This is a genomic window from Streptomyces sp. NPDC058240 (assembly GCF_042882135.1).
GTDB lineage: Bacteria > Actinomycetota > Actinomycetes > Streptomycetales > Streptomycetaceae > Streptomyces.
Window position 1 is genome coordinate 68736 of the sequence record NZ_JBHVWT010000018.1, and the last position, 57671, is coordinate 126406.

Here is a 57671-nt window from a genome sequence, read left to right on the forward strand (position 1 = left end):
GATCTCCCAGAGGCAGTGCATGAGACCGCGGCTGTCAGTGGACCCGATGTACATCCCGGGGCGCTTGCGAACCGCTTCGAGCCCCTCGAGTACGAGCAGATGCCGCGCGGTGTAGTTGGAACCGTCTCGGTCTGCTCCGGTCAGCAGCGCAGTGGACGGCACGGACGTATCGGCGGTCACGCGGTTCGCTCCTCGCTGAATTTCATTTGGGGCCCAGTGGGTAACGGGCTCGGCTTCGGTCGCCGCTGAGAGGGTACCGAGGCCTGGTAGAGCGGTTGTAACGCCACCCTTCGACAACCCTCACACTAGTCCAGCCTCGCATGCACGTTCGATCCCTCGTAGGAGTGACGCGAACATCACGTTCCCTTCCAGGCATGAACCATTTAGGCTCCGGGCACGTCCTCATGAACGAACCGGCAAGCCAGCCGGGAGGATCCCACCAAGACAAGCAACGCGAAACCGTAGCGCTACGCAATACGGCACATTCGCCGCCAACCGGCAACAGACAGCCATCTCGAGAAGAAGTTTCGAAGAAAAGCCACGAGCGGGAACGTTTTCGGCCTGGTTGGATGTTGACCCTGGTACGACAGCTCGTCGAGCTAGAGAAGAGGCGACGTGACTACTGTTCTGACCCCCGCGAGCCCGCTGACCGCAGCAGACCGCTGTGACCGTTGCGGCGCCCAGGCATATCTGCGCGTCGTCCTGATCAGCGGCGGTGAACTGCTCTTCTGCGCCCACCACGGTCGCAAGTTCGAGCCGGAACTCAAGAAGATCGCCGCGGAAATACAGGATGAGACGGACCGGCTCATGGCTGTACAGGCCCAAGCCGCCGAAGAGGAACAACACTGACACCTCGCATCCACGACGAGCACGGGCCAGGTCCCGGACCGGCCGACGGGCGGCTCCCCGAAAGGGGAGCCGCCCGTTCTCGTACCTGCGCGGTGATGTCGTTCAGTCGGCTTTCGGCATCCAGCCGACCGCGGCGGAAATCCGTGTGTACACGCCAGGGCTCCCCGCCCGGCCACAGCCGTTCCCCCAGGACACCAGCCCGATGAGCCGCCCACGGGCCACCAGCGGCCCGCCGCTGTCGCCCTGGCATGCGTCGTACCCGCCCAGCAGTTCGCCTGCGCAGAGCATCGCTGAGGCGTCGTACGTGCCGTTCCTGCCGCCCGTGTAGGCCTGCGCGCACGCGGTGTCCGGCAGAACACTCACTTTCGCCGACCGCAGCGACGATGCGTACTCGCTGTTGCCCGTCGTGTCACCCCACCCGTAGACGTCCGCCTCGGTGCCCGGTACGTACGCCGCGTCACCGGATCCGGCCATCGGGATCGCGCTCTTCCCGGGGAGCGCGTCGGCGAGGGTGAGCACGGCCAGGTCCCCCGCGTTCGTGGCGGGGTTGAACCCCGGATTGGTCCACGTCCCCTTCACTGGTATCTCCTGACCTCCGGTCCCGAGCAGGGCGTCGCGGCCCGCGATGATCCGCAGATCGCGCACGCTGCCGACATCCATGCCGAGCGCCTCGCGGCTCAGACAGTGCGCAGCGGTCAGCACCTTCTTCGGCGCCACCACGACACCACCGCAGAACTGGCCGGCGCGCGCCTCTCCGAACCGGTCGCGGCTGGACAGTGCCACAACCCAGGGGCTGTCCTTGACGTGCGCGGGCTGACCACCGATGACGATGCCGTCCTCGGCCGCCCGGGCGGAAGATCCGAGCGGTATCAGGGCTGTGGCGGCGACCAGGGCGAACGCCCCGGTCAGGGCGCGGAAGGCGGTACGGGACATGCGCACTCCTGACTCTGTGGTGAACCATTCCCACCCAGAGTCATCCCGCCCGTCGCCGACCGCACGCGTTGATAGGCCGAGGGCCCGGCTCCCCCATGGGGATCCGGGCCCTCGGTCCGTGTACTCCTGCGACCTAGTCGAGGTAGTCGCGCAGCACCTGCGAACGCGACGGGTGACGCAGCTTCGACATGGTCTTCGACTCGATCTGACGGATGCGCTCACGCGTCACGCCGTAGACCTTGCCGATCTCGTCCAGGGTCTTCGGCTGACCGTCGGTGAGCCCGAAGCGCATCGAGACCACGCCCGCCTCACGCTCGGAGAGCGTGTCGAGCACCGAGTGCAGCTGCTCCTGGAGGAGCGTGAAGCTGACCGCGTCGGCCGGGACGACCGCCTCGGAGTCCTCGATCAGGTCACCGAACTCGCTGTCCCCGTCCTCACCCAGCGGGGTGTGGAGGGAGATCGGCTCACGACCGTACTTCTGGACCTCGATGACCTTCTCGGGGGTCATGTCGAGTTCCTTGGCCAGCTCCTCCGGCGTGGGCTCACGACCCAGGTCCTGGAGCATCTGGCGCTGCACACGGGCGAGCTTGTTGATGACCTCGACCATGTGCACCGGGATACGGATGGTGCGGGCCTGGTCGGCCATGGCGCGGGTGATCGCCTGACGGATCCACCAGGTGGCGTACGTGGAGAACTTGTAGCCCTTGGTGTAGTCGAACTTCTCGACCGCGCGGATCAGACCGAGGTTGCCTTCCTGGATGAGGTCCAGGAAGAGCATGCCGCGGCCGGTGTAGCGCTTGGCCAGCGACACCACGAGACGGAGGTTGGCCTCCAGCAGGTGGTTCTTGGCGCGGCGGCCGTCCTCGGCGATGATCTCCAGCTCGCGCTTGAGCTTCGGAGCGAGCTTGTCGGAGTTCGCCAGCTTGTCCTCGGCGAACAGACCGGCCTCGATCCGCTTGGCGAGCTCGACCTCCTGCTCGGCATTGAGGAGGGGAACCTTGCCGATCTGCTTCAGGTAGTCCTTGACCGGGTCGGCGGTGGCGCCGGCGACGGCGACCTGCTGTGCAGGTGCGTCGTCCTCGTCGTCGTCGGAGAGGACGAAGCCCTTGTTCTCGCCCTCGCCCTCCTCTTCCTCGCCCTTGCCGGCCTTTACTTCCTCGGCCGCCTCGTCGCCGTCGAGGAGCTCGTCGTCCTGCTTTCCGGACTTCTTCGTTGCTGTCTTCTTGGCCGCCGTCTTCTTCACGGCGGTCTTCTTGGCAGCCGTCTTCTTGGCTGCTGCCTTCTTCGCAGGGCCGGCCGCGGCAGCGTCGTCAGCCACCACGTCCACGGTCTCTGCCGACGGGGCGGCAGTGGCCGCGACCGTCCTGGTCACGGTTGTCTTGGCCGCGACAGTCTTGGTGGCGGTGCGCTTGACCGGGCTCTTTGCTGCGACGCTCTTGCGGGCACGTTTGGACGGCTCCGCGGCACTGACCATCAGCGTCACACCCTCTTCCTCGAGGATCTGGTTGAGGCTGCGCAGAACATTCTTCCACTGGGTTGGCGGAATCTGGTCAGCCTCGAAGGCCCGACGCACGTCATCGCCGGCGATCTGCCCATCAGCCTTTCCCCGCTCGATGAGCGCCATCACAGACTCGGACTCGGCGATCTCCGGCGGGAGCGTACGGGATGTGCTGGCCGACACGAACAACCTCTCGGAACGATGGAAACGGCTTCCGGCCCGGCCCGAAAAGGGCTTGAGCCGACGACCACCGGGCTGGGAATGTACCGGCGGCGCGGGTTTGGCCTCAGAACTGCACAGCGCACTGAATGGCTGCTGTATTCCTTCCGCGGCGGTCACCTCTTAAGTCATCGCACTGTTTCGAGGAGTGTTACGCCCAATCCGCGTGGCCCGAGTCACACCTCATTTGCGATGAACGTGACCAAGGGCGCAAAAACCCCGCAACTGTGTCGCCGGACCGCGGCGGCCCGGCGACACGCGGTTCCCACACCCCGGCCGTTGTTCTCAGTGCTCGCGAGGCGCGGGCACCACACGCTCCACCTCGGGGTGGACGACGAGCAGTTGACGCATGGCCGCTTCGGCGCCCGCCGCGTCGCCGGACGCGAGGGCATCGACGATCCGGGCGTGGTGGCCGAGGGACGCCTCACTGGGGCGGTCACAGCCCGTGACCGGGCCGCCCGAGACCTGCAGTGCCGCGGAAACGATGCCGGAGAGGTGCTCCAGCATGCGATTGCCCGCCGCCTGGATGAGCAGGGAGTGGAACTCCGCGTCGGCCCGGGAGCAGGTGATCGCATCCCCCTGCCCGACCGCGTGTCCCATGATCTCCACCATGTCGCCGAGGCGCTGCTGGATGTCCTCGCGGCCATGGCCCGCAGCGAGGCGCGCGGCGAGGGGCTCGATCGTCCACCGGAGCTCCCCGAGCTCGCGACGCTGGTCCTCGCGCTGAGGACCGAAGGCACGCCATTCGATGATGTCGGGATCCAGCAGGTTCCAGTCACTGACGGGGCGGACCCGGGTGCCCACATTGGGCCGGGCGCTGACCAGGCCTTTGGCCTCGAGAACACGCAGTGATTCGCGTACGACGGTGCGGGAGACCTCGAAACGCTGACCGATCTCCTCCGGCACCAGAGGACGGTCCGCGCCCAGGTCACCGGAAACGATCATCTGACCCAGCTGCTGAACGAGTTGGCCGTGGAGGCCGCGGCCCCGGCTGGCCGAGCCCCGCCGGCTCACCCGGCCGAGGTCGACGTCGGGGCCGTCCCAGGAACGAAGAGCGGCACGCTCGCCGGCCGGCGCCTCCGCGTACGGGTAGCGATCGAGTTCACCCGGGCCGGCGAGGCCGGAATCGGCGGAGCGGGCGGCGGTCATCATGGTGTGCGCAAGGGTACTCACGCATCCTTTGTCGGCGCAGCTCACCCGGCTCTTGAGGTCTTTGGTGAAAAGCACACGAAAGGGTGATCGGCGCCCACCCCCCAATTGACGCTTTACTGGTATAAACCGGGCACCTTCGTGGAGGTTACGAGGCCTGACCCGATCCGGCGGCGCTCTGAGACCGCCAACGAGCCCTGCCATGAAGGCTGGTGAACAGATAGGCGAAGACCAGGACCGACAGCGACAACGCCAACGCGGCCCCCACCGGATGCGCCACGACGCCCACGACGACTGCCACCCATCGGTCCGTCTCATGCGGCCAGCGCGGCCACATCAGCTCGCGGAATCGGGCCGGAAGCCCTGCGACCGGACGGGAGCCCGGCGCCATCAGCACCTTCTGGACAAGCGGTACGACAAGTACAGGAACGGCAAGCACCGCGGCGACGCCGGCCGTCGTCACCCTGAAGACTCCGGCGGCGAAGAGGCCCGCCCAGGCGCAGCCCACGGTCAGCGCCACCCAACTCGCGCCGAGGGAAACCGGATTCGGCGGGACATGGACCCAACTGTGGCCGTACACGAGGCGAAGGGTTTCGGCGGAGACCAGTACGACGGCCAGAGCGAGCACCACGGCGACGCCTGCCGAGACCACCAGTTTGGCCAGAAGCAGTCCCAGGCGGCGGGGGACGGTGCCTCGGCCCGCGGCAAGCGCGGGGTAGCGGAATTCGTCACCGAACGAGAGGGCGCCGAGCAGTCCGGCCCCGACCGCCGCGGGCGGCAGCGGCAGCAGCGACGGCCAGGCCGCCAGCACCTTCGGCAACGGAGCATGGCCGGTGCGGGCAAGGAGCACGGAGAGTCCGACGGAGACGACCAGGACAGCGGTCATGATCAAGGTTGTTGTTCTGACACCGAGCAGACGGCGCAGTTCGTAGCGCAGCGGATGGAGCGGACCACGGGCCGGGCGGCGCCGGATGGGTGGTGCCGGATCCGGACCCAACGCCTTCGCGACCGGTCGCGGATCGCGTGGCCCTGCACCGCTATCAGACCCTGCGCGGTCTGCGCGATTTGCTGGACCTCCAGAATTCGCTGGATCTGCCGGGTCTGCGCGTTCCGTGGAGCCCGCGGACTCTGCGGGGCTCGTGCCGCCCCGGGCCACGATGGAGCCGGGATCGCCGATCTCGTCGGCCAGTTGGTGCACCGGGAGCCCGTGGCGGAACGCGGTGTCACCGATCTCCGCGCAGGTGGAGCCGTACACGGCGAGGCGGCCACCGGCCTCGGTGACCACCTCGACCGAGCGCCGGGACGCTCGGGCCTCGCGGCTGACGACCGCCGCGAGGCGGGCCGCGTGCGGGGTCCGGACCGCGACCCGGGGGCGGAGGCGGGTCCGCGAGAAGTCCCCGGCGTCCTGGTCGGCGACAAGGCGGCCGCCGTCGACGACGACCACATGGTCGGCAGCCCGCGCGGCCTCCTTGGGGTCCGTCGTGGTGTACAGAACGGTCCCGCCCCGGGCCGCACGGGCCTGCAACAGCCGGTGCAGCCAACAGGCCTCGCGCGGAGTGAGGCCTTCCGCCGGATCGTCGAGGACGAGCGTGTGCGGATCACCGAGCAGTGCCGAGGCGAGGGCGAGGCGTCGGTCCATGCCGAGCGAGAGCGTGCCGATGCGCTGGTCCCCGAGGCCGGCGAGACCTACGAGCTCGAGCAGTTCATCGGCCCGCGCCGCAGGTACACCCGCGGCGGCACAGAGCATCCGGAGCTGACCGCGAGCGGTACGGGCGGGGTGACCCGGCACGTCCCCGAGCAGCACGCCCACCTCACTCGCGGGGTTCGGGATCCGGTGCATCGGTCTGCCCCGGAAGTAGGTGACCCCCCGCCCCGGGTCGAGCTCGAGCATGAGGCGGAGGGCTGCGGTCTTGCCCGAGCCGGGGGCGCCCAGAAGCGCGGTGACGCGGCCGGGCCGGGCTTCGAAGGTGAGATCGTCCACGGCGGCCGGAATGCCGCGGCGGGGGGTGCTGGTGAGTCCGATGGCCTGGAGCATCGCTTCTCTCGCGGAAGGTGAGACCGCTCGGCGGCAGGGCGGGTACCGCAGAAAGATAACGCGACATATCCGACTTTTCGCGCAGCACCAACCCTGTGGGCGTTCCGCGAGGTCAGACTTCCGGCCTCAGCATCGGAGGGTTGAGCACGGTGGCCGCACCGGCCCGGAAGAGCTGGGCCGGGCGTCCGCCCTGGCGAGTGGTCGTCCCGCCGGTGGGCACCAGGAAGCCGGGGGTGCCCGTCACCTTGCGATGGAAGTTCCGCGGGTCGAGGACCACCCCCCACACCGCCTCGTACACCCTCCGGAGCTCGCCCACCGTGAACGCCGGCGGGCAGAAGGCGGTGGCCAGGGAGGAGTATTCGATCTTGGAGCGGGCGCGTTCGACACCGTCGGCAAGGATCTGCGCATGGTCGAAGGCCAGCGGGGCCTGGTTCTCGCCCTCGTGCCCGAAGCTCCCCTCCGCCCCGAGCAGATCGTCGACAGGTGCCCATCGTGCGCTGTTCGCATCGCCGCCCGCCCGCGGGGCCGGCAGATCGGGGGCCAGGGCGAGATGGGCGACGCTGACGACTCGCATCCGGGGGTCACGAGCCGGGTCGCCGTAGGTGGCGAGCTGTTCGAGGTGGGCGCCGTTCCCGATCGCCGGAGCTGCCGGGTCCTGGGCGCACAGGCCGGTCTCCTCGACGAGCTCGCGCGCTGCTGCGGCTCCGAGATCCTCATCGGCTTTGACGAACCCGCCGGGCAGTGCCCATCGCCCCTGGAACGGTGGCTCACCACGGCGTACCACCAGCGCGCAGAGCGCGTGGCGGCGCACCGTGAGCACGACCAGGTCGACGGTGACAGCGAAGGGCGGGAAGGTCGACGGGTCGTAGGGCGGCATGCGGTGATCATAGTCGTCTGCCTGACGATAAACACTCCCTTCGCAGTGCTCTTCGAGGAGCTCTTCGTCGTCCCTCCGCATGTCGTGTCTCCCGCCCTCCCCATGCCGTGTCTCCCGTCGTCGTGATCTCCGTCCGTCATGGCGCGTCCTGGCAGAACACCAGAACGCTTGTCATCACGGCACCGTCGTCTCCGGTAGCCTCCGGTGCGTCGTCGCGTTCCGCACACCGGCGGTGGCGGAGGTTCGGTCGAGGACCTCGATACACGGCGGTGACGCGAGGTGCCGCGGGCGACGGGGCATACGGGTCATCCCTCGCCACCGGATACGCGCCGGGTGGGGGTCGCTCGCCCGGACCGACGCCGGGTGGCCGCCGATTCGGGACGGGCGGAGCCGGACGGGGCCTTCTTCCGGCGGGTGGCGGCCGGCCGCACCGCGCGGGGTCGCGCGCTCCGGTCCGTCCGGCGCCGGTGACGCCCCGTTCGCGCACTGCGCTCCCCGCGCAGGCATCGGCGCAGGGTCTCCGGGTCGAGGCCCTGGTTGCACGCCTCGTGAAGAAGCTGGGCAAAGGTGTACGCGGGATCCATCCGCAGGGCGAGGCCCAAAGCGACTCGCGCGCCCGGTTCATCGCCCGTCGACCACGAGACCCATCCGGCCAGGGTCAGTGGCGCCGCGGCATGCTCCTCGTACGGTGCCACGCACCGACGGGACAGTGCGCGCCAGAGCCGCAACGCCGAATCGGCTTCCGGACCTTCCATCCATTCCGCGGCCCTGTCGCGGGTTTCCCGGTCCTGCAGGCCGAGAATCACTGCGGCTGCCTCGTCATGACTGATCAGCCGGTCGTCATCGATGTCCGAGGCGGAGGGCGCCGACACCGGCGCCTCCCTGAGGCGTTTCATGAGCTGCCGGGCAAGGCCCAGGGTCTCTCGGGCCACCTCCTCGCGTCCCGCTTCGTCGAGGAGCCTGGGCATCAACTCGGCACCCGCAGAGTCGAGTGCGCGTTGCTGGCCTGCCGCCGCCGAGGTCTCCAGCGGTACGAGCCTCGCCTCCATCTCCCGCAACGATCCGCGTACTTGAATGCCCGCGTAGGCGGCAGCGGCGGCCATCACCGAAGTGCCCGGCATGGCCATCCGGTTCCCCTCCGTCGGGCAGCAGCGCTCGTCCGGACAGCAGTAGGACCAGTACCGGCCGTCAGAGATGCAGAGCGCTTCGAGCACCGGTACGTCCAGCGTGCCGCAGGCAGTACGCAGACGCTGGGCGAGAGGCCGCAGCCGCTCCATGATCTGACTGCCGGACTCGCCCTCGACGGGATCCTGGCAGAGGAAGATGACGATCGCGTCGGGGCGCTCCCCACGCCGCTCGCTCCCCTTGATCAAGCACTCGGCAAGCTGTTCGGCGACGGGCGCCCATTCCTGGGGCGACTGCGGGATGCCGAGCCTGAGCCGGCCGCCGAAGCGGCCCCTGCCGCCGTGCAGAGCGACCATGATCACGCTGTCGTTCGGATGGAACCCCATGAGATAGGGGAGGGCATCGGCGAGCTCGGCAGGTCCTCGCAGGGTGATCTGCTGTTCATCGGCCGGACCGGTGGATTCGTGGTGCTGGTTCATGGCATGACCGTCCCGCGGACGGCCGGATTCCGCGACCCCTGTGGATAACTTTGTCCACAGGGGAGCGGGGTCGTTCGCCATGTGTCGTAGCCATCGGGTTGCATGGGGGCCATGACCTTCGTCGACAAGCACCTGGCCGTCGGCCGGCCCGCCGAGGCCACGAACCTGCTGCGGCGGGCGGCCGAACTGGCCCGCGAGGCCGAGGGCCTGTCCCGGCTCGCCGTCGCGCCGGGGCGCAGCAGGAATTCCGGGCCGCGCTCTCCCTGCCCGGGGCCGGCGACCACTCCCGGGAGGACGGCATGGCACGCAACGGGCTGAGCGGCACGGCATCGGCGGCGCACCCGGAGCCGGCATCCGATCCGGGTATCCGGTAGTCGGTCGGAGAACTGCCGGTGCTTCACCGGCCACTACGTCGGACGACGATTCGGTCCGCCCGTCTCCCTGACGTCGTCCACTTCCCGTACACCTGCTTCGGGCGCGCCCGCTGACGCCAGTCGCAACCGGGCCCGCTCGCCATCTACGAACAACCGCACCCCGTCCACGCCAGGGGCGCGAGTCGGCCACCGTGGCACGGCCACGGAAGATCTCAGCCCGCCGCGGCCAGGACCAGGGGAAGTACCTGTTCGCTGCCTGCCTGCCGGAGCAGGCGGGCAGCGACGGCGAGGGTCCAGCCGGAGTCGGTGCAGTCGTCCACGAGCAGGACGGGGCCAGAGGTGCGGGCCAGGGAGGCGGCCAGCTCCTCGGGGACGGCGAACGCGCCGGAAAGCGCTCTGAGGCGTTGGGCCGAATTGCTGCGGCGTGCCGTGTGCGCACCGCTCGGCCCCGTGTACGCGAGGGTGCCGAGGAAGGGAAGGCGGCCGATGGCCGCGATTCCCTGGGCGAGGGAACCGACCAGTTGCGGGCGGCTCAGGGACGGTACGGCGACGACTCCCACCGGCCGGGCGGAGGCGTCCGGGACATTCGGCGCCCAGCCGCCCGAGGAGCGCGCCCAATCGGCGAGGACCGCCACCGCGGCCTGCAGGACATCGTCCGGGACCGGCCCATCGGGCACGTTCTCGGCCAGCAGCGGGCGCAGCCGGTTGCCCCAGCCGATGTCCGAGAGGCGCCCCAGGGCACGCCCGGTGGAGCACTGCTCCTTGGCCGGGATACGGCCCTTGAGGTCGATGCCCAGTGCGGGCATCCCTGTGGGCCACATGCGGCGCGGCTCGACCTCCACCCCCGGGCGGTCCAGCTCCTTCGTCGCGCCCGTCAAGGTCTCAGCCGAAACGGCTGTATCGGCCCAGGCCCCCGCGCAGTTGTCGCAACGGCCGCACGGGGCCGCTCCCTCGTCGTCCAGCTGCCGGCGCAGGAACTCCATCCGGCACTGGGACGTGCTCGCGTAATCGCGCATGGCCTGCTGCTCGGCTGCCCGCTGCCGCGCCACCCACGCGTAGCGTTCGGCCTCGTACACCCACTCGGCCCCCGTGGCCGTCCAGCCACCCTTCACCCGCTTGACCGCGCCGTCGACATCCAGCACCTTCAGCATCGACTCCAGACGGGTGCGCCGAAGATCCACCGCCGCTTCCAGGGCCGGGACGGACAGGGGGCGTCCCGCACCCGCGAGGGCCGAGAGGGTCTGCCGGACCTGCGCCTCGGGCGGGAAGGCGGTATCGGCGAAGTAGCGCCAGATGGCCTCGTCCTCCTTGCCCGGCAGCAGCAGCACATCGGCGTGGGCCACCCCGCGCCCCGCACGCCCCACCTGCTGGTAGTAGGCGATCGGCGAGGACGGCGAGCCGAGATGGACCACGAAGCCCAGGTCCGGCTTGTCGAAGCCCATGCCCAGGGCCGAAGTCGCGACCAGGGCCTTGACCCGGTTCTCCTGCAGGTCGACCTCGGCCTGCAGCCGGTCGGCGTTCTCCGTCCTTCCGGTGTACGAGGCGACGCGGAAGCCGCGCTGCCGCAGGAAGGCCGTGGCCTCCTCGGCCGCGGCGACGGTGAGCGTGTAGATGATCCCGGAGCCCGGCAGCTCGTCCAGATGCTCGGCGAGCCAGGCCAGCCGGTGCGGGGCGTCCGGTAGCTGGACGACGCCCAGCCGCAGGCTCTCCCGATCGAGCGGGCCGCGCAGCACCAGGGCTTCACCGGCACCGGTACCCAGCTGATCGGCCACGTCCGCGGTGACCCGCGCGTTCGCGGTCGCGGTGGTGGCCAGCACCGGCACGCCGGGAGCGAGCTCGGCGAGCATCGCCCGCAACCGGCGGTAGTCGGGCCGGAAGTCATGCCCCCAGTCGGAGATGCAGTGCGCCTCGTCCACCACCAGCAGACCGGTGGTGGCCGCGAGCTTGGGCAGCACCTGATCACGGAAATCAACAGAGTTGAGACGTTCCGGACTTACGAGGAGAACGTCCGTGTCGCCGCGCTCGACCTCCTCATAGATGGTGTCCCACTCCTCCGGGTTGGCCGAGTTGATGGTGCGCGCCCGGATACCGGCCCGCGCCGCCGACTCGACCTGGTTACGCATCAGCGCCAGCAGCGGCGAGACGATCACCGTGGGCCCGGAGCCACGGCGGCGCAGCAGCGCGGTGGCGACGAAGTACACCGCCGACTTGCCCCACCCCGTGCGCTGCACCACCAGCGCACGCCTGCGCTCCTCCACCAGAGCCGCCACCGCCTGCCACTGGTCCTCCCGCAGCCGCGCCGACCCCCCCGGGTCGCCGACGAGCTCGGCGAGGATGGCATCGGCTTCGGCGCGGAGCTCCAGGTTGTCCATGCCTCCATGCAACCCGATGGCACCGACAATCGGCGAATCCACCCCACGTGACACCCGGATGATCTCCCGGGCGCCCGCCGGACGCCGAGCCTGGCAGCGGGGCTGTCGCGGCGGGGCGGGGGCGGAGTGGGGGCGGAGTGGGTGTTTCCGCTGGTCCTCGCCGTTCAGGCGTGGCGGGAGGCGTCATCCGGGCATGGCGTGGGCAGGGATATCAGAGTCATTCCGGCTGATTCCCGTCACCTGTGCCAATTGCTCGTTGCCGCCTGCCGATACGCCAGGAAGAATTGGACTCGCTCCCCGCACAGTCCCTTTCGCGGCCCGGAAGGGCTGTGCCGTGGTGCGCCCTCACTCGACCCTGCCCGCACCATGGGCGCGTATGCGAAGGGAGGATCGTGACCTTCGGATTCGCTCCGTCCGCAGCCACTTCGATGTCGGCGTCCGCCGACTCCGTCAACCGTCTTGCCAGGATGCTCGAACCGGCCGAGTGGGCCGAAGCGGGCATACCGTTGCTGCGCAGCCCCCGCGAGGTTGTCAGCGGCCTGCACGCCCGGCACAGGCCGACCCCGACGACCGCTGTGGTCGCCGTACTCGACCATGAGGAACGCCTCACGGCCAGCGCTTCGTTCGCCCGCCGCTCCGCGGCCGCGGACGGCTGGGAGTTCCGCAACGCGCTGCTGGCGCATCTGCGCCGGGTCATCCCGCACGATCTTCGCCGCCGCACGCCCGTCCGTACCGCAGTGCTCCTCTACTGCCGTGAGGGCGACGAGCATTGGACGGAGGAGGACGGGGCGTGGATGTGGGGTCTGCGGGACGCCTGCACGCTGCACGGCCTGCGGTGCGGCGCGTACATCACGCTGACCCAGGCCGGTTGGCAGGTGCTGGGCGAGGGCCGTGGCGGGCGCCGCCCCAGCTCCACGTCGCAGCCGTCCGCCCTCGCCGACACCTCGCTCGGCCGGGATCCGGCTCCGCTGCGCACCGGTGGCGGTGCGGCGCAGGCGCTGCGGCGCACCGCGGCCCGCTGACCCGTGGCCGCGGGCCCGGCCGCCCTGTCGGGCAGCCGGGCCACCGCGGTCCGGTGTGTCCCGCGGATCAGACTCCGACGCCGAGCACTGCGTTGATCCGCTGCGGGTCCCCGCACACGATCAGCAGTGCTCCGGCACGTTCCTGCGCTCCGGTCAGCGCGCCGTCGACGGCGTCACCGCCGTTGACGGCGACGATCACCACCGGACGCGTCTTCACCCGGTCCGCGGCTGCGGCACCGGCGAAGAAGACATCGTCACCGGCCTCGTGCTGCGCCCAGTAGGCGGCCTCTCCGAAGGAGAGTTCGTGCGCGGCCCACGGGTGCTGCTCGCCGGTGGTGAGCACCAGGATGTCGCCCGGTGCGCGGCCGGAGTCGAGCAGCAGATCCACGGCTTCGTCGGCGGCGTCGAGTGCGCCGTCCGCCGAGGCGGGGATCAGCTGGATCTGCGGTGCGGAACGATTCTCCGGCCGGTCCGTCCGGGGACGGTCGGAGGTGGGGTGCGGGCGCTGCGCCGGGGGCGCGGGCCTCGCGGGGCCGGGCCCGGGACGACCGGGACGCGGCGTGGCCGCTGAACGCGGACCGGGTACAGGACGGGGGGTCGACGCGGTGCGGCCTGCGGCCGGAGTGACGCGGGGACCCTGGGCGCTCTCGTGAATCTGAGGCTCCTCGGGGATGAGAGGCATGGGTGGTTGTCTATCAAACGCCGGCGCACAGGGCGTCGGCGGGTGGGTACATGTGCGCGATCAGAAATCGAAGCCGAGCTGGCCCCCGCTTTCCAGTGCAGCCGCCTCGGCGGAGAAGCGGACCTTCTTGAGGTGCTGCCACCTGGGCAGCGCGTCGAGATAGGACCACGAAAGCCGGTGATGGGGTGTCGGCCCCCACTCCTCCAGCGCGGCCCTGTGTACAGGCGACGGGTAACCGGCGTTGGCCCCGAAGGCGAAATCGGCGTACTCACCGGAATCCGCGCCCAGTTCGGCCATCATCGTGTCCCTGCGGACCTTCGCGATCACCGAGGCGGCCGCGACCGCGATACAGGACTGATCGCCCTTGATCACGGTGCGGACCCGCCAGGGCTGTCCCAGGTAGTCGTGCTTGCCGTCGAGGATCACCGCGTCCGGCCGCACCGGCAGGGCTTCGAGGGCGCGTACGGCGGCGAGACGCAGCGCAGCCGTCATCCCGAGCTCGTCGATCTCCTGCGGAGAGGCATCGCCGAGACCGAACGCGGTGACCCAGCGCTCCAGCAACGGCGCCAGCTCCGCACGGCGCTTGGGGCTGATCAGCTTGGAGTCGGTGAGTCCGGCGGGAGGTCTGCGGAGGCCGGTGACGGCCGCGCACACGGTGACCGGTCCCGCCCACGCTCCGCGTCCGACCTCGTCGACACCGGCGACGGTCTTGGCACCAGTGGTAGCGCGCAGCGAGCGCTCGACGGTGTGCGTGGGTGGTTCGTACGGCATGGCGCCTGTCAGCGTACGCCGATGGGTGCGCCGACAACACCCCGGGGCGCCCCTCGGCCTTCCCGGACTCGTTCTTGGCCCCGCGCTCCGTACGCACCCGGCTCGGACCGGTCAGTACGGGTCGAACGGATCGCTCTCGTCGCCGTCGCGATCACTGCCCCCGACACCCGTACGCGATCCGTCGCAGGGCTGCGTCGGAGCGTCCGGACTCCGCTTCCTCAGGATGTCCCGGGCCCGTGCCTCGCCCCAGCTGGTGGCGTACCAGGGAGTGTCGTCGGAGCGCAGCGACCGTTCGATGTCCCTGAGGGCGCAGGAGCGCAGCGGCTCGGGCAGTGTGTCCAGGGCCGGTACGGCGTCGGCCGAGAGGCCTCGGAGGTAGGCGATGTCGATCGAATGATCGTCGCGGTACCGCTGAACGTTCTGCTCCGCGATCAGCCCGTCGGGCGAGATCAGTCCGAACGCGAGGACTCCGACGGCCGCGCTCGCGGCGACGGCACGCGGCAGCAGGCGGGCACCGAACACCCCGGCGGCCGTGATCAGGACGAGCACCACGCCCAGCCAGAGTTCCACCGCGGCCACGGATATCCGCAGCCGGGTCAGACCGTAGGCGTCGACGTAGAGGTCCATCCGCCGCAATGCGGAGGCCACGACGATCAGGGTGAGCAGGCACAGCACGCCGAGCACGGTCCGGACGAGAGTGCGGTCGCTCCCCCGCCCGCGAGGCGCCCAGCGCAGGGCGAGTGCGATCACCAGCAATGTGAGCAGGGTGGCCCAGAGAAGCTGCCAGAAGCCCTGCCGGGCGTACTCGGAGTAGCTGAGATCGGTCTCGGCCATCACCTTGTCGTATCCACCGAGCAGCACGGTGAGCTGGACGGCGATGAAAACGGCGAACAGCATGTTCAGCACGATGAGCGGCAGGGCCCATTCCAGTCGCCCGCGTGCCTTTCCCCGACGGACGGTGATGCCGTCCCAGCGCACCGGAGCGGCTGCGGCGTACGCGGCGGCGAGCGCGCCGACCAGGCCGACGACGAAGAGGAGGAACCGCCACGGGCTGCCGCTGACCGACACGTCGGGCATCAGGCTGCCGAGCACGTCGGCGAAGGCGGCATCGGCGCTCGCGAACAGCGCCCCGAACACGATGAGCAGGACGACCGCCACCGCGACGCTGCGGAGAACGGCCCCCAACCGCCTGCGGGAACCCGTCATCCGCGCACGCACGCCCCGCCCGCCCCAGGCGAGGCCGTCGGCGATGGAGCTGAACAGGCCCAGCGACCCCAGGAACACCCCGAGCCAGCTGCGACTGCCGTGCAGGGCGAGCGAGCCGAGCGCGACAGCCGACACGACGGCCAGGAAGACGGGCCATCCGGCATCCCGAAGGGCCGGAACGGCGAGGAGCGCCAGTCCACCGACCGCCCAGAAGGCCGTCCACGGGCGGAGGCGGCGGCCGGCGGTCCGCGCGGCGAAGAAGGCCCCGAGCGCCGCGGGGACCGCGACGATCAGCGCGTTCAGGCCGAGACCGTCGCCCAGCAGCAGGGCGCTCAGCATCGCCGTGGCGATGACGCAACAGAGCGTCGCGCCGCGGATGGCGGCGGGCTCGGCCGGGCGCAGTGTCGACAGCGCGGAGGGCTGGGGGCTGCTCGGCCGCCAGGGGTTGGGCGGATGCTGTTGCCCACCCTGTTGCGCATATCCCGGCACTTTCGGCGGCTCGGGAGCGGTGCCACGGGGCTCCGGCAGCGGAGCCTTCGACAACGCTGCCTGCTCGGACGTTCCGGCCTGCCCCGACGGGTCGGACGGCTTGGGAGCTTCGGCCTGCCGGGGCGTTTCTGACGTGTGATCGGACATGGGACCCCTCCCCTACCGAGGTCCGCGCACACCGCCCGCAGGGCAGCGGCTGGGGCACCCCGGCGTCTCATTTTCGGCGCACGCCCGTCCGGATGATCATCGACGGCGGCGTGGCCGAAAGAGTAGCTTCCCCTCACTGATCCTCGCCGTGCGAGGAGGAGCTGTGGCAGTACCGTGACAGTCGGGGGCCCGGCCGATGCTCCGCTCGTCGGCGGTGCGGGTGTTGCCGCCCTACTGAGGGAGCCAGCCCGGCAGCTCCTCCGTCCGTGCCGTCCAGTCGGCCGGCGGCGCGCCTGCCTTGCTCGCTGCGACGACTCCGCCGGCGATCGCGCAGGTGGTGTCGACGTCTCCGCCGGCCTGTGCGGTCACCCAGAAGGTCTGCTCGAAATCGCCGAGGTTCCGCGCCGCCGACCAGAGGGCGAACGGAACGGTGTCGTGTGCGCTGGTGCGCCGGCCGTTGCCGAGGACCGCCGCGACCGTACCGGCGTCGTCGTAGTCGAGCATGTCGCGTGCCCGTCGCAGTCCGGCACCGACGGCACTGCGCGGTACGAGCGCGATGACGCCGTCGAGCAGGTCCGCCGGGGTGGGCGGCCCGGCCGTCGCCGCCGCCAGTGCGGCAGCCGCCGCGACGGCCATCGCGCCCACGACCGCCTCGCGGTGCTGGTGCGTGGTGTACGAGGAGATCTCGGCCTGGTGTGTGGCCTGCTCCGGGTCGTCCGCGTACCAGGCACCGAGTGGGGCGATACGCATCGCCGAGCCGTTGCCCCAGGAGCCCTGGCCGTTGAACAGGGCGGACGCCAGCTCCCGCCAGTCAGCTCCTTCGCGCACCAGCCTGAGCAGGCGGTTCACGGCGGGGCCGTATCCCCGGTCGAAGTCATGGTGGTCGGCGAAGGAGCGGGCGAGCGCGTCCTGCTCGATCCGCTCGTGCTCCAGCAGCACGGCCAGCACCGAACACGCCATCTCGGTGTCGTCCGTCCACTGCCAGGGACCCGGTGGGAGTGCGCGCTGTTTCAGGAGCGGATAGTTGACGGGCACAAAGAACTGGGAGCCCAGTGCGTCTCCCACGGAGAGCCCGCGCAGGCTGGCAAGGGCACGTTCGAAACGTTGGCCGGAGGCAGAGTCAGCGGTTGTCATCGCCCCTCCACTCTATCCGGTGATGCCGTACGGCTCAGGGGTACGCCAGCGCTCGAACGGCCGGTCAAGGGTGTAGCGCCCGTCCTCTCCGAGTATCAGCGTCCGGGTCTCCCCGTTGCCCGGATTGGACAGCGACTCGAACTCGGCAACCGACCAGTGGAACCAGCGCATGCAGAACAAACGCATGGTCAGTCCGTGCGTGACCAGCAGAACGTTCTTCGGATGGTCGAGTGCCTCGAAACTCCGGTACAGGCTCTCCAGGAAGGCCCCGACCCTGTCGTACACATCGGCTCCGGACTCCCCCTGCGCGAAGCGGTAGAAGAAGTGGCCGTACGCGTCCCGGTACGCCTTCTGCAGCCGCACATCGTCGCGGTCCTGCCAGTTTCCCCAGTCCTGCTCCCGCAGCCGCGGCTCCTCCCTCACCCGCACCCGCTCCAGGTCCAGGCCGAGGGACCTGAATGTCTCGTGGGTACGGCGGTAGGGCGAGACGTACACGCTGACCCGCTCGCCGTCGAACAACTCGCGCAGCCGCGCTCCCGTCTCCCTGGCCTGTCTCAGCCCTGTCGAGGTGAGCCTCAGCGCATGGTCCGGCTCACGTTCGTACACCGTGTCGTCGGCGTTGCCCTCGGACTCCCCGTGCCGGACGAGGACAATGCGTTGCGGTCGTGCCATGTACCGACCCTAGATCGACCTTGGCTCATTCGAGCAGTTGTCCGGAATCCATCCGTCGGATGTCGCCGTCGAAGCGGCGGCGCAGCAGCCGGTCGTGCGAGACCACGACCAGCGCACCCGGCCAGTGGGCCAGCGCTTCCTCCAGCTCCTGTACGAGTCCGAGTGCCAGGTGGTTGGCTGGTTCGTCGAGCAGCAGCAGATCCGCGGGCCGGGCCAGGAGACGGGCGAGGGCGAGCCGTCTGCGCTGCCCCGCCGAAAGCGATCCGACCGGCACCCGGAGGTCCCGGGAGCGGAACAGCCCGTACGAGAGCAGCAGTTCCGCCTGCTCGTCATCGGTGAGCGGCAGTCCCCGGCCGAATGCCGTGAGCACGGACTCCGCCGGGCGGTGCGCCGGTATCTCCTGCGCGAGGTAGCCGATCCCGCCCCGCCGGACCACGCGGCCCGCGTCCGGTTCGAGCAAGCCCGCCATGACTCGGAGCAGCGTGGACTTCCCCGCCCCGTTGCCGCCGTGGATCAGCAGTCTGCCGGCCGCCGCCACGGAGAGCCGGTCGACCGCGAGTCTGCCGCCGACCCGTATGTCCGTCAGGGAGACCAGCTCCCCCTCGGCCGCACCGGCCATGGGCAGGGCGGCGAAGCGCAGGGGGTCCGGCGGCCTGGGGACGGGCCGTGCCCTCAGTCGCTCCAGTCGCTTGCGTGCGTTGCGGACCCGGCCGGACACGGAGGCCTGGACCCGGCCCGCAGCCCGGTCGTACGCCATCTTGTTGTTGTCCTTGATGGCGCGGCCGGTGGCGACGCCATGGGCGGTGGTCGTCGCGTACTCCTCCAGTTGCCCGGTTTCCTCGCACCACTGGGCGTAGGACTGCTCCCAGCGTTGCCGTGCGGCGTGCTGTTCGGCCAGGAATCCTGCGTAGCCACCGCCGTGGCGCACGACCGTCCGCCGGTCGGTGTCGACCTCCAGCACCGCGGTGGCGACCTGCTCCAGGAAGATCCGGTCGTGGGACACGGCGATCACCGTGCCGGGATGGGACCGCAGTGTGCCCTCCAGCCAGTCGAGCGCGGTTCCGTCCAGGTGGTTGGTGGGTTCGTCGAGCAGCATCACCTCGGGGCACGCCGCGATCAGGCAGGCAAGACCCAGTCTCGCCTGCTCGCCGCCGGAGAGACTGCCCAGCTTTCTGGCCGGCCCCGTGTGCGCGAGACCGAGGCCGTACATCGCCTTGTCGACGCGTGCGTCCGCTTCGTATCCCCCGCGCGACTCGAACTCGGCGAGAAGGTCTCCGTAGGCGGCGAGCGCGGCATCGTCGGCCCCAGCGAGGTCTGCCTCGGCCACCCGCAACTTCCGCTCCACCGCGCGCAGTTCCGCCAGCGCGTCGTCGATCGCGTCCTGGACCGTGCTTTCGGGCGGCAGCCGCGGAGTCTGGGGCAGCAGACCGGTGCCGCGGTCGGCGACCGTGAACACGCTCCCGGAATCGGGCTGTTCGAGCCCCGCGAGGAGCCGGAGCAGGGTCGTCTTCCCCGCGCCGTTCTCCCCCACGATCCCGATGCGTTCACCCGGGCGCACGGTCAGCGAGACATCGTCGAGCAACAGCCTGTCACCGCGGGACACGGTCACTCCGCGCAGCGAGATCTGTGTGGACAAGGACACCTCCGAGCTAACGCAATCATTGTCTCATTAAGGCGAGTGTGACACACTGTAACCCGCTAACGCAACTGGAGTAGCAATTGACTGGACAGCGAGCCACCCAGGAGACCGACCTGCCGACGCCCCCGCCCGCCCCCGGCACCAGCCGTCCGGGCGGCAGAACCGCCCGTACCCGTGCGGCGGTCCGTGATGCCGTCCTCACCGGCCTGGTGGAGCACGGCTACCCGGGCCTCACCGTCGAGTACGTCGCCGAGCACTCCGGCATCCACAAGACAACCCTCTACCGCCGCTGGGGAAACCTCGAAGGGCTCGTCGTGGACGCCCTGGACCTCGCCGGGGAGGACAGCTGGACCCCGCCCGACACCGGAAGCCTGGAAGGAGATCTGCGCGCTCTGGCGCAGACGACGGCCGCCTCCTTCGAGGACCCCGCCGCAGCGGCCGCACCGACCGCGTTCGTCGCCGCGGCCTTCCAGTCCGAGCGTGCCGCGGACGCGCTGAACGCCTTCTACGCGCAGCGGTTCGCCCGCTGCGAGGTCATCGTCGCGCGCGCCGTCTCCCGGCACGAGCTGGACCGGCGCACGGACGCGGGAGCGCTCGTCAGGGCCGTGATCTCGCCCCTGTTCCTCAGACTGTTCATCACCCGCGAGCCCATCGACGGGACACTGGCCGCCCAGTCCGCCGACGCGGCTCTGGCAGCCGCCCGCGCCGGAGTCTTCAACTCCCCTGCCGAATCCGCCTGATGGGCCGCCCGGAGCGCCCCTGACTCATCGCCTGGGCCGTACCCATCCGGCCGTGCCGGTCACACCGTCCACGACGGCTCCAACTGCACGACGTCTCCCGCCAGCTCCGCCACGTCGTCCTCGGTCTGTGCCCGTTGCGACAGCCGCTCGATGCTCCCCGCCCGGTACTTGCCGCGCTCGGCGCTCGACTGCCACATCGACAACACGAGGAACTCCTGCCCCGGTGCCTCCCCGAACAGCCCTCGCAGCATGCCGGGCGAACCGGCCATCGCCGGATTCCACACCCTCTCCTGCATCAACGCGAAGTGTTCCACCCGGTCCTCGCGCACCTTGCTGTGCGCCACCCGGACCACATCCGCATCGGTGAAGCGCGGCTCGAAGCCGGTCTTCACATCGAATCGGTGCTCGAAGAGCTTGACCTGGAGACCGCTGTACGTACCGGACTGTGCGGCAGCCAGGCCGTCGTGCGCGCGCGCCATGAACGAGTCGTAGAAGACGCGGTTCTCCCAGAAGGCGAAGACGTGCGCCACGTCCGGACGCCCTCGGCTCCACCCGCCGCCCTGTCCCCTGAATCCGGGCTCGCCCAGCAGCCCCGCCCACTTCCGCTGCCCCCGCTCAAAACCTCGACGGTCCACCACGGTGCAACGAATCCACTTGACCAGCACCGCGCCATCGTACGGTGCCGGGCGTGTCACGGGTCACGCTCGGACGGAGTAGGCCCGAAGTGACCGCCATGAAACGCAGAATGGCCTCCATGGTCCCGCTGCACACCAACCCCCTGTTCGCCCGGCTCGAATCCGCGGAACGTGTCCTCGTCGCAGGGGCCGGCGGCGGCTTCGACATCTACGCGGGACTCCCCATCGCGCTCTCCCTGTTCCACCAGGGCAAGCACGTACAGCTCGCCAATCTGTCGTTCAGCGCTCTCGAAGGGCTGCCCCTCGATTCCTGGCTCGCGCCGGACGTCGCCGCCATCACCCCCGAAACAGCCCTCCACCAGGCGTACTTCCCGGAACGGACACTCGCCCAGTGGCTCGATCTGCACGGCTATCCGCACACGGTCCACGCCTTCTCCCGGGTGGGCGTACAACCGCTGCGCGCCGCCTACCGGGCATTGATCGAGAAGTACGACATCGACGCGGTCGTCCTGGTCGACGGCGGTACGGACATCCTGATGCGCGGCGACGAATCCGGCCTCGGCACACCTGAGGAGGATCTGACCAGCGTCGCAGCGCTCGCCGCAATCGACGTACCGGAACGCCTCGTCGTGTCCATCGGCTTCGGCATCGACGCGTATCACGGGGTGAGCCACGGCCTCGTGCTGGAGAACATCGCCGCACTCGAACGCGACGGTTCCTGTCTCGGCGCGTTCTCCGTATCCCGTACGACGCGTGAGGGCGCGCTCTTCGTCGACGCCGTGGCACACGCCCAGCACCACACGCCCGACCACCCCAGCATCGTGAACGGGTCGATCGCCGCCGCCGTCCAGGGGGATTTCGGGGACGTCCGGTTCACCTCGCGCACTCGTGACAGCGAGCTGTTCATCAACCCTCTGATGACGCTCTGCTTCGCCTTCGAGCTGGACGGAGTGGCCCGCAACTGCCTCTATCTCGACCGCATCGAGCACACCCATCTCATCCGTCAGGTCAGCAGTGCCATCGAGCTCTTCCGGGACGAGGTCCGGCAGCGACCGCCGCGCCGCATACCCCACTGAACCGAAGCGGCCACGAGGCCACGGAGCCGTGCGGCCGCGGGACACCGATGGCCCGATTCCATCGCCGAAATCCAAGCCGGTTGGATCCACGGTCGGTTACGGACATGATCGGTGATGTGAACGGCCCGACGGCCCAGCGGAAAGCCAGGGAGGCAAGTCCGATGAGCACGCCCAACAAGGACATAGACAAGGTCGAAGTCAGACTCAAATGGGATCCCAGCCCTCATGGCGCACCGGCCCATGACCTCGACATCATCGCGGCGACCTACCTCGCCGAGGCGCCGTACGGCAGCCCCGCGTACCTCGTGCACTTCGACAGCCGCTCGCCGGACGGCACCATCACCCTCAACCGCGACAGCAGGACCGGCCAGGGCCTCGGCTTCGACGAGGAGATGACTCTGGAACTGAGCCGGTTGTCGACCGCGTACACCCGGGTCGTCGTCGGGGTCGCCATCCAGCAACGCGACGGCCGCAGGACGTTCGCCGAGATAGCGAACACCGGTGTTCAGGTCCGGGAGGGCTACACGAACCTGGCGGAGGACGACTTCTCGGCGGTCGGCGCGGCCACCGCGGCAACCGTGGCCGAGTTCGTCCGGGGCGCCTCCGGGGCCTGGGAGTTCCACGGTACGGTCCGGGGCTTCGACGGCGACCCCGATTCGTTCGCCGCGACGATGGGAAGCCGTACGCCCGGCATGTGACTGACACGTCGCGGCACGCGGCCCCGTCCCGGACCGCGGAGCCGCGGCACGGCGGACACGACGAAGGGGACCGGCCCGCGGTCGGTCCCCTTCGGGTCGGCCTGCGGCGGTGGATCGCGCAGGCCCAGGTCAGGCCCCGACGTACTCCGCGAGGTGCTCGCCGGTGAGGGTGGAGCGGGCGGCGACGAGGTCGGCGGGGGTGCCCTCGAAGACGATCCGGCCGCCGTCGTGACCGGCGCCCGGACCCAGGTCGATGATCCAGTCGGCATGCGCCATGACCGCCTGGTGGTGCTCGACGACGATGACCGACTTGCCGGAGTCGACGAGCCGGTCCAGCAGGCCCAGCAGTTGCTCGACATCGGCGAGGTGGAGTCCGGTGGTCGGCTCGTCGAGGACGTACACACCGCCCTTCTCGGCCATGTGGGTCGCCAGCTTGAGCCGCTGCCGCTCGCCGCCGGACAGCGTGGTGAGCGGCTGGCCGAGGCTGAGGTAGCCGAGCCCGACGTCGGCGAGCCGCTCCAGGATCTTGTGCGCGGCCGGTGTGCGCGCCTCGCCGGCGCCGAAGAACTCCTCGGCCTCGGTCACCGACATCGCGAGCACCTCGCTGATGTCGCGGCCGCCGAGGTGGTAGTCGAGCACCGATGCCTCGAACCGCTTCCCCTCGCACTCCTCGCAGATGGTGGCGACGCCGGCCATCATCGCCAGATCGGTGTAGATGACGCCGGCTCCGTTGCAAGTCGGGCAGGCGCCCTCGGAGTTGGGGCTGAACAGCGCAGGCTTCACTCCGTTGGCCTTCGCGAACGCCTTGCGGATCGGGTCGAGCAGTCCGGTGTACGTCGCCGGATTGCTCCGCCGCGACCCGCGGATGGCCCCCTGGTCGACCGAGACCACGTCCGCGCCCGCGGGGATCGACCCGTGCACGAGCGAGCTCTTGCCGGAGCCCGCGACGCCGGTGATGACGGTCAGCACGCCGAGCGGGACGTCGACGTCGACGCCCTGCAGGTTGTGTGCCGTCGCGCCACGGATCTCCAGCGCCCCGGTGGGCTTGCGCACCCTCTCCTTGACGACCGCCCGGTCGTCGAGATGACGGCCGGTGATGGTGTCGCCGGCCCGCAGCCCCTCGACGGTGCCCTCGAAGCAGACGGCGCCGCCCGCCGTACCCGCGCCGGGGCCGAGGTCGACGACATGGTCGGCGATGGCGATCGTCTGCGGCTTGTGCTCCACGACGAGCACCGTGTTGCCCTTGTCCCGCAGCCGCAGCAGCAGGTCGTTCATCCGCTGGATGTCATGGGGGTGCAGACCGACGGTGGGCTCGTCGAAGACATAGGTGACGTCGGTGAGCGAGGAGCCGAGGTGGCGGATCATCTTGACGCGCTGCGCCTCGCCGCCCGACAGCGTGCCCGACGGCCGGTCGAGCGAGAGGTAGCCGAGACCGATCTCCACGAACGAGTCGAGGGTCCGCTGCAGCGCGGCGAGCAGCGGAGCCACCGACGGACCGTCGAGGCCGCGCACCCACTCGGCCAGGTCGCTGATCTGCATCGCGCAGGCGTCGGCGATGCTCAGCTTCTTGATCTTCGACGAGCGGGCTTCCTCGCTCAGTCGGCTGCCGTCGCACTCGGGGCAGGTGGTGAAGGTGACCGCCCGCTCCACGAACTCCCGGATGTGCGGCTGCAACGCCTCCTTGTCCTTGGACAGGAACGACTTCTGGATCTTGGGAATCAGCCCCTCGTAGGTGAGGTTGACGCCCTCGACCTTCACCTTGGTCGGCTCCCGGTAGAGGAAGTCCTGCATCTCCTTCTTGGTGAACTTGCGGATCGGCTTGTCCGGGTCGAGGAGGCCGGACTCGGCGTAGACGCGCACGGTCCAGAAACTGTCCGACTTCCAGCCGGGGATGGTGAACGCGCCCTCGGCGATCGACTTGGAGTCGTCGTAGAGCTGGGTGAGGTCGATGTCGGAGACCGTGCCCCGGCCTTCGCAACGGGTACACATGCCGCCGGTGCGGGTGAAGGTCCGCTTGACGGTCTTGGTCCGGTCGGCTCCGCGGTCGACCTTGAACGCACCGCTCGCCTGGACCGAGGCGACGTTGAAGGAGAACGCCTGGGGCGAGCCGATGTGCGGCTTGCCCAGCCGGCTGAAGAGGATGCGCAGCATCGCGTTGGCGTCGGTGGCGGTGCCGACCGTGGAGCGGGGATCGGCACCGAGGCGCTGCTGGTCGACGGTGATCACGGTCGTCAGGCCGTCGAGTACGTCGACCTCGGGCCGCGCGAGGGTCGGCATGAAGCCCTGCACGAAGGCGCTGTACGTCTCGTTGATCAGCCGCTGCGACTCCGCGGCGATGGTGCCGAACACCAGCGAGCTCTTGCCCGAACCGGAGACGCCGGTGAACACCGTCAGCCGACGCTTCGGGATCTCGATGCTGACGTCCTTGAGGTTGTTCACGCGCGCGCCGTGCACGCGGATCAGGTCGTGGCTGTCGGCAGCGTGCGGCGCAGACGACCGCGTGTCCGTCCTCTTGGCCATGCTCATCGTGTCTCCAACTGTTGGGCGGAGCCGCCTTCGCGGCCCCTGTCTCCGTCTGCGTCGCCTGGCTCGGCATCACGGGCGCCGAGCGGTACGTCCGGTTCTGCTTCGGCGGTGCGGCTCGTGGCCGCGGTCGCCGGACGGTTCAGCGCACCTCGTTGATACGGATGAGATTGCCGGCGGGATCACGGAAGGCGCAGTCGCGAATCCCGTACGGCTGCTCGGTCGGCTCCTGCACGACCTCGGCGCCGCCGGCCTGGAGGCGGTCGAAGGTGCCGTCGAGGTCGGCGGTGGCCAGGGTGATGATGGCGTAGGTGCCCTTGGCCATCATCTCGGTGATGGTGCGTCGCTCCTCCTCCGTGACGCCGGGATCGGCGGCCGGCGGATGCAGGACGATGGACGTGCCGGGCCGGCCGGCGGGGCCGACCGTGATCCAGCGCAGCCCGCCGAACCCGACGTCGTTGCGGATCTCGAAGCCCAGGATGTCGCGGTAGAAGGCCAGAGAGGCGTCCGGGTCCTCGTGCGGAAGGAAGCTCGAGTGAATCGTGATGTCCATGGCCGTCACGCTAATCCTGGCCCTGTGACCGCGCTTCTCGATTCCTGATCGGTCTGGTCACCTGCTTCGCCACGCACGGCGGCATCCCCGCCGTGGCGCGCGCGGCCTCGCGCCGGTAGGCGCTGGGCGGCATGCCCACCAGCTCGGTGAAGCGGGTGCTGAAGGTGCCCAGCGACGAGCAACCGACCGTGAAACAGACCTCGGTGACGCTGAGATCACCACGCCGCAGCAGCGCCATCGCCCGCTCGATGCGCCGCGTCATCAGGTATCCGTACGGCGACTCGCCGTAGGCCAGCCGGAACGCGCGGCTCAGGTGCCCTGCCGACATGTGCACGCCACGGGCGAGCGCCTCGACATCCAGTGGCTGCGCGAACTCCCGGTCGATCCGGTCGCGGACACGACGCAACCGCGCAAGGTCGCGCAGGCGCTGAGCCTCATCGGGTCTGCTGGTCACCTGCGAGATCGTGCCACACCGCGAGGGCCGTCGCGCGCCGGCCCGGGACCGTACGACCGCGGAGGGCGCCGACCGGAAGTCGACGCCCTCCTTGAGCTGCGGTTCAGCTACTCGGGCACATCATGCGGGACCTTGCGCCCCACGCGATCGGGCAGCCTGTCAGCTGCAACCGCTGGTCGAGCCGCAGCCCTCGCAGATGTAGCAGGAGCCGGCGCGCTGCATCTTCGTACCGCAGGAGAAGCAGAGCGGCGCGTCCGCGCTGATGCCCAGCTGCATCTCGACGAGCTCCGCCGAGGTGTGCGCGGTCTTCGGGGCGGGCTTCTCCGCCTCCTGCACCGCGGCCACCGCCTTCAGCGGCTCCGTCCGCACCGGGGCGGACTGGGCCAGGCTCTCGATGTCCAGCTCCTCGTCCTCGATGGAGGGCTCGTACGAACCCGTGTCGAGGTGGCGCTGACGCTCCTCGGCCGAGTGGATGCCGAGTGCCGAGCGGGTCTCGAAGGGCAGGAAGTCCAGCGCGAGGCGGCGGAAGATGTAGTCGACGATCGACTGTGCCATCCGCACGTCCGGGTCGTCCGTCATGCCGGCCGGCTCGAAGCGCATGTTGGTGAACTTCGAGACGTACGTCTCCAGCGGGACGCCGTACTGCAGGCCGACCGAGACGGCGATGGAGAAGGCGTCCATCATGCCCGCGAGGGTGGAGCCCTGCTTGGACATCTTCAGGAAGACCTCACCGAGACCGTCGTCCGGGTAGGAGTTGGCGGTCATGTAGCCCTCGGCGCCGCCCACCGTGAAGGAGGTGGTGATGCCGGGACGGCCCTTGGGGAGACGCTTGCGGACCGGGCGGTACTCGACGACCTTCTCGACCGCAGTACGGATGGTCTCCTCGGCCTTGGCGGTGACCGCCTCCTTCTCCTTCTCCTTGGTCTTCGCGGAGAGGGGCTGGCCGACCTTGCAGTTGTCACGGTAGATCGCGAGCGCCTTGACGCCCATCTTCCACGCCTCGAAGTAGACCTCTTCGACGTCCTCGACGGTGGCCGTCTCCGGCAGGTTCACCGTCTTGGAGAGCGCGCCGGAGATCCACGGCTGGATCGCGGCCATCATGCGCACGTGACCCATCGCGGAGATGGAACGCTCGCCCATCGCGCAGTCGAAGACCTCGTAGTGCTCGGTCTTCAGACCGGGGGCGTCGATCACATTGCCGTGCTCGGCGATGTGGGCGACGACCGCCTCGATCTGCTCCTCCTGGTAGCCCAGGCGGCGCAGGGCCTGCGGGACGGTGCCGTTGACGATCTGCATCGAGCCGCCGCCGACCAGCTTCTTGAACTTGACCAGGGCGAGGTCGGGCTCGAGACCGGTGGTGTCGCAGGACATCGCGAGACCGATGGTGCCGGTGGGCGCGATGACCGAGGCCTGCGCGTTGCGGAAACCGTTCTTCGCGCCGAGGCGGATGACGTCCTGCCAGGCCTCCGTCGCGGCGGCCCAGATCGGGTTGTCCAGGTCGTCCACGTGGACGGCCGCGGCGTTGGCGTCGGAGTGCTGCTTCATGACGCGCTGGTGCGGCTCGGCGTTGCGGGCGTAGCCGTCGTACGGGCCGACGACCGCGGCGAGCTCGGCGGAGCGCTTGTACGAGGTGCCGGTCATCAGCGAGGTAATGGCACCGGCGAGGGCGCGGCCGCCGTCGCTGTCGTAGGCGTGGCCGGTCGCCATCAGCAGGGCGCCGAGGTTGGCGTAGCCGATGCCGAGCTGGCGGAAGGCGCGGGTGTTCTCGCCGATCTTCTGCGTCGGGAAGTCCGCGAAGCAGATCGAGATGTCCATCGCGGTGATGACCAGCTCGACGACCTTGGCGAAGCGCTCGGACTCGAACGACTGGTTGCCCTTGCCGTCGTCCTTGAGGAACTTCATGAGGTTCAGCGAGGCGAGGTTGCACGAGGTGTTGTCCAGGTGCATGTACTCGGAGCAGGGGTTCGAGCCGTTGATCCGGCCGGACTCCGGGCAGGTGTGCCAGGCGTTGATGGTGTCGTCGTACTGGATGCCCGGGTCGGCGCACGCCCAGGCGGCCTCGGCCATCTTGCGGAAGAGGGACTTGGCCTCGACCTCTTCGATGACGTCGCCGGTCATGCGGGCACGCAGCCCGAACTTGCCGCCGGACTCGACGGCCTTCATGAACTCGTCGTTCACACGGACCGAGTTGTTGGCGTTCTGGTACTGGACGGACGTGATGTCGTCGCCGCCCAGGTCCATGTCGAAGCCCGCGTCGCGCAGGGCGCGGATCTTCTCCTCTTCCTTCACCTTGGTCTCGATGAAGTTCTCGATGTCGGGGTGGTCGACGTCGAGGATGACCATCTTGGCCGCGCGCCGGGTGGCGCCACCGGACTTGATCGTTCCGGCGGAGGCGTCGGCACCGCGCATGAAGGACACCGGGCCGGAGGCGTTGCCGCCGGAGGACAGCAGCTCCTTGGAGGAGCGGATGCGGGAGAGGTTCAGGCCGGCGCCGGAGCCGCCCTTGAAGATCATGCCCTCTTCCTTGTACCAGTCGAGGATCGACTCCATGGAGTCGTCGACGGCCAGGATGAAGCAGGCGGAGACCTGCTGCGGCTGGGGCGTTCCGACGTTGAACCAGACCGGCGAGTTGAAGCTGAAGATCTGGTGCAGGAGGGCGTACGCCAGCTCGTGCTCGAAGATCTCGGCATCCGCGGGAGAGGCGAAGTAGCCGTGGTCCTCGCCGGCCTTGCGGTACGTCTTCACGATCCGGTCGATGAGCTGTCGCAGACCGGTCTCGCGCTGCGGGGTGCCGACGGCCCCGCGGAAGTACTTGCTGGTGACGATGTTGACCGCGTTCACCGACCAGAAGTCGGGGAACTCGACGCCACGCTGCTCGAAGTTGATCGAGCCGTCGCGCCAGTTGGTCATGACGACGTCACGGCGCTCCCACGCCACCTCGTCGTACGGATGTACGCCGGGGGTGGTGTGGATGCGCTCGATACGCAGACCCTTGCTCGACTTGGCTCCCTTGATTCGGGAACCTCGTGCCGGGCCGCTCGCCGTCTCTGTCATGCCGCCTCCCATATGTGGGCAAAAACACCCTGAAGTGCCCAGAACTTCCCGGGGCACAGTCTGTCTCTGATGCCCCGGACGCCACGCAGAGCGCCCGGAGCAGGTCTATGAAGCCGCCTTGCCGCCGATCCACGGAACCGTGTCGACCGGCAGACGCCGATCAGTCGGCGGCGACGGCGGGAACGGGGACCTCAAGGGTCTCGCCCCTCCCGCGTTCCTCCACGGGAGGCCGCCGCTCACGGAGTTCCGCGATGGCGGCCTCGAAGTCTTCGAGTGTGTCGAACGCCCGGTACACGGACGCGAACCGCAGGTACGCGACGAGGTCGAGTTCCTGCAGGGGGCCGAGGATGGCCAGACCCACGTCATGGGTGGTCAGCTCGGCGCTGCCGGTGGCACGCACCGCCTCCTCGACCCGCTGGCCGAGCTTGGCGAGGGCGTCCTCGGTGACCGGCCGGCCCTGGCACGCCTTGCGCACACCGGAGATGACCTTGGTACGGCTGAAGGGTTCGGTCACGCCGCTGCGCTTCACCACCATCAGCGAGCAGGTCTCCACCGTCGTGAAACGGCGGGAGCAGTCGGGGCACTGGCGGCGGCGGCGGATCGACGTGCCGTCGTCGGTGGTGCGACTGTCGACGACCCGGCTGTCGGGGTGCCTGCAGAAGGGGCAGTGCATGGCTCCCAACCCTCCTTCACAGCACGACTGAATAACCTCTTCAGGGCCCGTCGGGGCCCCTGGAAGCTGTCACAAGCATAGGCGATGGCCACACCCTCGGCGGACCGGGGACCACAACTTCTGGGTGGCTGGAACAATCCAACCACTAGATCTTGGGTTTGGCCGCGCATTCGGCCCTACCGCGTGTCGCGCATCACGAGCGACCGGCAGGCAGCCTAAGGCCGCGTACGAGGTTACGGGAACCGCGCGGCGGCCAGGATTGCGGGGCCCCCGCTGTCGGACCCGGACAACGGCCCGACGGCCACCCCGCGTGGCGGCGCCGCACCGGTGGCCGCTACCGTAATAGCCCGAATTGCGGGTCGGCCCGCAAGGGAGTCCTGACCCCTCGGTCATCGCACATACACCTGACAGAGAACACACGGCAGACTTTTATTCGTTTTTCACTCGAACGTGTGTTTGGCGCAACCTTTCGAAAGCTACTACCGTTGTCCAGCTAGGGAGACCATTCGAGAGGGGCCGACGTGACCACCACCGCAGACAGTGCCACCATCACTGCCCAGGACCGCTCCCAGAGCCGATTCGAGGCGGTGCATGCCATGAATGACTCAGTCACGAACATGGAGGGGCCAGAGCCCGCGCGCCCGGCGCGCTCATTGCCCGGCCGACCTCCTGGAATCCGGGCGGACAGCTCGGGGCTCACGGACCGGCAGCGGCGCGTAATCGAGGTGATCCGGGATTCCGTGCAGCGGCGTGGATACCCGCCCTCGATGCGGGAGATCGGTCAGGCGGTCGGCCTGTCCAGCACGTCCTCCGTCGCCCATCAGCTGATGGCCCTGGAGCGGAAGGGTTTCCTGCGCCGCGACCCCCACCGCCCGCGGGCGTACGAGGTCCGTGGTTCGGACCAGCCCAGTTCGCAGCCCACCGATACGACCGGCAAGCCCGCGGCGTCGTATGTTCCGCTGGTCGGCCGGATCGCGGCCGGTGGCCCGATCCTCGCCGAGGAGTCGGTCGAGGACGTCTTCCCTCTCCCCCGCCAGCTCGTCGGTGACGGCGAGCTGTTCGTGCTCAAGGTCGTCGGTGACTCGATGATCGAGGCGGCGATCTGCGACGGCGACTGGGTCACCGTGCGCCGCCAGCCCGTCGCGGAGAACGGCGACATCGTGGCAGCCATGCTGGACGGCGAGGCGACGGTCAAGCGCTTCAAGCGGGAGGACGGCCATGTGTGGCTCCTCCCGCACAACTCCGCGTACCAGCCGATCCCGGGCGACGAGGCGACGATCCTCGGCAAGGTGGTGGCAGTACTGCGGCGGGTGTGAAGCTCGCCGGTTCCGACCGGGCCCCGGGATCCACTGCGCCGATCCCGGGGCCCTGCCCATGCCGCCGGGCACCCGAATCGGACTACTTGCCGTCGGCCTTGGCCGCCGCGTCGATCGCCGCGAGCGAGCGGCGCGCCTGGTTACGGTCGGTGGTGTACCAGAAGTCGGGCAGCGAGGCCCGCAGATAGCTGCCGTACCGGGCGTTGGCCAGGCGCGGATCGAGTACCGCGACCACGCCCTTGTCGCCCGTGGCCCGGACGAGCCGGCCGGCCCCCTGGGCCATCAGCAGCGCGGCATGCGTCGCCGCGACGGCCATGAACCCGTTGCCTCCCGCCTCCTCGACCGCCTTCTGGCGCGCGCTCATCAGCGGATCGTCGGGACGCGGGAACGGGATGCGGTCCATGACCACCAACTGGCAGCTGGCCCCCGGCACATCGACGCCCTGCCAGAGCGACAGCGTGCCGAAGAGGCAGGTCTCGGGGTCGGCCGCGAAATTCTTGATCAGCTCTCCGAGCGTCTCCTCGCCCTGCAGCAGGATCGGCTTGTCCAGCCGGCCCCGCAGCTCCTCCGCGGCGGCCTGGGCCGCCCGCATGGAGGAGAACAACCCGAGGGTGCGCCCGCCCGCCGCCTCCATCAGCTCGGCGAGCTCGTCCAGCATGTCGGTGCGGGAGCTCTCCCGCCCCGGCGTGGCCAGATGCCGGGCGACATACAGAATGCCCTGCTTCGGGTAGTCGAACGGCGAGCCGACGTCGAGTCCCTTCCACTGCGGGATGTCGTCGCCCGCGGTGCCTTCGGGAGCCAGGCCGAGCGAGGCCCCCACCCCGTTGAAGTCCCCGCCGAGCTTGAGCGTGGCCGAGGTCAGGACTACGGACCGCTCGGTGAAGAGCTTCTCGCGCAGCAGCCCCGAGACGGAGAGCGGTGCGACCCGTACGGACGCGCCGAAACGGTCATGGCGCTCGTACCAGACGACGTCGTACTCCGAGCCCTGGGTGATGCGCTCGGCGACGCCGTGGATCGTCTCCACCGACGCCAGGGCCTGCTTGCGGACGGCGTCCTCGTCCTGGACGGACTTGTCCCGGGTGGCTCCCAGGGCCGAGATCACCGTGCGCGCGGCGTCGCGCAGCGCCAGCAGCGCGTAGCCGAGGTCCTCGGGGACCTCTTCCAGGCGACCGGGAAGCGCCAGCTCCATGACGCGCTCGAACCCCTCCGACGCGGTCTGCAGCGCGTCGGCGGCCTTCTCGTTGACCAGCTTCGCCGCACGGCGCACCGCGCGGTTGACCTGGCCGGGGGTGAGCTCTCCGGTTGCCACCCCGGTGACCCTGGAGACCAGCTCATGGGCCTCGTCGACGATCAGCACCTCGTGCTGCGGTAGCACCGGGGCGCCCTCGATGGCGTCGATGGCGAGGAGGGCGTGATTGGTGACGACGACATCGGCGAGCTTGGCCCGCTCACGTGCCAGCTCGGCGAAGCACTCCGCGCCGTACGCGCACTTGCTGGCGCCCAGGCATTCGCGGGACGAGACGGAGACCTGCGCCCAGGCACGGTCGGAGACCCCCGGGGTGAGGTCGTCGCGATCACCGGACTCGGTCTCGTCGGACCAGTCCCGGAGCCGGAGCAGATCCTGGCCGAGCTTGCTCGACGGGGCGGCGGCCTCGAACTGGTCGAAGAGCCCCTCCTCCTCTTCCTGCGGCACTCCTTCGTGGAGCCGGTGCAGACAGAGGTAGTTCGACCGGCCCTTGAGCATGGCGAACTGGGGGCGTCGGCGCAGCAGCGGGTGCAGGGCGTCGACCGTGCGCGGAAGGTCGCGCTCCACCAACTGGCGCTGCAGCGCCAGTGTCGCCGTGGCCACCACGACCCGCTCGCCGTGCGCCAGTGCGGGCACCAGGTAGCCGAGGGACTTGCCCGTGCCGGTACCGGCCTGGACGAGCAGATGGGAATTGTCGTCGACGGCCTCGGCAACGGCCCCGGCCATGGCGGCCTGGCCGGGTCGTTCCGTACCGCCGACGGCGGTCACGGCGGCGTGCAGGAGCTCGGGAAGGGATGGCTTCGTCATAGCCCGACCAGCGTACGGGTCGCCACTGACAACACCGGTCACTCCCGGACTCCGGCGGAGGGGTGGAGCGGGTTGGGAACGGTCCCGTGGATGGCCGCGTGCGGGCGCTGGGGGCGGTCCCGGTATCCGTCGACATGCAGGCGGTTGCGGTTCAGACAGAGGCGTTCGATGCGGGGTGTCAGCAGGTCGAACATCTCGAACCGCTCCTTGAGCTCCGGGAAGCGGGCGTGGTGGCGCAGGATCTCGGCCCGCACGAGTGACCAGAAATCGGCCTCCGGAACCCCCAGCTGTTCCTCGCACAGCGGGGACAGGAAGCGGAACACGCCGATGAACAGTCCGGAGTGGATGAACTGGGTGAGGAAGGAGGGCTCCTCGGTGAGCAGGGTGCGGCGTACGTCCTCGGGCATCGACTCGTGCTCCGGCAGCGGCCGGACGCTGATGTTCACGTCGTCGACGAAGTCCTTGATCGCCAGTCGCACCGGTACGTCCTGGTCGTCGAAGACCACGATGGCGTTCTCGCCGTGCGGGGAGAACACCGTGCCGTAGCGGTAGAGGAAGTGCAGCAGCGGCGGCAGCAGGGCGGCGAAGAGGCGGGTCAGCCAGGCGGTGGGCGTCAGCCCGGAGCGGGCGACGAGCTCGGCGGTGAAGGCGCGGCCCTGCGGATCGGTGTGGAGCAGCGAGGCAAGGGTCCGGGCCCGCTCGCCGGCCGCGAGCCGGGGCTGGAGGGGTTCGCGCCAGATCGCACCGAGGATCTCCTTGAACTGGTACGGGGCCTCGGGAAGGTGGTCGTAGAGCGGGTGCTCGACCGCCACCGAGGCCACCTCGCCGAGCAGGATGACCCCGCAGGTGTCACGCAGAAAGGCGTCCCCGTCGCGCAGGCCGTGGACCCAGGTGGTGACGGCGGGGGCCGCGAGGGTGCGTTCGGTCGGCAGTCCTCGCCAGACCAGTGTGTTGAGGATCGACAGGGGCAGTTTGACGGTGTGCCGGTCGGGGCGGGCCACGTTGCTGAAGGTGCGGATGGACTGCTGAGCCAGCCTGAGGTCCGCGTCGGCGTGCAGCGGAACGATGTCACCGGCGGCGATGGCGGGGGCGAAGACCGGCACGATCCATTCGTCCCACTGCCAGGGGTGTACGGGAAGGAAGAGGTAGCTGTCGGCATCGAGGCCGCGGGTACGGAGCACGGCGGCGAAGGAATCACGGACCGACGGGTCGAGTTCCTGTGCGTACAGCTGCTCCGGTCCGGCCAGGCCGGCCACTCCGCGGTAGGCGGCGATCCTCGTGGAGACCGCGATCCACGGCAGCGTGAGGGGCGTGCGGGCCTCGGGGGTGTAGCGCGAGGCGTCGGTGGCGGAGAAGCCGAGGCGGCCCTTGTTGGCGACGAGCCAGGGGTGGCCGGTCTGGTGCCCTTCCAGCTCGGCGTAGTCGAGGTCGGCCAGTCGGGCCGCGGTGAGGGCGGTGTGGTCGAGCCGGGCGTCGGCGGTGAGGGTGGTGGTGATCTCACGGATGAGGTGGCCGAGGGTGGCGCCGTCGATGTCGAGGAGCCGGCGGGCGCGCACGAGGAACTGGAGCGGATCGCGGAAGGGGACGGGGTCGGTGCCCCGGTCGCCGGGCGGCTCGGTGGCGGGGCCCCGGTCGCCGTCGGGCCCCGCGCCGGCCGGCGTCCCGGGGGGGTTCCCGGGCGTCTCCAGGATCGAGTCCGGGGCGATGTGCCAGCTTCCGTACACGCCCCGCCGGGCCCTGAAGCCGAGGGTTCCGCCGTCGTCGAGGCCGAGGGTGTACGTATCGCCGCCTGCCTGCGCGGCCGGCTCGATGACTTTCTCGTAGGCGAATTGACCGAGCATCTTCGCGAGCAGTCGGGCGGCGGCTCCGTCCCAGACCGTCCGGTTCAGTTCTGGCGTGCTGAGCAGCTCGGCGGACTGCGCCGAATCATGGCTCGCGGGATATTTCGGCACGGGGACTCCTCGGGATGGAACCGATGGGTTTCGAGCGGTGCGAGTTGTGCAGCGGTTCGTTCACAGCTGGGCACGATGAGTTCGGTCGCGGACCATCAGGGCGGCTCGTTTGTCGGGGAGTTCGAGTTCCGCGGAGAAGCGGAAGCCGGCACTCAGAAAGGCGGAGACGGACGGGGTGTTACGCAGATCGGGTTCCGCGACCACCCGCGCGCACCGGGGGCGATTGTCGAGTACGAGATCGGCGACGGCCCGGAGCAGAGTGGTTCCGACGCCGTGCCCGCGGTTGTTCACACCACCGATGAGCAGGTGGATGCCGGTGTCGTGCGGACGGGCCGGGTAGTGGCGTGCCAGCGGGTCGAGATCCGCGCGGTAGATCTCCCAGTAGCTCATGGGAGTGCCCGCCAGCACGCCGAGGCAGGGGACGCTGCGTCCGTCACCGTCGAGTTGAGTACGCAGATGGGCGGCTGTGACGGCTTCGGGTCCGGCGAGTTCCCAGAAGGCCGCGACGGCGGGGTCGTTCATCCAGCGGCTCAGTACGGCGAGATCACGTTCCAGCCGCACCGGGACGAGTTGGAGGACTCCGGCCGGGGTGGTGACCGGTCCCCAGTCGGCCGGATGGTCGAGCAGGTCGGAGGAGGCCGCCCTGCTCGCCGTCGGCTGCGTACCCGCTGCCCGGCCCGCGTCGCCCGTGATGCCCGTGGTGCCCGGGGGGTCTTCCCCGAACAGGGCGAGGAGTTCCCCGGAGAGCTCCAGGTCCAGGGTGTCCTCGGCACCTGTGTCGGCCGGTGGGGCAGGACCGGTAACGGCGTCGGTGTGCGCATCGGCGGGAGCCACGGTGTCGCTCTCCTCTCGGCGGTTCAGGCGGTGGTGATGTTCCCTCAGGCGTACAGCGGGTTGGCAATGGTGACGTAGACGGACTGGGTGTCGACGGGGCCGACGAGTTCGTCCAGGCCGTGCATCCGGGTCAGCAGGTTGGCCTTGCACCGCAGCTCGGGCTTTTCCAGCAGATGCGCGGGGAGCGGGGAGCCCAGGGCGGCGGCCGAGCCGAGGAATCGGCGGAAGGCCGCGATGAGTACGCGTTCGCCGGCGAGACGCTGGGCGCCGAACGCCCCGATCAGGCCGAACACATGGTTGATGCCGAGGTAGTAGGCGAAGCGTTCGTCGGTGACCGCGTCGGAGACGAAGGTGTCGCTGGCCGATCCGATGCCGGGGAGCCTGTGCTCCAGCGCCGCGCGGTGGGACTCGCGGAAGTAGTAGCCCTGGTTGTCGCGGTATCGGCCGCCGACCGGCCATCCCTCGGGGTCGAGCAGCACCAGGGTGTTCTGCTGGTGTGCTTCGAGGGCCACGCCTGCGTGGCCGTCGAGCCAGAGCACCGGGCCCACGACGCGGTGCAGGTAGCGCAGGAACCACTCGGCCGCGACCGCGCGCACGGTTCGTCCGGTGACGGCGGCCAGGGAGTGGACGATCTCGGCGAGGCGCGAGTGCATGCCCGTCCTGCCCGGCCATGGGCGCGGGGCGGTCAGGGCCGCGATGCAGACCGCGTCGTCGTGCGGCCCGAACGGGTTGTGGCGAAGCATCACGTCGAGGCCCTGGACGGGTTCGCCGTCCGGGCCGTCCACGGCGAGCCAGGCGGGGTCGCGGACGATGTCGAAGCCCGGATGGGCGGCGTGCCACTGTGTGGCGAGCCCGCTGCGGAGCAGCCGGTGGACCTCCACTCCGCGGTGCAGTTCCTTGCGGAGGTTCTCCCGGCGGGAGTTGGTGATGCGTACGCCGAGGGAGAGCTTGAGCATGACCTCGGCACCGGGCCGGTGCACGGTACGGACGGAGGAGGTGGGGTGCCAGCGCCTGCCGTGCGGTCCCAGGTCGTGGAGGAGCCCGGCGTCGAGCAGGGCGGCCACCTCGGGGCGGTGGGCGAGTTCGCGGGCCTGCCAGGGGTGGAGCGGAATCGGTGCGGTGTTGTCGGGGAGGCGCAGCCCCTCGGCATGGCGGGCGACCAGCTCCGTGGCCGGCACGGGACGGCCTCCGTCGGTCCAGGCGGAGTCGGTGGCCAGTACGGACCGGTCGACGGCCATCCAGTTCAGAGGGAAGGAGCCGTGCGACTCGGGCGAGTAGAGGCGGGATTCGGCGTCGGAGAGCCCTTCTCGGCTCTTGGGGGTGGGGTGGAGCGGGTGCCCGAGCAGAAGCGACTGCTCCGCGGTGAGGAAGAGGTCCGCCTCGGCCGGCGCGTGGGGAGTGCGGCGCCGCTCGGCGATGAAGCCGGCGGTTCGCCGTACCGAGTCGGCCACCCGGGCCACCATGTCGGCCCCCGGGTCGCGGTCGGTCTCGCGGCCCAGGAGAGCGGCGATCGTGACGGCGTCGGCGGGGGGTGCTCCTTCGGGTGCCCCCTCCAGGGCGGGCGGGCCGAAACGGTGCCAGCCGGTGGCCGACCAGTGGAGGACGGGGACGAGCAGGGCCGTTCCGCTGGCGGGAAGGGGGATGCGGAGTGTGTGCCCGTCCGGCTCGGGCAGGTCGGTTTCCCGGACCCAGCAGCGCAGCAGATTCTCCGCGCCCGCCGTGTCGGCGGCCCGCAGCGGGTCCGGGTGGTCGAGCGGGTCGGCCGGTGCCCCGGTGGTGAGCGCGGACTTCGGGGTGCACCACTCGTCGGGCGGTGCCGTCATCTGGCGCGGCACGGTGGACTGCTCGGCGACGAGGTGGCCGGTGAACCCGGCCTGTCCTAGCTGCTGGGTGGGGGGAGAGCCGTCGGCCTGGGGCGCGGGGGTGGGGTTCACGGCGGTCTTTCTCGTGAGGGTGTCCGGGGTCAGCGGATCGACCCGGTCGTGATCCGGCGGTGCGGCAGCCGCTCGGCGGCTGCCAGGGCGTCGGCGAGGCGGTCCACGACCGCTGTTGCCTGTTCGTCGGTGAGTGTGAGGGGAGGGAGGAGGCGTACGACGGTGGAGTGGCGTCCGCCGAGTTCGACGATGAGCCCGCGGCGCAGGCACTCCTGCTGGACGGCTGCGGCGAGGGCGGGGGCGGGGGCGGGCGGCGGCTCGGGGCTGTCGCCGGGCGGGGCGGCTTCCGGGTCGACCAGCTCGACCCCGATCATCAGGCCGCGTCCGCGTACGTCGCCGATGGTGGGGTGGTCGGTGGCCAGCGCCTGGAGGCGGGCGAGCATGCGGGCGCCGAGGGTCGCGGCGCGCTCGGCGAGGTGGTTCTCCCGCACGAAGGCGAGGGTGGCCGTGCCCGCCGCCATCGCAAGCTGGTTGCCCCGGAAGGTGCCGGCGTGGGCGCCCGGCTGCCAGGTGTCGAGTTCGGAGCGGTAGACGATCACGGCGAGCGGGAGGGAACCGCCGATCGCCTTGGAGAGCACCATCACATCGGGCACGATCCCGCTATGCTCGACCGCCCAGAAGGCACCGGTGCGACCGACGCCCGTCTGGACCTCGTCGGCGATCAGGGGGACGGAGCGGGCCTCGGTGATCTCGCGCATCCGGCGCATCCAGCCGTCGGGGGCGGGGTTCACACCGCCCTCCCCCTGCACCGGTTCGAGGATCATCCCGGCCGGCGCGGGTGTGCCACCCTTGGGATCGTCCAGGAGGTTCTCGGTCCACCGGGCGGCGATCTCCGCGCCGCGCTCACCGCCGACGCCGAAGGGGCAGCGGTAGTTCCGCGGGAAGGGCAGCCTGGTCACCCGTACGTCCTCGGCGCCGCCCGAGGCGGCGAGGGCTCCTGCCGTCATCCCGTGGTAGGCGCCGGTGAAGGCGAGGAGGCCGCTGCGGCCGGTCGCGCCGCGGACCAGCTTGAACGCCGCCTCGACCGCGTCCGTGCCCGCCGGTCCGCAGAACTGGATCCGGGCGTTGTCGGCGAACTGCCGCGGCAGGGTGGCGAACAGCTCCGTGGTGAAGGCGTCCTTGACCGGGGTGGCGAGGTCGAGCACATGCAGCGGGGCACCCGAGTCGAGGACCTTCTTGATCGCCTCCAGGACGACGGGGTGGTTGTGTCCGAGCGCCAGGGTGCCGGCTCCGGAGAGGCAGTCGAGATACCGCCGTCCGTCCGCGCCCTCGATGGTCAGCCCACGGGCCCGGACCGGCACGATCGGCAGTGAACGCGCGTAGGTACGGGCGGCGGATTCGCGCAGGGACTGGCGGCGCAGGATCCCCTCGTGCACCGTCGGTGCTGCCACCGGGGCTGGTTCGGTCACGGCCACGGCTGTTGGTCCTCCCGCTGTAACGGTTGCGTTGCACATCAGTACGTCGACGCACGGATGGAGTACGGGGATGAACGCTTTCCCCGGGTCCCACGCACGTACCAACGACGCCGGGTGCGACGGATCACGGGTAAATCGGAAGATCCTTGCGGAGGCGGAACCACGGCCCTGCCGCTCACCGTCCCCATCGGCACCGGCATAGTGGGGGCCGCACAGGATCCAGGACAGTTGTCCGAAAGTCCACAGGGTGTTCGGAGCAGGTGGCTCGGAGCAGTACCGCAGTGCAGTACAGAAGTGTTGAGTTACGAAGTCCCAGGGGGATCACCACATGCGACTCATTCGACCGGTTCTCGCCGCACGTCAGGGGAGGGCACGCCGCCGGCCCTCGTCGGTGCTCGCGGTGGCCGCGGTCACCGCGGTCCTCGCGCTCGGCGCCACCGCCTGCGGGCCCGAGGAGGACAACGCGAGTGACAAGCCGAGCGTTCCCGCCGGCCAGTCCTCGGACGGCAAGATCACGATTCCTGACGATCTGAAGGACCGGCTCAAGGCACACGGGATCGACCTCGACCAGTGGAAGAACGGCGAGTGGAAGAACTGGGACAAGGACAAGTGGCTGCGCGAGGCCAAGGACTTCGTCAACCCGATCATCGAGGACCTCTGGGACCCGGACCGGATGCGGGATGCCGACAAGTCGCCCGAGAAGCCGGTCGACAACGACATCTCGGGTGACGTGGGCGTGACGGACCCGACGCCCGCGCCGGTCCAGGCCGCGGGCGTCCGGACGCCGTACCACGCCAACGCCGCAGAGTCCGGGAAGCTGCTCTTCGACAGCCCCGAGGGCTCCATGGTCTGTTCCGCGACCGTGGTGAAGGACCCGGCGCACCCCGGGAAGTCCAACCTGGTGTGGACCGCCGGGCACTGTGTGCACGCGGGCAAGAAGGGCGGCTGGTACCGCAACATCGCCTTCGTGCCCTCGTACAACAACCAGGGCCTTTCCCTGGCCGCGCTGAAGAAGGCGACCAAGCAGGAGATCGCCCCCTACGGCGTGTGGTGGGGCACTTGGGCGCAGACGTCCGACCAGTGGATCTCGCAGGGTTCCTCGATGGGCGGACTGGGCGCACCCTACGACTTCGCGGTGCTGCACGTGACGCCGGAGAAGGGCTCGACGGGCAAGTCCCTGGAGGAGACGGTCGGTTCCGCGCTGCCCGTCGAGTTCAACGCCCCGGCCGTGCCGAAGATCGACAGCATGACGGCGACCGGCTTCCCGGCCGCTCCGCCGTACGACGGCCAGAAGGCGTTCCAGTGCGCGGACAAGCCGGGCCGGCTCTCGCTGACCGCACAGGACCCGACGATGTACCGCATCGGCTGCACCATGACCGGCGGCGCCTCGGGCGGTGGCTGGGTCGCGGCGGGACAGGACGGCAAGCCCGCGCTGGTCTCGAACACCTCCATCGGGCCGGTGACCGCGGGCTGGCTGGCCGGGCCGCGGTTCGGCAAGGAGGCCAAGGGCGTCTACGAGTCGGTCAGCAAGAAGTACGCGGGACAGTGACGACGGACCGTCACCCGGCCCGGTCCCGGTGGCGGTGACGGTGACGGCACATCAGGGGCCCCTGGCGCGGCAGTTGCGCGCCGGGGGCCCTTTCCGTCGTGCCGCGCCGCCGGCCCGCCGCGTCCCGTGCGGGCCGTGCCGCCGTGGCGGGGGGCTGTGGAAGCCCGACCGGATGGAGTCGGCCAAGGACCCGGCGAAGACCATGGCGGCCGGCGACGTCTCCGGCGACCGGGGCGTCACCGACCCGGAGCCCGCTCCGGTGCGGGCCGAGCGTGAGAAGACTCCGTACCACAGCTACGCGGCCCCGGTCGGCAAGGTGTTCTTCGACTCCCCCGAGGGCTCGATGGTCTGCTCGGGCACGATCGTCAAGGATCCGGGGAACCCGGGCCGGTCCAACCTGGTGTGGACCGCGGGCCACTGCGTGCACGCCGGCTCGAAGGGCGGCTGGTACCGCAACATCGTCTTCGTGCCCGCGTACAACGACAAGGGCAAGTCCGCCGCGGCCCTGGAGAACGCGCAGCCCCAGGAGATCGCCCCGTACGGCGCGTACTGGGCGGACTGGGCGACGACGTCCGGGGAGTGGCTCGCCGACGGCGGCCCCACCGGGGGCGAGGGCGCTCCCTATGACTACGCGGTGCTGCACGTGAAGCCGGAGAAGGGCACCAAGTCCCTGGAGGAGACCGTGGGCAACGCCCTGTCGGTCGACTTCGACGCTCCCGAGATCTCACGGATCGATGCCATGGGCGCCTGGGGATACCCCGCCGCTCCCCCGTACGACGGCTTGATCATGCACAAGTGCGTCGATCGCCCCGGGCGACTGTCCATCAGCCCGAGCACTCCGGCGATGTACCGCATCGGCTGCACCATGACCGGTGGGTCGTCCGGCGGTGGATGGTTCACGAAGGGCAGCGACGGCAAGTCCGTGCTGGTCTCCAACACCTCCATCGGACCGGTGACTTCGGGCTGGCTCGCCGGTCCCCACCTGGGTCCGGGCGCGAAGGACGTCTTCACCACCATGAGCGAGAAGTTCGCCGGCCACTGACGGCCACCGGCACCCGATGACGACCCGAAGGCCCGCCCCTGGTCGGGGCGGGCCTTCGGGTCGTTGCCGGGCCGTATCGCGTCGCGGTCAGTGCGCCACGGGGACGAACGAGGAGAGCTCGGCCGCCAACTCCTCGTGCACCCGCGCCTTGAGCAGGGTGCCCTCCGACGTGTGCTCCTCGGAGATCACCTCACCCTCGGCATGCACCCGGGAGACGAGTCCACCCTGGATGTACGGCACGAGCGCCTCGATCTCGACCGCCGGCCGCGGCAGCTCGGTGTCGATGAGCGCGAGCAGCTCCTCGATACCGGCGCCGGTGCGCGCCGAGACGGCGATCGCGTGCTTCTCGATGCGCAGCAGTCGCTGGAGCACCAGCGGATCGGCCGCGTCCGCCTTGTTGATCACCACGATCTCGGGCACGTTCACCGCACCCACTTCGCGGATCACCTCGCGCACCGCGGCGAGCTGCTCCTCCGGCACCGGGTGGGAGCCGTCCACCACGTGCAGGATCAGGTCGGATTCGCCGACCTCCTCCATCGTGGAACGGAACGCCTCGACGAGGTGGTGCGGCAGATGCCGTACGAACCCGACGGTGTCGGCCAGCGTGTAGAGCCGACCGCTCGGCGTCTCGGCCCGGCGCACGGTCGGGTCCAGGGTGGCGAACAGCGCGTTCTCCACCAGGACGCCCGCACCGGTGAGCCGGTTGAGCAGCGAGGACTTGCCCGCGTTGGTGTAGCCGGCGATGGCGACCGACGGCACCTTGTTGCGCTTGCGCTCCTGGCGCTTGATCTCGCGGCCCGTCTTCATCTCCGCGATTTCCCGGCGCATCTTCGCCATCTTCTCGCGGATCCGGCGCCGGTCCGTCTCGATCTTGGTCTCACCGGGACCACGGGTGGCCATGCCGCCACCGCCGCTGGAACCGCCGCCGCCCATCTGACGGGAGAGCGACTGACCCCAGCCACGCAGCCGCGGCAGCATGTACTGCATCTGTGCCAGCGAGACCTGTGCCTTGCCCTCTCGGGACTTGGCGTGCTGGGCGAAGATGTCGAGGATCAAGGCGGTCCGGTCGACCACCTTGACCTTGACGACGTCTTCCAGGTGGATCAGCTGGCCGGGGCTGAGCTCACCGTCGCAGACGACGGTGTCGGCCCCTGATTCGAGGACGATGTCGCGCAGCTCCAGCGCCTTGCCCGAACCGATGTAGGTGGCCGGGTCCGGCTTGTCGCGGCGCTGGAAGACCGCGTCGAGCACCTGGGCGCCCGCCGTCTCCGCCAGCGCGGCCAGCTCCGCGAGGGAATTCTCCGCGTCACGCACGGTCCCCGACGTCCAGACGCCGACCAGCACCACGCGCTCCAGGCGCAGCTGTCGGTACTCGACCTCGGTGACATCTTCGAGCTCGGTGGAGAGTCCGGCCACACGCCTCAGGGCGGCGCGCTCGGAGCGGTCGAGCTGTTCGCCGTCCCGCTCTCCGTCGATCTCGTGGCTCCAGGCGACGTCCTCTTCCATCAGGGCGTCGGCCCGAAGGCTCTCGGTGAGGCTTTCGGTGACATTCTCCGTAGCGCTCTGCGCATCCTGCGCGTCCTGGGGAAGGGAAGAAGAGGAGGTCATTGGATCCTTACGTCGTTGGAAGTCCGTTACATCAGTCACAACGCGTGACCCCTTCCGATGATTCCCGCTGTCGGGAATCTCCGGTCCGGCCGCCGCGGCGACTCGTCGATAGTGGCATGGTCCGCCGCACCAGTCACCCGGGTTTACCGCTGTCCGGCGGGCGCGGTGCTGTGCCAGTCCGGGTGCCCCGGCATCGGCGGGGTCTTCTCCCCGTACAGCCAGCCGTCGAGGAACGAGGTCAGGTCGCGGCCCGCGGTCCGGGACGCCAGCCGGACGAAGTCCTCGGTGGTGGCGTTGGAGTCCCGGTGCTTCCGCACCCAGCTCCGCTCCAGCCGGTCGAACGCGCTCGCGCCGATCTCCTGGCGCAGCGCGTAGAGGATCAGTGCGCTGCCGTCGTACACCACGGGCCGGAACAGGCTGACCTTCTGCCCGGGTGCCGGGGCGTCGGGGTGGGCCGGGGGGCCGCCCGCGGCGCGCCAGCCGTCGGACCTGGTGTAGGCCTCGCGCATCCGGCGTTCCAGGGACTTGCCGGCGTGCTCCTCGGCGTAGCGGGCCTCGTACCAGGTGGCGTGTCCCTCGTTGAGCCACAGATCGGACCAGTTCTGCGGGGAGACGCTGTCACCGAACCACTGGTGGGCGAGCTCGTGCACCATGATCGAGTCGAGGTACCACTCGGGGTAGCCGGTCCCGGTGAACAGGGACCGTTCGAAGAGCGAGAGCGTCTGGGTCTCCAGCTCGAAGCCGGTGTCGATGGCGGCGACGAGCAGTCCGTACGTCTCGAAGGGGTAGCGGCCGACCTGCTGTTCCATCCACTCCAGCTGGGCGGGGGTCTTGCTCAGCCAGGGTTCGAGGCGCTTGCGGTCGGCACCGGGCACCACGTCGCGTACCGGCAGTCCGTGCGGGCCGGTCCGGCGCAGGACGGCGGAGCGCCCGATCGAGACCTGGGCCAGTTCGGTGGCCATGGGGTGTTCGGTCCGGTAGGTCCAGGTGGTGTCGGCGCCGTGCCGGGCCGTGCCGGTGGGCAGTCCGTTGGCCACCACGGTCAGGTCCTTGGGCGCGGAGACCCGGAAGGTGAAGTACGCCTTGTCGGAGGGGTGGTCGTTGCTCGGGAAGACCCGGTGCCCGGCATCGGCCTGATTGGCCATCGCCAGACCGTCGGCGGTGCGCACCCAGCCGCCGCTGTCCCGGTCTCCGCCGGGGTCGCTGGTGTGGTGGACGGTGATGTGCAGCGGTACCCCGGCAGGGAGCCGGCCCAGTGGCTGGATGACCAGGTCCTCGTCCTTGACCGCGAAGTCGGCGCGCAGACCGTTGACTTCGACCGTGCGGACGGTGCCCCGGGTGAAGTCGAGGTTGATCCGGTCGAGCGGTTCGGTGGTCCGCGCGTCGATCCTGGTGACGGCGTCCAGCGGCTTGCTGTTGTCGCCGTGGTAGGTCAGTCCGATGTCGTAGGCGCGGACGTCGTACCCGGGGTTGCCGAGATGAGGGAAGAGCGGATCGCCGATGCCGAGGGGCACGGCTGAGGGGAGGGTGGCTGCGACGAGAGTGGCCGATGCGGTGGCCAGCAGAGCGGCCCGCAGACGGCGGGAGATGAACGGCATGAACTACCGCTACCAGCGACTTCCCGCTGGACAGGTGCGGCGCGCGCCGCACCACCCGAATGAGAGCGCTGTGGCGGATGGCTCCGACCGGAGGAGTCAGACGGTGGCCACGGGGTGCTGGGCGCGGCTCACGTCGTACACCCCGGGCACGTCACGCATGGCGCGCATCAGGGCCGGCAGTCCGGCCGCGTCGGGGAGCTGAAGGGTGTAGGTGTGCCGGACCCGCTGTTCGCTGGGCGGTTCGACGGTGGCGGAGATGATCGCCGCGTCCGCCGTCGCAATCGCCTCGGTGAGATCGGCGAGCAGCCGGGGACGCCCGAAGGACTCGGCGACCAGCGTGAACCGGCAGTCGGTGGCTTCCTCCCAGCTCACCCCGACCGGCGCCCGGCCGACGGACCGCATCCGGGCGACGGCGGGACACTCCAGCCGGTGCACGGTGACGGCGCCGCCGCGCACGACGAATCCGGTGACGGCGTCGGGTGGTACGGGGGTGCAGCAGCCCGCGAGCCGTACGGTGGCGTCCGGCCGGTCCACCACGGCGGTCGCGGCGAGCCCGGCGCCGGAGGGTTCCGGTGGCTGCGGTCCGGGCCTGGAGTGGCCCTGCGACGGCTGCTCGGGCCCGGTTTCCGCGGGCCGGCCGCCGTGCGGGCTCCGAGTGTCCTCCGGGTGGGCGTCCAGCCAGCCGGTGATGGCGATGCGGGCGGCGGGGGTCCTGGCGTGGTCGAGCCAGTCGGGCGAGGGGCCGGAGGCGGCGTCCTCGGCGAGCAGCAGCTGCACGGTGTCGCCGTCGCTGAGCACGGTGCCGAGGGTGGCCAGCCGGCCGTTGACCCGGGCGCCGATGCAGTTATGCGCTTCGTTCCCGTACTGCGCGTAGGCGGCGTCGACGCAGCTGGCTCCGGCGGGCAGCCCGAGCGTGCCGCCGTCGGTCCGGAAGACCGTGATCTCCCGGTCCTGGGCCAGGTCGGCGCGGAGCGTGGTCCAGAAGGTGTCGGGGTCCGGGGCGGACTGCTGCCAGGCGAGGAGCCGGGAGAGCCAGCCGGGCCGGGTGGGGTCGGCGCGCTCTCCGTCCGCGGGTTCGGCGGCCTGGGGTCCGGCGCCGCCGTCCGCGGCGTACGGATTGCCGAGGGCGATGACTCCGGCCTCGGCGACCTTGTGCATCCGGTGGGTACGGATGAGGACTTCGGCGACCGCCCCGTCCTCTCCCACGACGGCGGTGTGCAGTGACTGGTACAGGTTGAACTTGGGGGCGGCGATGAAGTCCTTGAACTCGGAGATCACCGGGGTGAAGCAGGTATGCAGTTCGCCGAGCACGGCGTAGCAGTCGGCGTCCTCGCCGACGAGCACCAGCAGCCGGCCGAAGTCGGTGCCGCGCAGTTCGCCGCGTTTGACGCCGACCCGGTGCACGGAGACGAAGTGGCGCGGCCTGATGAGGACTTCGGCGGGGATACCGGCCTCCCGTAGCACCGTCGTGACGTTCTCGGCGATGGCCGCGAGCGGGTCCTGAGGGGCGGCGCCGGAGCCGTCCGACCGCGCCGACGCGGCAGCGATGAGCGCGCGGGTCCGCTCGTACTCCTCGGGGTGGAGGATCGCGAAGACGAGGTCCTCCAGCTCGGTCTTGAGGGCCTGCACGCCGAGCCGTTCGGCGAGCGGGATCAGCACGTCGCGGGTGACCTTGGCGATCCTGGCCTGTTTCTCGGGCCGCATCACGCCGAGGGTGCGCATGTTGTGCAGCCGGTCGGCGAGCTTGATCGACATGACCCGGACGTCGTCCCCGGTGGCGACCAGCATCTTGCGGAAGGTCTCCGGCTCGGCGGCTGCTCCGTAGTCGACCTTTTCGAGCTTGGTGACGCCGTCGACGAGATAGCAGACCTCTTTGCCGAACTGGTCCCGTACCTGATCGAGGGTCACATCGGTGTCCTCGACGGTGTCGTGGAGCAGCGAGGCGGTGAGCGTCGTCGTCTCGGCGCCGAGCTGGGCGAGGATCAGCGTGACCGCGAGCGGGTGCGTGATGTACGGCTCGCCGCTCTTGCGCATCTGGCCGCGGTGCGAGGACTCCGCGAGCACATAGGCCCGGTGCAGGATCGAGAGGTCGGCATCCGGATGGTGGGCCCGGTGGGCCTCGGCGACATGGCCGATGGCGTCGGGCAGCCGGTCGCGGGGGACGGGACCGAGCAGCGCGACACGGCCGAGCCTGCGCAGATCGATCCGGGGGCGGCCCCGTCGGCGGATGGGGGCACCTGGGCTGGTGGCCTCTGCACTCATGGGGCACCTCCGGCGACGTCGACCGGCGGTGGGGAGGTGCGGTCGCGCCTCCGGGCCGGTGCTTGATGCTACCGAGCCCACCACGTGGCGGAGTCCGGCTCTCGCCCAGCGTGAAAGGGATCACCCATTCGAGCGAAGCTCTAAGACCTTTCCGTTTCGAGCCAGGCGGAGTCGATCAGGCCCTCGGCGACGATCACGGCCGGTCCGGTCATCTCGATCTCGCCGTCCGGCCGCTCGGTGATCACAAGGGTGCCGCCGGGCAGATCGACCGTGTACGTGACGGGGGTGCCGGTCTCAGCGGGGTCCGCGCCGTCCCTGCGGGCCGCGGCGACGGCCACGGCGCAGGCGCCCGTGCCGCAGGAGCGGGTCTCGCCGGAGCCGCGCTCATGGACCCGCATGGCGACATGCCGCGGTCCGCGGTTCACGACGAATTCGATGTTGACGCCGTCGGGGTAGACGGCTGCGGGGCTGTAGGGCGGCACGGAGAGCAGGTCGCCGGCGTGCGTCAGGTCGTCGACGAAGGCGACCGCGTGGGGATTGCCCATGTTCACGTTGCGGGCGTCCCAGCTGCGACCGCCGAGGCTGACCGTGACGCCGTCCTCGGGAAGGAGCGCGCGCCCCATGGAGACCGTGATGGCGCCGTCCTTGGCGATGTGGACCTTCTTCACGCCGCCCCGGGTCGCGACGGCGAGGTCGCCCTCCTCGACGTGTCCGGCGCGCTGCAGGAACCCGGCGAAGACCCGCACTCCGTTGCCGCACATCTCGGCGATCGAACCGTCCGCGTTGCGGTAGTCCATGAACCACTCGGCCTCGCCCGCCATGGCCCGCGCCTCGGGGTGCGCGGCGGAGCGTACGGCGTGCAGCAGCCCGTCACCGCCGATACCGGCCCGGCGGTCGCAGAGCCGGGCGACGACGGACGCGGGCAGGTCGATGGCGTTGTCCGGGTCGGGAACGATCACGAAGTCGTTCTCGGTGCCGTGACCCTTGAGGAAGGCGATCTGCGAGGTGCTCACAGGGCAACTGTACGAAACAGCGCCGACAACCGACCGCCCCGGGCCGCCCCACCGGCTTCCGCGCGAGGGCAGGACCTGCGGAAAGGGCCCGCTCCGGCCGTCAGCGGAGCCGTGCCACGCGCCAGACGGCCAGGGCGACCAGTGCGCCGCCGACGACGACGTACAGGGCGATCACCCGCCAGTCGGACCGCTCGCCCGAACCCCGCTGCGGCAGTCCGGGCCAGGTGTATCCCACCCGGCGGGCGGCCATCATGCCCCAGCCGGCCGCGCAGCAGCTGATCAGCAGGCCCAGCATGGCCACGACGGCGCCGCCGTCGCCGAACTCGAAGGCCAGCGGGAAGGCGAACATCAACGATCCCACCGCGGCGAGCATGACGATCGGTGCCAGCTGCCAGATCCGCAGCCTGCGCGCGGGCCGCAGCTCGACCTCGACCTCGGGGGTCGCTTCGAGCTCGTCCGGCCCGTCGGGGCTCAGACTGCCTGTCCCGTGCAGCGCGTCCGGTGCGTCTTGTTCAGTGTCGCGAGGGCCGGCCTCCATCGCCACGCGCCCTCCCAACTCGGACTCCACTGGTCGATCGATGCTCGATGATGGCACGCTCCAGGTCGCCGGAATGACGGGCAGGGCTTCCCGATGCCATCACGTGATCAGGCTGTAACCGCTCGTTCGACCAACGCCAGCGCCTGGCGCGGGAGTTCCCCGCGGTGCTCCGCGGCGCCGCTCAGCCAGTGGACCCGCGGGTCGCGGCGGAACCACGAGTCCTGACGGCGTGCGAATCGCTTGGTGGCGCGAACGGTCTCGGCCCGTGCCTCGTCCTCGGTGCATTCCTGGGCCAGCGCGGCAAGCACCTGCTGGTAGCCGAGCGCCCGGGACGCGGTGCGGCCCTCCCGCAGACCCTGCGCCTCCAGGGCGCGCACCTCGTCGACGAGTCCGGCCGCCCACATCCGGTCGACCCTCAGGGCGATGCGTTCGTCGAGCTCGGGGCGGGCCACGTCGACACCGATCTGGACGGTGTCGTACACCGCATCGTTACCCGGGAGGTTGGCGGTGAAGGGCTTGCCGGTGATCTCGATGACTTCGAGGGCCCTGACGATCCGGCGGCCGTTGCTCGGCAGGATGGCCCGGCCCGCTTCGGGGTCGGCGGCGGCGAGCCGGGCGTGCAGCGCTCCGGAGCCGCGCTCGACCAGTTCCTCCTCCAGCCTGGCCCGTACGTCCGGGTCCGTGCCGGGAAACTCCAGGGCGTCGATGGCGCCCTTCACATAGAGCCCGGAGCCGCCGACCAGGACGGGGGTGCGACCGGCGGCGAGCAGCCGGTCGATCTCGGCTCGGGCCAGCCGCTGGTACTCGGCGACGCTGGCGGCCTCGGTGACGTCCCAGATGTCCAGCAGGTGGTGCGGGACGGAACCGCGTTCGGCGAGCGTCAGCTTCGCGGTGCCGATGTCCATTCCCCGGTAGAGCTGCATGGAGTCGGCGTTGACCACTTCGCCGTCGAGCTGCTGAGCAAGGAATACCCCCAGATCGGACTTTCCGGCTGCAGTGGGACCGACAACGGTGATGACCCGCGGTGCGGGAGCTGAACTTCTCACTGCCACAGTCTCGCAAACCTCCGCCGGTCTTCCCGAACGAGTGAGCCTGCCCCGCCCCCTCGGGAAGACGCCGAGTGCCGCGCCGCGCCGACCGCGGGGCCCCGGACAGCGCGGATCTTCTCGCGCGCCAGTAGAATTCCAACTAAATATGGGCGTTTTTTCACAGTTTGAAGAAGTGCCCGACCGTAGTCCCCCAGCAGGGAAGGTGCCCGATGGGCTTCCTGGACAATTTGAAGGCCAAGCTGAGCCCCGCCAAGGACAAGGTCGGCGAACTCGCGCATCAGCACGGGGACAAGATCGACCAAGGGCTCGACAAGGCCGCACGGACGGTCGACCAAAAGACCAAGGGCAAGTACAGCGACAAGATCGAGTCCGGCACGAGGAAGGCCAAGGACGCGGTCGAGCGCCTGTCCCACAAGGACCATGGTGGTACGCCCAAGAACGAGGGTGAAACACCCAAGAACGAGGGTGGTACGCCGCCCGCCTCCTGACCATGAACTGATCAAGTCCGACGGGCGGCCGTGGAGCGACGACGCTGCACGGCCGTCACCCGTAGGTCTCCGGGCGGCAGGGGCTCAGGACCAAGTGGCGACCAGGTAGCCCACGCCGTACGGAGCGTCCTCGTACAGCAGCCGCCCGGCCAGGCCCGCCCCTTGCGCCGCGCCCGCGAGCACCTGCCAGGGCGCCCGGCCCGCCGCCTTCAGTTCGTACGCCAGTGACGCGTCCAGTGCGATCAGCGCACCGGTGTCCGCCGTGCCCAGCGCACGGGCGGCCGCCGCGTCGAACGCCTCGGCACGGTCGTCCAGATAGCCCGGGGCCTTGAGCGTGCGGCAGGCGCTGCCGTCGCCCATCACGAGCAGCGCGACCCGGTCCGCCCCGACGGCCAGGTCCCGTCCGGCGCTCGTACAGCGGTCGGTTTCGAGCGGCTCTCCCACGCCCAGCCCCTCGACCGGTGCACCGGCCCATTCCGCGCGGGCCAGCAGCCAGGCGCCGACGGAGAGGGACGGCGGAAGCGAGTCGTCCACCACCGGTCCGCGGTCGCGCCCGAGCCGTACGCCGAGGTCGACGCCGAAGCCCTTGAAGGTGCCGGTGGCCCCCTCGGGGTGCGGGCCACGCCCCGGCAGGTCCGCGGGTCCGACCACGATCAGCAGATCGGGGCGCGCGGCGGCGAGCACACCGAGGGCCTCGGCGCAGGCGTCCCGCACGGCGTCGAGCTCGGGCGCGGCACCGGCGGCGACCTCCGGTACCAGCAGGGGTGGGCAGGGGCAGACAGCGGCGGCGACAAGCATGGTGGGCAGCGTACTGCTTGGACCCGGCACGCCCGTCGGCCGCCGTCGGGCTCCCCGGTGTCAGTCGCAGCCGCAGCCGGGGGCCGCCGCGGCCGGCAGCGGCGCCGGGGCTCCGATGCCCGGCAGTCCCAGCATCACCCCGGCCGGCTTGGCCGCCTCGGCGGCGGTGCGCTTCTCCCAGGCGTCCCCGGCCCGGGTCCGCCGCACGGCCACCGGTGCGCCCTCGGCGAGGAGGTGGTGCGGGGCCGCGTAGGTGATCTCGACGGTCACCACGTCGCCCGGTCGCACGTCCTGGTCCGGCTTGGTGAAGTGGACCAGGCGGTTGTCGGAGGCGCGGCCGGAGAGGCGGTGGGTGGCGCCGTCCTTGCGGCCCTCTCCCTCCGCGACCATGATCTCCAGCGTCCGGCCGACCTGCTTCTTGTTCTCCTCCCAGGAGATCTCCTCCTGAAGGACCGACAGACGCATGTACCGCTCCTGGACGACCTCCTTGGGGATCTGCCCCTCCATCTCGGCGGCGGGGGTCCCGGGGCGCTTGGAGTACTGGAAGGTGAAGGCGTTGGCGAAGCGCGCCTCGCGGACCGCGTGCATGGTCTGCTCGAAGTCCTCCTCGGTCTCGCCGGGGAAGCCCACGATGATGTCGGTGGAGATCGCGGCGTCCGGCATCGCGGCGCGCACCTTCTCGATGATTCCGAGGAAACGCTCCTGCCGGTACGAGCGCCGCATCGCCTTGAGGATCGTGTCGGAGCCCGACTGCATCGGCATGTGGAGCTGGGGCATCACATTGGGCGTCTCGGCCATCGCCGCGATCACGTCGTCCGTGAAGTCGCGGGGGTGCGGCGAGGTGAAACGGACCCGCTCCAGCCCTTCGATCTTCCCGCAGGCGCGCAGCAGCTTGGAGAAGGCCTCGCGGTCGCCGATGTCGGAGCCGTACGCGTTCACGTTCTGGCCGAGCAGGGTGATCTCCGAGACGCCCTCGGCGACCAGGGCCTCGATCTCGGCGAGGATGTCGCCGGTGCGGCGGTCCTTCTCCTTGCCGCGCAGCGCCGGGACGATACAGAAGGTGCAGGTGTTGTTGCAGCCGACGGAGATCGAGACCCAAGCCGCGTAGGCGGACTCGCGCCGGGTGGGGAGCGTGGAGGGGAAGGCCTCCAGGGATTCGGCGATCTCGATCTGCGCCTCCTCCTGGATACGGGCGCGCTCCAGCAGCACGGGCAGCTTGCCGATGTTGTGCGTACCGAAGACGACGTCCACCCAGGGGGCCCGCTCGACGATGGTGTCGCGGTCCTTCTGCGCCAGGCAGCCGCCGACGGCGATCTGCATGCCGGGCCGCTTGGTCTTCATCGGGGCGAGCCGGCCGAGGTTGCCGTAGAGCTTGTTGTCGGCGTTCTCCCGCACCGCGCAGGTATTGAAGACGACGACGTCGGCGTCGCCGTCGGAACCCTCGTCCGCACGGATGTAACCCGCGCCCTCCAGCAGCCCCGACAGCCGCTCGGAGTCGTGGACGTTCATCTGGCACCCATAGGTGCGGACTTCGTAGGTCTTGGGTCCCTCGACGCTCACTGCGGGGCTCCGGTCGCTGCTGCTGGTCATGCCCTCAAGGGTATGTGGTCCGCGAGACGGCCCCGCTGCCTCGGGCCCGGAACGCCGACGGCGCCCGTGCCGGGGCGGCGGAGGGTCTCCTCTTCGGCCTTCGTCTTCGGCCTTCGCCGGGACGCCAGGAGTGCCTGCCTCCTTCGGCCGGTCCCTCTTCGGCCGCTCCCTCTCCGGTCGGTTCCCTCTCCGTCGGCTCCCGTCAGTCGGTCCCGAAGAGACGCCGTCCCGGCTGGTGCCAGTGCTTCAGGCCGGGGAGCCCGTCGCCCGCCTCCGGGCCCCAGCTACCCGGCGCGTACGGGAGGGGTTGCCCGGCGGGATCCAGCACGGGCTGGACGATCCGCCAGCACTCCAGGATCGCGGGGAAGAAGGCGAAGTACTCGGGGTCGCCCTCGACGGCTCCGCGGAGGATGTTCTCGTACGGGAGCTCCTGCCGCCCCAGTGCCTGCGCGAAGTCGACGCCGACGGGGACGGTCACCGGCTCCTCGCCCTTCCCGGGCTTGCGCAGCATCAGGTCGGCCCTGATTCCGGTGTCGCCGGCGATGCGGAAGCGGATGAGGTTGGACGTCGTCTCCGTCGTGTCCCCGCCGAAGAGTTCCAGCGGCGGCTTGCGCAGTTCGACCACGACCTCCGTGGCGGTCACGGCCAGCGCCTTGCCGCTGCGGAGGTAGAAGGGCACCCCTGCCCAGCGCCAGTTGTCGATGAACAGACGGGTCGCGAAGTACGTCTCGGTGGTGGACTCCGGTGCGACGCCTTCGACGTCCAGGTAGCCCCGGTACTGGCCGCGCACGGTGTCGGCGGGGTCGATCGTGCGGGTCGCGTGCAGCACCCGCCACTTCTCCAGCCCCTGGGCGCGGGCATTGGTGACGCTCGGCGGGTCCATCGCCAGGAAGGCGAGGACCTGGAGCATGTGGTTCTGGACCACGTCGCGCAGGCAGCCCACCCCGTCGTAGAAGGATCCCCGGTCGGCGACGTCGAAGTCCTCGACGAGGGAGATCTGGACGTTGTCCACGTAGGAGCGGTGCCAGATCGGTGCCAGCAGGGTGTTGGCGAAGCGGGAGACCATCAGGCCCTCCACCGCGTCGGAGCCCAGGAAGTGATCGACCCTGAGCAGGTGGCGCTCGTCGAAGTAGGCGCCCAGCGCGTCCTGCAGTTCCCGCGCCGAGTCGAGATCGTGCCCGAACGGCTTCTCCACCACCAGCCGGGCGTCACGGTTCAGGCCCGCCTCGCCCAGGCCCGCCGCGACGGCGGTGAACAGCGACGGGGGGATCGCCAGATAGTGGGTCACGAACCCGAACCCGGCCACGGCCTCGCGCAGTCTGTCGAAAGTGGAGCTGTCGGCGAAGTCACCGGTGACGATGGACAGGCGCGCCGCGAGCCGGCCGAAGACCACCTCGTCGATGTCGGTGCAGGCGGCTGCGACCGCCTCCCGTGCGTGCCTGCGGAGCGCGTCGTCGTCCCAGTCGGTGGCGGCCACACCGATGACGGGGACGGTGAGTCTGCCGTTCTCGGTGAGGCGGTACAGCGCGGGAAGCAGCATTTTCTTGGCCAGGTCGCCGGAGATGCCGAAAAGCACCAGGGCGTCGGAGTGTTCGAGGTCGGTGGAGGTGAGGAGCGTGTCGCTCATCGCGAGCGTCCTTTCAGGGGTGAGGCTCCGCGGGTCGGGGGAAGCGTGGTGCCGGACCGGCGCCGGTCCGGGGTCTCAGACGGCCTTGACGGGCTGCCGAGGTCAGGCGACCAGGATGATCAGCAGCTGGTTCGGCGTGAGCAGGCGTCCATGGATCCTCGTCGGTGAGATCTCGACGACACCCGTGTCGAAGCCGAACAGGAAACCGCCCGGTGCGGTCGCGGCCGCCCGGAGTGATCTTGCGGACCCCCTTCGGCGAAACCTCGGTCGGAGGCTCCTCGGTGCCCGGCTCCCTGGAGAAACCCTGAACCATGTCATGTCCCCGTCTCTCAGCACCCCCTCGTCTCTCACCCCCCTTCGCCCATCCTCGGCACCCGGCAGGAGACCGGGGCACTTGGACGGGCAGTCGGGTGAACCCCGCACTACCGGGCGTGACGGGATCGCGCGGAGCAGATGGGACCGGGCTTCCGGAGGCGGAAGACGGGACGGGACCGGGCCCGGGGCGGGGCCGTGAGACCGGCCCTGGTCATCGCCGGAGCGGACTGGCAGGATCGCCGCCATGCTCCAGGCACTCTCCCGTATCGGCAGGCGACGCGTTCTTCAGGCGTGCGCCGCCGTCGCCGTCGTGCTCGGGCTGCTGCTGTGGTGGCTGCTGCCGCTCGGGCAGCCGGCACCGACGGGCACGCTGACCTTCAGCACCGGTGTGCGCAGCGGGGTCTACCAGCGCTACGGCGAGCGCCTCAAGGGGGACCTGGCCAGGGATCTGCCCGCGGTGTCGATACGGCTGCAGACCAGCGAGGGCTCACAGCAGAACATCGCACGGGTGGCGACCGGGAAGGCCGACTTCACCATCGCCACCACCGATGCCCTCGCCACCTATCTGCACAGCGGCAAGCCGGGCGCCGACCGGCTGCGGGGCTGTGTGCGGCTGTACGACGACTACATCCAGCTGGTCGTGCCCCGCGACTCGGAGGTGCGGAAGGTCTCGGATCTGCTCGGCAAGCGCGTCGGGGTGGGGCAGCGCGGTTCGGGGGTACGGCTGGTCGCCGACCGGCTGATGACCGCCGCGGGGCTCGATCCCGAGAACGACGTGACACCGGTTTCCGCCGGTATCGACACCATGCCGAAGCAGTTGGAGGACGACCGGCTCGATGCCTTCTTCTGGTCCGGCGGACTGCCCACGTCCGCCGTGCAGGAATTGTCGGACCGGTTCGCGATCCGGCTGGTGCCGCTGGAGGCCCCGCTGGTCAAGGAGCTCCAGGCGGTGGGCGGGTCCGCCCGCTACTACCGTTCGGCCATGATGCCCGCCGACGCCTACCGCAACGCGCAGCAGGATCAGGCGGTGCCGACGGTCGCGGTCGCCAATGTGCTGGTGACCACGGACCGTTCGGATCCGGCGCTGACGGAGGCGTTCACCCGGACCGTGATCGACAGCCGGGACCGGATCGGGCGCGAGGTGCACGCGGCCCAGCTGGTGGACCTTCGTACGGCGATCTACACCGATCCGCTGCCGCTGCACGAAGGGGCCAGCCGCTACTACCGCTCGGTCAAGCCCTGATCCCGTACCGGCCCCGGCCCCTCTTCCCCGCCTCTCCTGTTCCGCTCAGCCCTGCGGGCCGTTGCGCGGCACCGAGACCGTCACCCGCAGCCCGTGCGGCTCATGGGCCGCGTAGCTCAGGGAGCCGCCGCCGGCCGCCAGGAGCGCCTGCGAGATGGAGAGCCCGAGGCCGGAGCCCTGGATGTTCTGATGCTGGGTGCTGCGCCAGAAACGGTCGCCGATGCGTTCCATCTCCTGTGCGGTGAGGCCCGGCCCGCGGTCGGCGACGACGACCGTGACGTCGTCGCGGCCGGAAGCGACCGTGACGACGACCTCTTCCCCGGCGGGGGTGAACTTCAGGGCGTTGTCGATGATCGCGTCGAGGGCGCTCGACAGTGCGATGGGGTCCGCCCAGGCGGTCACGGCGGACGAGCCGTCCACCCTGAGCCGTACCCCCTTCTCCTCGGCGAGCGGCCGCCAGGACGCGACCCGCTCCGCGGTGAGCGCGCCGATGTCCGTGAGTCGCAGATCGGCCGCGGCGTGCTCGGCCAGCGCCAGGTCGAGCAGGTCGTCGAGGACCTGCCCGAGGCGCTTGCCCTCCGTGCGCACGGAGGCGATCTCCTCGTTGCCCTCGGGGAGTTCGAGCGCGAGGAGCTCGATCCGCAGCAGCAGCGCGGCGAGGGGGTTGCGCAGCTGGTGCGAGGCGTCGGCGACGAAGGCGCGCTGCTGCTCCAGCACGTCCTCGACGTTGTCGGCCATCTCATTGAACGACCGGGCCAGGCGCCTCAGTTCCGGCGGTCCACCGGAGGCCGCGACCCGGGACCGCATCCGTCCGCTGGCGATGTCGTGGGTGGCCGCGTCCAGGGTGCGTACGGGCAGCAGCACCCAGCCGGTGAGGCGGATCGCGGCGCCGACCGCCACCAGCATCGCGACCGCTTCGCCGGCCGCGATCAGCAACCAGCCGCGCAGCGTGCGCGAGCGCATCCCCTCGGTGGGCGAGTCGAGCACCACGACGGCGACCACATCGCCGTCCCGTACGACGGGCGAGGCGACGACGACCCGGCCGTCCTGCCACGGCCAGACCTGCGGCGGATCGTGGCTGCGCCGACCCAGCAGGGCTTCCTTGAACGCCTCGCGCCCCTCCCCCTCGATCGGGAGCTGCCAGGCGGCGGGGGCCTTCGCCATGGCGCTGTCGTCGCGGTAGAAGACACCGGCGCGGATGCCGTACACCGATGCGTAGGTGCCGAGTTCGCTCCGCAGGGTGCGCCGCCGCTCGTCGTAGCCGGCTGCCCGCTCGGTGATGAACTGCGCCAGTGCGGCGAAGCGTGCCGTGTCGTCGATGCGGTCGATGACGACGCGTTGCTGCTGGGCCGCCGCCACGCTGACGGCC

General features: G+C 70.2%; 45 protein-coding genes and 1 pseudogene (2 of these 46 cut by a window edge). 11 read left to right on the plus strand and 35 right to left on the minus strand.

Annotated features, from left to right (window positions below; genetic code table 11):
- On the minus strand, positions 1 to 180 hold the beginning of the coding sequence (locus tag ACFVX4_RS25580) for a type IIA DNA topoisomerase subunit B (RefSeq protein ID WP_389981181.1). The gene continues 1941 nt to the left of window position 1, outside the view; only the first 180 of its 2121 coding nucleotides appear in the window; the start codon lies at positions 178 to 180; its stop codon lies off the left edge, out of view.
- Positions 181 to 615: 435 nt separating this feature from the next.
- Between ACFVX4_RS25580 and ACFVX4_RS25585 the strand changes: the two genes are divergently transcribed.
- Positions 616 to 849 carry a hypothetical protein gene (locus ACFVX4_RS25585; protein WP_389981183.1) on the plus strand — a complete coding sequence of 78 codons (234 nt, stop codon included), beginning with the start codon at positions 616 to 618 and terminating at the stop codon, positions 847 to 849.
- Positions 850 to 951: 102 nt separating this feature from the next.
- On the opposite strand, the gene ACFVX4_RS25590 is transcribed toward ACFVX4_RS25585, so the two are convergent.
- The 6 genes from ACFVX4_RS25590 to ACFVX4_RS25615 all read right to left on the minus strand — a co-directional run bounded on the left by ACFVX4_RS25590 (position 952) and on the right by ACFVX4_RS25615 (position 9164).
- The gene (locus tag ACFVX4_RS25590) at positions 952 to 1782 is read right to left on the minus strand and encodes a S1 family peptidase (RefSeq protein ID WP_389981185.1); all 831 of its coding nucleotides are present in this window, start codon (positions 1780 to 1782) and stop codon (positions 952 to 954) included.
- Between the two features lie 133 nt (positions 1783 to 1915).
- On the minus strand, positions 1916 to 3463 hold the full coding sequence (locus tag ACFVX4_RS25595; protein WP_114249338.1) for an RNA polymerase sigma factor: 1548 nt from the start codon (positions 3461 to 3463) through the stop codon (positions 1916 to 1918).
- Between the two features lie 321 nt (positions 3464 to 3784).
- On the minus strand, positions 3785 to 4672 hold the full coding sequence (locus tag ACFVX4_RS25600; protein WP_389981187.1) for a FadR/GntR family transcriptional regulator: 888 nt from the start codon (positions 4670 to 4672) through the stop codon (positions 3785 to 3787).
- A 124-nt stretch (positions 4673 to 4796) separates the two neighbouring features.
- The gene (locus ACFVX4_RS25605; protein ID WP_389981189.1) at positions 4797 to 6683 is read right to left on the minus strand and encodes an ATP-binding cassette domain-containing protein; all 1887 of its coding nucleotides are present in this window, start codon (positions 6681 to 6683) and stop codon (positions 4797 to 4799) included.
- 112 nt (positions 6684 to 6795) lie between these two features.
- The gene (locus ACFVX4_RS25610; protein WP_266427721.1) at positions 6796 to 7560 is read right to left on the minus strand and encodes an NUDIX hydrolase; all 765 of its coding nucleotides are present in this window, start codon (positions 7558 to 7560) and stop codon (positions 6796 to 6798) included.
- Between the two features lie 305 nt (positions 7561 to 7865).
- Positions 7866 to 9164, minus strand: a complete 1299-nt coding sequence (locus ACFVX4_RS25615) for a DUF4192 domain-containing protein (protein WP_389981191.1) — start codon at positions 9162 to 9164, stop codon at positions 7866 to 7868.
- Between the two features lie 111 nt (positions 9165 to 9275).
- Here ACFVX4_RS25615 and ACFVX4_RS25620 point away from each other — a divergent pair, with 111 nt between their 5' ends.
- Positions 9276 to 9482 carry a hypothetical protein gene (locus ACFVX4_RS25620; protein ID WP_389981193.1) on the plus strand — a complete coding sequence of 69 codons (207 nt, stop codon included), beginning with the start codon at positions 9276 to 9278 and terminating at the stop codon, positions 9480 to 9482.
- 268 nt (positions 9483 to 9750) lie between these two features.
- Here ACFVX4_RS25620 and ACFVX4_RS25625 read toward each other — a convergent pair whose 3' ends face one another.
- Positions 9751 to 11910 carry a RecQ family ATP-dependent DNA helicase gene (locus tag ACFVX4_RS25625; protein ID WP_389981195.1) on the minus strand — a complete coding sequence of 720 codons (2160 nt, stop codon included), beginning with the start codon at positions 11908 to 11910 and terminating at the stop codon, positions 9751 to 9753.
- A 392-nt stretch (positions 11911 to 12302) separates the two neighbouring features.
- On the opposite strand from ACFVX4_RS25625, the gene ACFVX4_RS25630 reads away from it, so the two are divergent.
- Entirely contained in the window at positions 12303 to 12932 is a 630-nt protein-coding gene (locus tag ACFVX4_RS25630) for a hypothetical protein (RefSeq protein WP_389981197.1), read from the plus strand.
- A 67-nt stretch (positions 12933 to 12999) separates the two neighbouring features.
- On the opposite strand, the gene ACFVX4_RS25635 is transcribed toward ACFVX4_RS25630, so the two are convergent.
- The 6 genes from ACFVX4_RS25635 to ACFVX4_RS25660 all read right to left on the minus strand — a co-directional run bounded on the left by ACFVX4_RS25635 (position 13000) and on the right by ACFVX4_RS25660 (position 19669).
- Positions 13000 to 13614: a hypothetical protein gene (locus ACFVX4_RS25635; protein WP_385328695.1), complete on the minus strand. Its 615-nt coding sequence runs from the start codon at positions 13612 to 13614 to the stop codon at positions 13000 to 13002.
- Positions 13615 to 13674: 60 nt separating this feature from the next.
- Positions 13675 to 14385 carry a ribonuclease HII gene (locus ACFVX4_RS25640; RefSeq protein ID WP_389981199.1) on the minus strand — a complete coding sequence of 237 codons (711 nt, stop codon included), beginning with the start codon at positions 14383 to 14385 and terminating at the stop codon, positions 13675 to 13677.
- Between the two features lie 111 nt (positions 14386 to 14496).
- Positions 14497 to 16227 (minus strand): DUF4153 domain-containing protein, encoded by a 1731-nt coding sequence (locus tag ACFVX4_RS25645; protein ID WP_389981201.1) that lies wholly within the window; start codon positions 16225 to 16227, stop codon positions 14497 to 14499.
- Positions 16228 to 16458: 231 nt separating this feature from the next.
- Positions 16459 to 17361: an ADP-ribosylglycohydrolase family protein gene (locus ACFVX4_RS25650; protein WP_389981203.1), complete on the minus strand. Its 903-nt coding sequence runs from the start codon at positions 17359 to 17361 to the stop codon at positions 16459 to 16461.
- Between the two features lie 12 nt (positions 17362 to 17373).
- Positions 17374 to 18033 carry a histidine phosphatase family protein gene (locus ACFVX4_RS25655; RefSeq protein WP_389981205.1) on the minus strand — a complete coding sequence of 220 codons (660 nt, stop codon included), beginning with the start codon at positions 18031 to 18033 and terminating at the stop codon, positions 17374 to 17376.
- 25 nt (positions 18034 to 18058) lie between these two features.
- Complete coding sequence (locus tag ACFVX4_RS25660; RefSeq protein WP_389981207.1) at positions 18059 to 19669, minus strand: ABC-F family ATP-binding cassette domain-containing protein; 1611 nt, start codon at positions 19667 to 19669, stop codon at positions 18059 to 18061.
- Positions 19670 to 19752: 83 nt separating this feature from the next.
- Between ACFVX4_RS25660 and ACFVX4_RS25665 the strand changes: the two genes are divergently transcribed.
- Positions 19753 to 20412 carry a TetR/AcrR family transcriptional regulator C-terminal ligand-binding domain-containing protein gene (locus ACFVX4_RS25665; protein WP_389981209.1) on the plus strand — a complete coding sequence of 220 codons (660 nt, stop codon included), beginning with the start codon at positions 19753 to 19755 and terminating at the stop codon, positions 20410 to 20412.
- Positions 20413 to 20471: 59 nt separating this feature from the next.
- Here ACFVX4_RS25665 and ACFVX4_RS25670 read toward each other — a convergent pair whose 3' ends face one another.
- A complete protein-coding gene (locus ACFVX4_RS25670) occupies positions 20472 to 21077 on the minus strand; it encodes a YdbC family protein (RefSeq protein ID WP_389981211.1) in 606 nt (201 codons plus the stop codon).
- A gap of 89 nt (positions 21078 to 21166) precedes the next feature.
- Between ACFVX4_RS25670 and ACFVX4_RS25675 the strand changes: the two genes are divergently transcribed.
- Together ACFVX4_RS25675 and ACFVX4_RS25680 are read left to right on the plus strand one after the other, a co-directional pair.
- The gene (locus ACFVX4_RS25675; RefSeq protein ID WP_389981273.1) at positions 21167 to 22123 is read left to right on the plus strand and encodes a DUF1152 domain-containing protein; all 957 of its coding nucleotides are present in this window, start codon (positions 21167 to 21169) and stop codon (positions 22121 to 22123) included.
- Positions 22124 to 22284: 161 nt separating this feature from the next.
- Positions 22285 to 22821: a TerD family protein gene (locus tag ACFVX4_RS25680; RefSeq protein ID WP_389981213.1), complete on the plus strand. Its 537-nt coding sequence runs from the start codon at positions 22285 to 22287 to the stop codon at positions 22819 to 22821.
- Positions 22822 to 22950: 129 nt separating this feature from the next.
- Here ACFVX4_RS25680 and ACFVX4_RS25685 read toward each other — a convergent pair whose 3' ends face one another.
- From ACFVX4_RS25685 to nrdR, 5 genes are all read right to left on the minus strand, one after another.
- Positions 22951 to 25347, minus strand: a complete 2397-nt coding sequence (locus ACFVX4_RS25685) for an ATP-binding cassette domain-containing protein (RefSeq protein WP_389981215.1) — start codon at positions 25345 to 25347, stop codon at positions 22951 to 22953.
- A gap of 139 nt (positions 25348 to 25486) precedes the next feature.
- Positions 25487 to 25897: a VOC family protein gene (locus tag ACFVX4_RS25690; protein ID WP_389981217.1), complete on the minus strand. Its 411-nt coding sequence runs from the start codon at positions 25895 to 25897 to the stop codon at positions 25487 to 25489.
- A gap of 10 nt (positions 25898 to 25907) precedes the next feature.
- A complete protein-coding gene (locus ACFVX4_RS25695; RefSeq protein WP_389981219.1) occupies positions 25908 to 26351 on the minus strand; it encodes a helix-turn-helix transcriptional regulator in 444 nt (147 codons plus the stop codon).
- A gap of 159 nt (positions 26352 to 26510) precedes the next feature.
- Positions 26511 to 29405: a vitamin B12-dependent ribonucleotide reductase gene (locus tag ACFVX4_RS25700; RefSeq protein WP_389981221.1), complete on the minus strand. Its 2895-nt coding sequence runs from the start codon at positions 29403 to 29405 to the stop codon at positions 26511 to 26513.
- A 160-nt stretch (positions 29406 to 29565) separates the two neighbouring features.
- Positions 29566 to 30078 (minus strand): transcriptional regulator NrdR, encoded by a 513-nt coding sequence (gene nrdR, locus ACFVX4_RS25705; protein ID WP_093898913.1) that lies wholly within the window; start codon positions 30076 to 30078, stop codon positions 29566 to 29568.
- Between the two features lie 521 nt (positions 30079 to 30599).
- Between nrdR and lexA the strand changes: the two genes are divergently transcribed.
- A complete protein-coding gene (gene lexA / locus ACFVX4_RS25710) occupies positions 30600 to 31394 on the plus strand; it encodes a transcriptional repressor LexA (RefSeq protein ID WP_389981223.1) in 795 nt (264 codons plus the stop codon).
- Between the two features lie 82 nt (positions 31395 to 31476).
- Here lexA and ACFVX4_RS25715 read toward each other — a convergent pair whose 3' ends face one another.
- From ACFVX4_RS25715 to ACFVX4_RS25735, 5 genes are read right to left on the minus strand one after another with little or no spacing between them, the layout of a single operon-like run.
- A complete protein-coding gene (locus tag ACFVX4_RS25715; protein ID WP_389981225.1) occupies positions 31477 to 33447 on the minus strand; it encodes an ATP-dependent DNA helicase in 1971 nt (656 codons plus the stop codon).
- Between the two features lie 38 nt (positions 33448 to 33485).
- The gene (locus tag ACFVX4_RS25720; protein ID WP_389981227.1) at positions 33486 to 35399 is read right to left on the minus strand and encodes an IucA/IucC family protein; all 1914 of its coding nucleotides are present in this window, start codon (positions 35397 to 35399) and stop codon (positions 33486 to 33488) included.
- A 60-nt stretch (positions 35400 to 35459) separates the two neighbouring features.
- Entirely contained in the window at positions 35460 to 36233 is a 774-nt protein-coding gene (locus ACFVX4_RS25725) for a GNAT family N-acetyltransferase (RefSeq protein ID WP_389981229.1), read from the minus strand.
- A 44-nt stretch (positions 36234 to 36277) separates the two neighbouring features.
- Entirely contained in the window at positions 36278 to 38167 is a 1890-nt protein-coding gene (locus ACFVX4_RS25730; RefSeq protein ID WP_389981231.1) for an IucA/IucC family protein, read from the minus strand.
- A 29-nt stretch (positions 38168 to 38196) separates the two neighbouring features.
- Positions 38197 to 39582 (minus strand): diaminobutyrate--2-oxoglutarate transaminase family protein, encoded by a 1386-nt coding sequence (locus ACFVX4_RS25735; RefSeq protein ID WP_389981233.1) that lies wholly within the window; start codon positions 39580 to 39582, stop codon positions 38197 to 38199.
- Between the two features lie 328 nt (positions 39583 to 39910).
- On the opposite strand from ACFVX4_RS25735, the gene ACFVX4_RS25740 reads away from it, so the two are divergent.
- On the plus strand, positions 39911 to 41131 hold the full coding sequence (locus ACFVX4_RS25740) for a trypsin-like serine peptidase (protein WP_389981235.1): 1221 nt from the start codon (positions 39911 to 39913) through the stop codon (positions 41129 to 41131).
- Positions 41132 to 41282: 151 nt separating this feature from the next.
- Positions 41283 to 42173: pseudogene (locus ACFVX4_RS25745) on the plus strand (trypsin-like serine peptidase); the annotation flags it as partial.
- A gap of 87 nt (positions 42174 to 42260) precedes the next feature.
- Here the strand turns inward: ACFVX4_RS25745 and hflX are convergent.
- The 6 genes from hflX to miaA form a co-directional block, all read right to left on the minus strand.
- Positions 42261 to 43781 carry a GTPase HflX gene (gene hflX, locus ACFVX4_RS25750; RefSeq protein WP_389981237.1) on the minus strand — a complete coding sequence of 507 codons (1521 nt, stop codon included), beginning with the start codon at positions 43779 to 43781 and terminating at the stop codon, positions 42261 to 42263.
- A 143-nt stretch (positions 43782 to 43924) separates the two neighbouring features.
- Positions 43925 to 45379 (minus strand): M1 family metallopeptidase, encoded by a 1455-nt coding sequence (locus ACFVX4_RS25755; RefSeq protein ID WP_389981239.1) that lies wholly within the window; start codon positions 45377 to 45379, stop codon positions 43925 to 43927.
- A gap of 96 nt (positions 45380 to 45475) precedes the next feature.
- Complete coding sequence (locus tag ACFVX4_RS25760; RefSeq protein WP_389981241.1) at positions 45476 to 47641, minus strand: RelA/SpoT family protein; 2166 nt, start codon at positions 47639 to 47641, stop codon at positions 45476 to 45478.
- A gap of 140 nt (positions 47642 to 47781) precedes the next feature.
- Positions 47782 to 48654, minus strand: a complete 873-nt coding sequence (gene dapF, locus ACFVX4_RS25765) for a diaminopimelate epimerase (protein ID WP_389981243.1) — start codon at positions 48652 to 48654, stop codon at positions 47782 to 47784.
- A 100-nt stretch (positions 48655 to 48754) separates the two neighbouring features.
- Positions 48755 to 49192 (minus strand): hypothetical protein, encoded by a 438-nt coding sequence (locus tag ACFVX4_RS25770; RefSeq protein WP_266431329.1) that lies wholly within the window; start codon positions 49190 to 49192, stop codon positions 48755 to 48757.
- A gap of 107 nt (positions 49193 to 49299) precedes the next feature.
- Positions 49300 to 50238 carry a tRNA (adenosine(37)-N6)-dimethylallyltransferase MiaA gene (miaA, locus tag ACFVX4_RS25775; RefSeq protein ID WP_389981245.1) on the minus strand — a complete coding sequence of 313 codons (939 nt, stop codon included), beginning with the start codon at positions 50236 to 50238 and terminating at the stop codon, positions 49300 to 49302.
- A 212-nt stretch (positions 50239 to 50450) separates the two neighbouring features.
- On the opposite strand from miaA, the gene ACFVX4_RS25780 reads away from it, so the two are divergent.
- On the plus strand, positions 50451 to 50729 hold the full coding sequence (locus tag ACFVX4_RS25780) for an antitoxin (protein ID WP_389981247.1): 279 nt from the start codon (positions 50451 to 50453) through the stop codon (positions 50727 to 50729).
- Positions 50730 to 50813: 84 nt separating this feature from the next.
- Here ACFVX4_RS25780 and ACFVX4_RS25785 read toward each other — a convergent pair whose 3' ends face one another.
- From ACFVX4_RS25785 to zwf, 3 genes are all read right to left on the minus strand, one after another.
- Positions 50814 to 51527, minus strand: a complete 714-nt coding sequence (locus ACFVX4_RS25785; protein WP_389981249.1) for a class III extradiol dioxygenase subunit B-like domain-containing protein — start codon at positions 51525 to 51527, stop codon at positions 50814 to 50816.
- 60 nt (positions 51528 to 51587) lie between these two features.
- The gene (miaB, locus tag ACFVX4_RS25790; protein ID WP_389981251.1) at positions 51588 to 53117 is read right to left on the minus strand and encodes a tRNA (N6-isopentenyl adenosine(37)-C2)-methylthiotransferase MiaB; all 1530 of its coding nucleotides are present in this window, start codon (positions 53115 to 53117) and stop codon (positions 51588 to 51590) included.
- A 202-nt stretch (positions 53118 to 53319) separates the two neighbouring features.
- On the minus strand, positions 53320 to 54744 hold the full coding sequence (gene zwf / locus ACFVX4_RS25795; protein WP_389981255.1) for a glucose-6-phosphate dehydrogenase: 1425 nt from the start codon (positions 54742 to 54744) through the stop codon (positions 53320 to 53322).
- Positions 54745 to 55303: 559 nt separating this feature from the next.
- Here zwf and ACFVX4_RS25800 point away from each other — a divergent pair.
- The gene (locus ACFVX4_RS25800; RefSeq protein WP_389981257.1) at positions 55304 to 56302 is read left to right on the plus strand and encodes a TAXI family TRAP transporter solute-binding subunit; all 999 of its coding nucleotides are present in this window, start codon (positions 55304 to 55306) and stop codon (positions 56300 to 56302) included.
- 45 nt (positions 56303 to 56347) lie between these two features.
- Here ACFVX4_RS25800 and ACFVX4_RS25805 read toward each other — a convergent pair whose 3' ends face one another.
- Positions 56348 to 57671: the 3' portion of an ATP-binding protein gene (locus tag ACFVX4_RS25805; RefSeq protein ID WP_389981259.1), read on the minus strand. It continues 71 nt past the right edge of the window; 1324 of the gene's 1395 nt are visible here — the last part of the coding sequence; the start codon falls outside the window, past its right edge; the stop codon is at positions 56348 to 56350.

What these genes read in the sequence shown, in the direction of transcription:
- ACFVX4_RS25590 (WP_389981185.1), bottom strand. Translation starts at nt 1,782, where the DNA reads ATGTCCCGTACCGCCTTCCGCGCCCTGACCGGGGCGTTCGCCCTGGTC.
- ACFVX4_RS25605 (WP_389981189.1), bottom strand. Translation starts at nt 6,683, where the DNA reads ATGCTCCAGGCCATCGGACTCACCAGCACCCCCCGCCGCGGCATTCCG.
- ACFVX4_RS25610 (WP_266427721.1), bottom strand. Translation starts at nt 7,560, where the DNA reads ATGCCGCCCTACGACCCGTCGACCTTCCCGCCCTTCGCTGTCACCGTC.
- ACFVX4_RS25615 (WP_389981191.1), bottom strand. Translation starts at nt 9,164, where the DNA reads ATGAACCAGCACCACGAATCCACCGGTCCGGCCGATGAACAGCAGATC.
- ACFVX4_RS25620 (WP_389981193.1), top strand. Translation starts at nt 9,276, where the DNA reads ATGACCTTCGTCGACAAGCACCTGGCCGTCGGCCGGCCCGCCGAGGCC.
- ACFVX4_RS25625 (WP_389981195.1), bottom strand. Translation starts at nt 11,910, where the DNA reads ATGGACAACCTGGAGCTCCGCGCCGAAGCCGATGCCATCCTCGCCGAG.
- ACFVX4_RS25635 (WP_385328695.1), bottom strand. Translation starts at nt 13,614, where the DNA reads ATGCCTCTCATCCCCGAGGAGCCTCAGATTCACGAGAGCGCCCAGGGT.
- ACFVX4_RS25640 (WP_389981199.1), bottom strand. Translation starts at nt 14,385, where the DNA reads ATGCCGTACGAACCACCCACGCACACCGTCGAGCGCTCGCTGCGCGCT.
- ACFVX4_RS25645 (WP_389981201.1), bottom strand. Translation starts at nt 16,227, where the DNA reads ATGTCCGATCACACGTCAGAAACGCCCCGGCAGGCCGAAGCTCCCAAG.
- ACFVX4_RS25650 (WP_389981203.1), bottom strand. Translation starts at nt 17,361, where the DNA reads ATGACAACCGCTGACTCTGCCTCCGGCCAACGTTTCGAACGTGCCCTT.
- ACFVX4_RS25655 (WP_389981205.1), bottom strand. Translation starts at nt 18,033, where the DNA reads ATGGCACGACCGCAACGCATTGTCCTCGTCCGGCACGGGGAGTCCGAG.
- ACFVX4_RS25675 (WP_389981273.1), top strand. Translation starts at nt 21,167, where the DNA reads ATGGTCCCGCTGCACACCAACCCCCTGTTCGCCCGGCTCGAATCCGCG.
- ACFVX4_RS25680 (WP_389981213.1), top strand. Translation starts at nt 22,285, where the DNA reads ATGAGCACGCCCAACAAGGACATAGACAAGGTCGAAGTCAGACTCAAA.
- ACFVX4_RS25685 (WP_389981215.1), bottom strand. Translation starts at nt 25,347, where the DNA reads ATGAGCATGGCCAAGAGGACGGACACGCGGTCGTCTGCGCCGCACGCT.
- ACFVX4_RS25690 (WP_389981217.1), bottom strand. Translation starts at nt 25,897, where the DNA reads ATGGACATCACGATTCACTCGAGCTTCCTTCCGCACGAGGACCCGGAC.
- ACFVX4_RS25700 (WP_389981221.1), bottom strand. Translation starts at nt 29,405, where the DNA reads ATGACAGAGACGGCGAGCGGCCCGGCACGAGGTTCCCGAATCAAGGGA.
- nrdR (WP_093898913.1), bottom strand. Translation starts at nt 30,078, where the DNA reads ATGCACTGCCCCTTCTGCAGGCACCCCGACAGCCGGGTCGTCGACAGT.
- ACFVX4_RS25715 (WP_389981225.1), bottom strand. Translation starts at nt 33,447, where the DNA reads ATGACGAAGCCATCCCTTCCCGAGCTCCTGCACGCCGCCGTGACCGCC.
- ACFVX4_RS25740 (WP_389981235.1), top strand. Translation starts at nt 39,911, where the DNA reads ATGCGACTCATTCGACCGGTTCTCGCCGCACGTCAGGGGAGGGCACGC.
- hflX (WP_389981237.1), bottom strand. Translation starts at nt 43,781, where the DNA reads ATGACCTCCTCTTCTTCCCTTCCCCAGGACGCGCAGGATGCGCAGAGC.
- ACFVX4_RS25755 (WP_389981239.1), bottom strand. Translation starts at nt 45,379, where the DNA reads ATGCCGTTCATCTCCCGCCGTCTGCGGGCCGCTCTGCTGGCCACCGCA.
- ACFVX4_RS25760 (WP_389981241.1), bottom strand. Translation starts at nt 47,641, where the DNA reads ATGAGTGCAGAGGCCACCAGCCCAGGTGCCCCCATCCGCCGACGGGGC.
- ACFVX4_RS25770 (WP_266431329.1), bottom strand. Translation starts at nt 49,192, where the DNA reads ATGGAGGCCGGCCCTCGCGACACTGAACAAGACGCACCGGACGCGCTG.
- ACFVX4_RS25780 (WP_389981247.1), top strand. Translation starts at nt 50,451, where the DNA reads ATGGGCTTCCTGGACAATTTGAAGGCCAAGCTGAGCCCCGCCAAGGAC.
- ACFVX4_RS25785 (WP_389981249.1), bottom strand. Translation starts at nt 51,527, where the DNA reads ATGCTTGTCGCCGCCGCTGTCTGCCCCTGCCCACCCCTGCTGGTACCG.
- miaB (WP_389981251.1), bottom strand. Translation starts at nt 53,117, where the DNA reads ATGACCAGCAGCAGCGACCGGAGCCCCGCAGTGAGCGTCGAGGGACCC.
- zwf (WP_389981255.1), bottom strand. Translation starts at nt 54,744, where the DNA reads ATGAGCGACACGCTCCTCACCTCCACCGACCTCGAACACTCCGACGCC.
- ACFVX4_RS25800 (WP_389981257.1), top strand. Translation starts at nt 55,304, where the DNA reads ATGCTCCAGGCACTCTCCCGTATCGGCAGGCGACGCGTTCTTCAGGCG.